Source organism: Labrys monachus, from assembly GCF_030814655.1.
GTDB classification, from domain to species: Bacteria; Pseudomonadota; Alphaproteobacteria; order Rhizobiales; family Labraceae; genus Labrys; species Labrys monacha.
In genome coordinates this window covers 3889543-3946240 of record NZ_JAUSVK010000001.1, presented here as the reverse complement: position 1 = coordinate 3946240, position 56698 = coordinate 3889543, and the positions used below count along the sequence as shown (strand labels likewise).

General features: G+C 65.2%; 54 protein-coding genes (2 of these 54 running past the window's edge). 31 read left to right on the top strand and 23 right to left on the bottom strand.

The features are described from left to right. The 6 genes from J3R73_RS17975 to J3R73_RS17950 all read left to right on the top strand — a co-directional run. Positions 1-565 carry the 3' portion of a biotin--[acetyl-CoA-carboxylase] ligase gene (locus tag J3R73_RS17975; RefSeq protein ID WP_307429733.1) on the top strand. 206 nt of this gene lie to the left of the window's left edge, so only the last 565 of its 771 coding nucleotides appear in the window; its start codon lies beyond the left edge, outside the window; the stop codon is at positions 563-565. A 126-nt stretch (positions 566-691) separates the two neighbouring features. Continuing rightward, entirely contained in the window at positions 692-2362 is a 1671-nt protein-coding gene (locus J3R73_RS17970) for a ribonuclease J (protein ID WP_307429730.1), read from the top strand. Between the two features lie 149 nt (positions 2363-2511). Further along, positions 2512-4353, top strand: a complete 1842-nt coding sequence (gene ilvD, locus J3R73_RS17965) for a dihydroxy-acid dehydratase (protein WP_307429728.1) — start codon at positions 2512-2514, stop codon at positions 4351-4353. A gap of 662 nt (positions 4354-5015) precedes the next feature. Then, positions 5016-5960: an ABC transporter substrate-binding protein gene (locus J3R73_RS17960; RefSeq protein WP_370879950.1), complete on the top strand. Its 945-nt coding sequence runs from the start codon at positions 5016-5018 to the stop codon at positions 5958-5960. A 158-nt stretch (positions 5961-6118) separates the two neighbouring features. Continuing rightward, the gene (locus tag J3R73_RS17955; protein ID WP_307429721.1) at positions 6119-6895 is read left to right on the top strand and encodes an ABC transporter permease; all 777 of its coding nucleotides are present in this window, start codon (positions 6119-6121) and stop codon (positions 6893-6895) included. Further along, positions 6892-7677, top strand: coding sequence for an ABC transporter ATP-binding protein (locus tag J3R73_RS17950; protein WP_307429717.1), 786 nt, complete (start codon positions 6892-6894; stop codon positions 7675-7677). Before J3R73_RS17955 ends, J3R73_RS17950 begins: the two co-directional genes overlap by 4 nt. Positions 7678-7756: 79 nt before the next feature. Here the strand turns inward: J3R73_RS17950 and J3R73_RS17945 are convergent, their stop codons facing one another. From J3R73_RS17945 to J3R73_RS17925, 5 genes are all read right to left on the bottom strand, one after another. Then, a complete protein-coding gene (locus J3R73_RS17945) occupies positions 7757-8149 on the bottom strand; it encodes a RidA family protein (RefSeq protein ID WP_307429714.1) in 393 nt (130 codons plus the stop codon). Positions 8150-8359: 210 nt separating this feature from the next. Then, positions 8360-9124 (bottom strand): amino acid ABC transporter ATP-binding protein, encoded by a 765-nt coding sequence (locus tag J3R73_RS17940; RefSeq protein WP_307429712.1) that lies wholly within the window; start codon positions 9122-9124, stop codon positions 8360-8362. 10 nt (positions 9125-9134) lie between these two features. Further along, positions 9135-9788, bottom strand: coding sequence for an amino acid ABC transporter permease (locus J3R73_RS17935; protein ID WP_307429709.1), 654 nt, complete (start codon positions 9786-9788; stop codon positions 9135-9137). Positions 9789-9803: 15 nt separating this feature from the next. Beyond that, a complete protein-coding gene (locus J3R73_RS17930; RefSeq protein ID WP_307429706.1) occupies positions 9804-10463 on the bottom strand; it encodes an amino acid ABC transporter permease in 660 nt (219 codons plus the stop codon). Positions 10464-10540: 77 nt separating this feature from the next. Continuing rightward, on the bottom strand, positions 10541-11383 hold the full coding sequence (locus J3R73_RS17925) for a transporter substrate-binding protein (protein WP_307429703.1): 843 nt from the start codon (positions 11381-11383) through the stop codon (positions 10541-10543). Positions 11384-11628: 245 nt separating this feature from the next. Between J3R73_RS17925 and J3R73_RS17920 the strand changes: the two genes are divergently transcribed. Continuing rightward, positions 11629-12411 (top strand): IclR family transcriptional regulator, encoded by a 783-nt coding sequence (locus J3R73_RS17920; protein ID WP_307429701.1) that lies wholly within the window; start codon positions 11629-11631, stop codon positions 12409-12411. Positions 12412-12450: 39 nt separating this feature from the next. On the opposite strand, the gene J3R73_RS17915 is transcribed toward J3R73_RS17920, so the two are convergent. Then, entirely contained in the window at positions 12451-13110 is a 660-nt protein-coding gene (locus J3R73_RS17915; RefSeq protein WP_307429698.1) for an alpha/beta hydrolase, read from the bottom strand. A 247-nt stretch (positions 13111-13357) separates the two neighbouring features. Between J3R73_RS17915 and J3R73_RS17910 the strand changes: the two genes are divergently transcribed. The 10 genes from J3R73_RS17910 (at position 13358) to J3R73_RS17865 (ending at position 21727) form a co-directional block, all read left to right on the top strand. Continuing rightward, positions 13358-14536: a cysteine desulfurase family protein gene (locus J3R73_RS17910; RefSeq protein ID WP_307429695.1), complete on the top strand. Its 1179-nt coding sequence runs from the start codon at positions 13358-13360 to the stop codon at positions 14534-14536. A 53-nt stretch (positions 14537-14589) separates the two neighbouring features. Further along, positions 14590-16062 carry a Fe-S cluster assembly protein SufB gene (gene sufB, locus J3R73_RS17905; RefSeq protein ID WP_307429692.1) on the top strand — a complete coding sequence of 491 codons (1473 nt, stop codon included), beginning with the start codon at positions 14590-14592 and terminating at the stop codon, positions 16060-16062. Between the two features lie 56 nt (positions 16063-16118). Continuing rightward, a complete protein-coding gene (sufC, locus tag J3R73_RS17900; RefSeq protein WP_307429689.1) occupies positions 16119-16865 on the top strand; it encodes a Fe-S cluster assembly ATPase SufC in 747 nt (248 codons plus the stop codon). Between the two features lie 2 nt (positions 16866-16867). Then, on the top strand, positions 16868-18190 hold the full coding sequence (sufD, locus tag J3R73_RS17895; protein WP_307437456.1) for a Fe-S cluster assembly protein SufD: 1323 nt from the start codon (positions 16868-16870) through the stop codon (positions 18188-18190). A gap of 124 nt (positions 18191-18314) precedes the next feature. Next, entirely contained in the window at positions 18315-19538 is a 1224-nt protein-coding gene (locus tag J3R73_RS17890; RefSeq protein WP_370880098.1) for a cysteine desulfurase, read from the top strand. An 11-nt stretch (positions 19539-19549) separates the two neighbouring features. Continuing rightward, on the top strand, positions 19550-19933 hold the full coding sequence (locus tag J3R73_RS17885; RefSeq protein WP_307429683.1) for an SUF system Fe-S cluster assembly protein: 384 nt from the start codon (positions 19550-19552) through the stop codon (positions 19931-19933). Between the two features lie 121 nt (positions 19934-20054). Beyond that, entirely contained in the window at positions 20055-20432 is a 378-nt protein-coding gene (locus J3R73_RS17880) for a HesB/IscA family protein (RefSeq protein WP_307437454.1), read from the top strand. Between the two features lie 28 nt (positions 20433-20460). Continuing rightward, the gene (locus tag J3R73_RS17875) at positions 20461-20823 is read left to right on the top strand and encodes a TfoX/Sxy family protein (protein ID WP_307429680.1); all 363 of its coding nucleotides are present in this window, start codon (positions 20461-20463) and stop codon (positions 20821-20823) included. Between the two features lie 12 nt (positions 20824-20835). Beyond that, positions 20836-21120 (top strand): DUF1467 family protein, encoded by a 285-nt coding sequence (locus tag J3R73_RS17870; RefSeq protein WP_307429677.1) that lies wholly within the window; start codon positions 20836-20838, stop codon positions 21118-21120. A gap of 82 nt (positions 21121-21202) precedes the next feature. Further along, the gene (locus J3R73_RS17865) at positions 21203-21727 is read left to right on the top strand and encodes a DsbA family protein (protein WP_307429674.1); all 525 of its coding nucleotides are present in this window, start codon (positions 21203-21205) and stop codon (positions 21725-21727) included. Between the two features lie 116 nt (positions 21728-21843). Here the strand turns inward: J3R73_RS17865 and J3R73_RS17860 are convergent, their stop codons facing one another. Next, on the bottom strand, positions 21844-22071 hold the full coding sequence (locus tag J3R73_RS17860) for a DUF2842 domain-containing protein (RefSeq protein WP_307429671.1): 228 nt from the start codon (positions 22069-22071) through the stop codon (positions 21844-21846). 129 nt (positions 22072-22200) lie between these two features. Between J3R73_RS17860 and J3R73_RS17855 the strand changes: the two genes are divergently transcribed. Further along, complete coding sequence (locus J3R73_RS17855) at positions 22201-23301, top strand: COX15/CtaA family protein (RefSeq protein ID WP_307429668.1); 1101 nt, start codon at positions 22201-22203, stop codon at positions 23299-23301. Here J3R73_RS17855 and J3R73_RS17850 read toward each other — a convergent pair whose 3' ends face one another. The 5 genes from J3R73_RS17850 to J3R73_RS17830 all read right to left on the bottom strand — a co-directional run bounded on the left by J3R73_RS17850 (position 23302) and on the right by J3R73_RS17830 (position 29757). Further along, complete coding sequence (locus tag J3R73_RS17850) at positions 23302-24588, bottom strand: O-acetylhomoserine aminocarboxypropyltransferase (RefSeq protein ID WP_307429666.1); 1287 nt, start codon at positions 24586-24588, stop codon at positions 23302-23304. A gap of 92 nt (positions 24589-24680) precedes the next feature. Further along, entirely contained in the window at positions 24681-25202 is a 522-nt protein-coding gene (locus tag J3R73_RS17845) for a CoA-binding protein (RefSeq protein ID WP_307429662.1), read from the bottom strand. 88 nt (positions 25203-25290) lie between these two features. Further along, positions 25291-25878, bottom strand: coding sequence for a hypothetical protein (locus J3R73_RS17840; protein ID WP_307429659.1), 588 nt, complete (start codon positions 25876-25878; stop codon positions 25291-25293). 7 nt (positions 25879-25885) lie between these two features. Further along, positions 25886-26665, bottom strand: a complete 780-nt coding sequence (locus J3R73_RS17835; RefSeq protein WP_307429656.1) for an NAD kinase — start codon at positions 26663-26665, stop codon at positions 25886-25888. A 248-nt stretch (positions 26666-26913) separates the two neighbouring features. Beyond that, positions 26914-29757 (bottom strand): Rne/Rng family ribonuclease, encoded by a 2844-nt coding sequence (locus J3R73_RS17830; RefSeq protein ID WP_307429653.1) that lies wholly within the window; start codon positions 29755-29757, stop codon positions 26914-26916. 745 nt (positions 29758-30502) lie between these two features. Here J3R73_RS17830 and J3R73_RS17825 point away from each other — a divergent pair. The 4 genes from J3R73_RS17825 (at position 30503) to J3R73_RS17810 (ending at position 36649) form a co-directional block, all read left to right on the top strand. After that, a complete protein-coding gene (locus J3R73_RS17825; protein WP_307429650.1) occupies positions 30503-31819 on the top strand; it encodes an N-acetylmuramoyl-L-alanine amidase in 1317 nt (438 codons plus the stop codon). Between the two features lie 179 nt (positions 31820-31998). After that, positions 31999-34467 carry a penicillin-binding protein 1A gene (locus J3R73_RS17820; RefSeq protein WP_307429647.1) on the top strand — a complete coding sequence of 823 codons (2469 nt, stop codon included), beginning with the start codon at positions 31999-32001 and terminating at the stop codon, positions 34465-34467. 154 nt (positions 34468-34621) lie between these two features. Continuing rightward, positions 34622-35753 (top strand): peptide chain release factor 2 gene (gene prfB, locus J3R73_RS17815; protein ID WP_307429644.1). Its coding sequence is split into 2 segments (ribosomal slippage): positions 34622-34690 and positions 34692-35753, totalling 1131 coding nucleotides; the frame shifts between segments, so codons are not numbered across the junction. A 110-nt stretch (positions 35754-35863) separates the two neighbouring features. Further along, a complete protein-coding gene (locus J3R73_RS17810) occupies positions 35864-36649 on the top strand; it encodes an inositol monophosphatase family protein (protein ID WP_307429640.1) in 786 nt (261 codons plus the stop codon). Positions 36650-36787: 138 nt separating this feature from the next. On the opposite strand, the gene J3R73_RS17805 is transcribed toward J3R73_RS17810, so the two are convergent. Next, the gene (locus tag J3R73_RS17805; protein WP_370879948.1) at positions 36788-38617 is read right to left on the bottom strand and encodes a PHA/PHB synthase family protein; all 1830 of its coding nucleotides are present in this window, start codon (positions 38615-38617) and stop codon (positions 36788-36790) included. Positions 38618-38816: 199 nt separating this feature from the next. Between J3R73_RS17805 and J3R73_RS17800 the strand changes: the two genes are divergently transcribed. The 6 genes from J3R73_RS17800 (at position 38817) to J3R73_RS17775 (ending at position 47009) form a co-directional block, all read left to right on the top strand. After that, positions 38817-39164 carry a hypothetical protein gene (locus tag J3R73_RS17800; protein ID WP_307429637.1) on the top strand — a complete coding sequence of 116 codons (348 nt, stop codon included), beginning with the start codon at positions 38817-38819 and terminating at the stop codon, positions 39162-39164. Between the two features lie 101 nt (positions 39165-39265). Continuing rightward, a complete protein-coding gene (locus tag J3R73_RS17795; RefSeq protein ID WP_307429635.1) occupies positions 39266-40483 on the top strand; it encodes an LL-diaminopimelate aminotransferase in 1218 nt (405 codons plus the stop codon). Between the two features lie 146 nt (positions 40484-40629). After that, entirely contained in the window at positions 40630-42126 is a 1497-nt protein-coding gene (gene guaB / locus J3R73_RS17790; RefSeq protein WP_307429632.1) for an IMP dehydrogenase, read from the top strand. Positions 42127-42212: 86 nt separating this feature from the next. Further along, positions 42213-43502, top strand: a complete 1290-nt coding sequence (locus J3R73_RS17785) for an RsmB/NOP family class I SAM-dependent RNA methyltransferase (RefSeq protein ID WP_307429629.1) — start codon at positions 42213-42215, stop codon at positions 43500-43502. 381 nt (positions 43503-43883) lie between these two features. Further along, a complete protein-coding gene (guaA, locus tag J3R73_RS17780; protein WP_307429626.1) occupies positions 43884-45434 on the top strand; it encodes a glutamine-hydrolyzing GMP synthase in 1551 nt (516 codons plus the stop codon). 318 nt (positions 45435-45752) lie between these two features. After that, complete coding sequence (locus J3R73_RS17775) at positions 45753-47009, top strand: tyrosine-type recombinase/integrase (RefSeq protein ID WP_307429623.1); 1257 nt, start codon at positions 45753-45755, stop codon at positions 47007-47009. Here the strand turns inward: J3R73_RS17775 and J3R73_RS17770 are convergent. Then, the gene (locus J3R73_RS17770; RefSeq protein WP_307429620.1) at positions 46999-47268 is read right to left on the bottom strand and encodes a helix-turn-helix transcriptional regulator; all 270 of its coding nucleotides are present in this window, start codon (positions 47266-47268) and stop codon (positions 46999-47001) included. The genes J3R73_RS17775 and J3R73_RS17770 overlap by 11 nt on opposite strands. Before the next feature lie 362 nt (positions 47269-47630). Beyond that, complete coding sequence (locus J3R73_RS17765; RefSeq protein WP_307429617.1) at positions 47631-48074, bottom strand: MarR family winged helix-turn-helix transcriptional regulator; 444 nt, start codon at positions 48072-48074, stop codon at positions 47631-47633. An 80-nt stretch (positions 48075-48154) separates the two neighbouring features. Between J3R73_RS17765 and J3R73_RS17760 the strand changes: the two genes are divergently transcribed. After that, positions 48155-48451: a DUF3861 domain-containing protein gene (locus J3R73_RS17760; RefSeq protein ID WP_307429614.1), complete on the top strand. Its 297-nt coding sequence runs from the start codon at positions 48155-48157 to the stop codon at positions 48449-48451. A 90-nt stretch (positions 48452-48541) separates the two neighbouring features. On the opposite strand, the gene J3R73_RS17755 is transcribed toward J3R73_RS17760, so the two are convergent. Beyond that, positions 48542-49441: an AraC family transcriptional regulator gene (locus J3R73_RS17755; protein ID WP_307429612.1), complete on the bottom strand. Its 900-nt coding sequence runs from the start codon at positions 49439-49441 to the stop codon at positions 48542-48544. Between the two features lie 159 nt (positions 49442-49600). Between J3R73_RS17755 and J3R73_RS17750 the strand changes: the two genes are divergently transcribed. Then, a complete protein-coding gene (locus tag J3R73_RS17750) occupies positions 49601-50566 on the top strand; it encodes an SDR family NAD(P)-dependent oxidoreductase (RefSeq protein ID WP_307429609.1) in 966 nt (321 codons plus the stop codon). 173 nt (positions 50567-50739) lie between these two features. After that, positions 50740-51675 (top strand): LysR family transcriptional regulator, encoded by a 936-nt coding sequence (locus tag J3R73_RS17745; RefSeq protein ID WP_307429606.1) that lies wholly within the window; start codon positions 50740-50742, stop codon positions 51673-51675. 37 nt (positions 51676-51712) lie between these two features. On the opposite strand, the gene J3R73_RS17740 is transcribed toward J3R73_RS17745, so the two are convergent. The 7 genes in view from J3R73_RS17740 to trbJ are tightly spaced (at most 10 nt apart) and all read right to left on the bottom strand, a layout consistent with a single transcriptional unit that may run on beyond the window. Further along, positions 51713-51940: a DUF2274 domain-containing protein gene (locus J3R73_RS17740; RefSeq protein ID WP_307429603.1), complete on the bottom strand. Its 228-nt coding sequence runs from the start codon at positions 51938-51940 to the stop codon at positions 51713-51715. A gap of 1 nt (position 51941) precedes the next feature. After that, a complete protein-coding gene (locus J3R73_RS17735) occupies positions 51942-53162 on the bottom strand; it encodes a TraB/TrbI/VirB10 family type IV secretion system protein (RefSeq protein ID WP_307429599.1) in 1221 nt (406 codons plus the stop codon). Then, positions 53159-54208, bottom strand: coding sequence for a P-type conjugative transfer protein TrbG (gene trbG, locus J3R73_RS17730; protein WP_370879947.1), 1050 nt, complete (start codon positions 54206-54208; stop codon positions 53159-53161). The genes J3R73_RS17735 and trbG overlap by 4 nt, the downstream gene beginning before the upstream one ends. Beyond that, complete coding sequence (gene trbF / locus J3R73_RS17725) at positions 54205-54888, bottom strand: conjugal transfer protein TrbF (protein WP_307429596.1); 684 nt, start codon at positions 54886-54888, stop codon at positions 54205-54207. The genes trbG and trbF overlap by 4 nt, the downstream gene beginning before the upstream one ends. After that, on the bottom strand, positions 54888-56243 hold the full coding sequence (gene trbL, locus J3R73_RS17720) for a P-type conjugative transfer protein TrbL (protein WP_307429592.1): 1356 nt from the start codon (positions 56241-56243) through the stop codon (positions 54888-54890). The genes trbF and trbL overlap by 1 nt, the downstream gene beginning before the upstream one ends. Positions 56244-56247: 4 nt before the next feature. Beyond that, entirely contained in the window at positions 56248-56637 is a 390-nt protein-coding gene (gene trbK-alt / locus J3R73_RS17715) for a putative entry exclusion protein TrbK-alt (RefSeq protein ID WP_307429589.1), read from the bottom strand. A 10-nt stretch (positions 56638-56647) separates the two neighbouring features. Further along, positions 56648-56698: the 3' portion of a P-type conjugative transfer protein TrbJ gene (trbJ, locus tag J3R73_RS17710; RefSeq protein WP_307429586.1), read on the bottom strand. Its footprint extends 726 nt past the window's final position; 51 of the gene's 777 nt are visible here — the last part of the coding sequence; the start codon falls outside the window, past its right edge; its stop codon occupies positions 56648-56650.

Sequence of the window (56698 nt, the reverse complement as noted above, 5' to 3'; positions counted from 1 at the left end):
GGCCTCTCCCCAGCGGGCGGCGGATCTGTGTTTCGTCGCCGCGCTCGCCGTAAGCGATGCGATCTATGCGACCGCTCCCCGTGCTGCGACCGGCCTTGCCCTCAAATGGCCGAACGACGTGCTCGTCAACGGGGCGAAGGCGGCGGGCATCCTGATCGAGGGCGCGCATGACGGCGGGCGATTCTCCGCGGTCATCGGGTGCGGCGTCAATATCGCCAGCCATCCGGAAGGCACGCCATATCCGGTGACCCATCTCGCTGGCAGCGATGCTGCCGTCGACGTGGTATCCTATTTCGCAGCGCTGTCGGATGCCTTCGCGCGGCGCCTGGCGGCCTGGGACCGGGGCGAGGGCTTCGCGACGATCCGCCGGGACTGGCTGGGCCGTGCGGCGGGCCTCGGACGGCGCATCGTCGTCAGGCTGCCCTCCGGCGATCTCGATGGGGTGTTCGAGGCGCTCGACGACGAGGGGGCCCTGGTCCTGCGGGACGACGCCGGCCGGCGCCGGCCGGTGGCCGCCGGCGAGGTGTTTTTTCCCGGTTTCGTGCCGAGTGGACCCGAATGGTGACGGGAACCAGGTGCATTCTCATGAAGTATTGCCGGTTGGCGTGAGAAATCACGACCGGACAACGCATTCCCTGCAATGATTGCAGCAATGACTGAACGGCGCGTACGCGCCCGATAGGAGCCTCATATGGCACGCGACAACGCCGATCTCGTCTTTTGCGCCCTGGGGGGCATAGGTGAGATCGGCATGAACATGGCGCTCTACGGTTATGGGCCGGCCGCCAAGCGGCAATGGCTGATGGTCGATTGCGGCGTCAGCTTCGCCGGGGAGGACCTGCCGGGCATCGATCTGGTGATGCCCGATACGCGCTTCATCGAATCGCAGCGCCGCAATCTCCTCGGCATCGTGATCACCCATGCCCACGAGGATCATTTCGGGGCGCTCATCCATCTGTGGCCGCGCCTGCAGGTGCCGGTCTATGCCACCCGCTTCACGGCGGCGCTGCTCGAGGCCAAGCGCCTGCACGAGCCGGATGCGCCGAAGATCGATCTGCGGATCATCCCCTCCGGCGCCCGCTTCACGCTCGGCGCCTTCGACATCGAGTTGATCGACGTCGCCCATTCGATTCCCGAATCGAATGCCCTGGCCCTGCGGACGCCGGCCGGAACCATCGTGCACACCGGCGACTGGAAGATCGACGAGACGCCGGTCATTCCGCCGGTGACCAATCGCGAACGGCTGACGGCGATCGGCGACGAGGGCGTGCTCGCGCTGGTCTGCGATTCCACCAATGCCATCCGCGAGGGCCGCTCGCCGTCGGAACGCGACGTCGCCAAGAGCCTGGCGGAGATCATCGCCGCCAAGAAGGGCAGGGTGGCGATCACCACCTTCGCCTCCAATGTCAGCCGCATCCGTTCGATCGCGGAAGCCGCCATGGAGAATGACCGCAGCGTCATCGTCGTCGGCCGGGCCATGGAGCGCGTATGCCAGGTCGCGCGCGAATGCGGCCTTCTCGACGGCATTCCCGACTTCCTCAGCCCGGAGAATTACGGTTTCCTGCCGCGTGAAAAGGTGGTGGCGGTGCTGACGGGCAGCCAGGGCGAGCCGCGGGCGGCCCTGTCCCGCATCGCGCGGGGCGAACACCCCGAGGTGACGCTGGCCAAGGGCGATACCGTGATCTTCTCCTCCCGCACCATTCCGGGCAATGAGAAGGCCGTCGGCGGCATCATCAACGGCCTCGTCAGGCAGGGTGCGGACATCGTCACCGACCGCAACCAGCTCGTGCATGTCTCCGGCCATCCGCGCCGCGGAGAACTCACCGACATGTATGCATGGGTGCGGCCGAAGATCGCCATTCCCGTCCATGGCGAGGCCTGGCACCTGTCGGAGCATGCGGCGCTCGCCCGTTCGCTCGGTGTCCCCGAGGTGGTAGCGGCCGGCGACGGCGAGATCATCTCGCTGAAGGCGGGAGACGCCAAGGTCGTTGACGAGGCGCCGACCGGGCGGCTGCTCATCGACGGCGACATCCTCATCAATGCGGCGGACGAGACGGTGCCGCAGCGGCGCCGCCTTTCCTGGTCGGGCTCGGTGTCGATCGCCCTGGCCCTGTCGGAGAAGGGCGAGATCGTGAGCGAGCCCGACGTCAAGTTTGCGGGGTTGCCGATGCGTACGGCCGACGGCCGCAGCATGGACGACGTCATCGCCGATGCGGCCCTCCTCGTCCTGGAGAGCCTCAACAAGACCAAGCGCCGCGATCCCGACGCCGTCGAGGTCGCGGTCGAGCGGGCGGTGCGTTCGGCCGTGAATGCGGTCTGGGGCAAGAAGCCGGTATGCCACGTCATCGTGCTGGTGGTCTGACGGCGCCGAGCATGCCCCCCTGACCCGTGCGCAATAGGGCTTTCCCGGGACATCTGATGCTGGGCATCTGATACTTGCCATCCCGTCCCGGGGGGCCCATATACGGTGGCTTGCATCCATCGATTTCGATCAAAGATCAGAGAAAGCCCATGCCTGCCTATCGTTCCCGCACGACCACCCATGGCCGCAACATGGCCGGTGCCCGCGGTCTCTGGCGCGCGACCGGAATGAAGGACGGGGATTTCGGCAAGCCGATTATCGCGGTGGTAAACTCCTTCACGCAGTTCGTGCCGGGCCACGTGCATCTGAAGGATCTCGGCCAGCTCGTCGCCCGCGAGATCGAGGCGGCCGGCGGCGTCGCCAAGGAGTTCAACACCATCGCCGTCGATGACGGCATCGCCATGGGCCATGACGGCATGCTCTACAGCCTGCCGTCGCGCGAGCTCATCGCCGATTCCGTCGAATATATGGTGAACGCCCATTGCGCCGACGCCATGGTGTGCATCTCCAACTGCGACAAGATCACGCCCGGCATGCTGATGGCATCGCTCCGCCTCAACATCCCCACGGTGTTCGTCTCGGGCGGCCCGATGGAGGCCGGCAAGGTCATCCTCGCCGGCAAGGAGAAGGCGCTGGATCTCGTCGACGCCATGGTTGCGGCTGCGGACGACCGGGTGTCGGATGCCGACGTCAAGGCCATCGAGCGCTCCGCCTGCCCGACCTGCGGCTCCTGCTCCGGCATGTTCACCGCCAATTCGATGAATTGCCTGACCGAGGCCCTCGGCCTGTCGCTGCCGGGCAATGGTTCGACGCTCGCCACCCATGCGGACCGCAAGCGCCTCTTCGTCGAAGCGGGGCACCTCATCGTCGATATCGCCCGCCGCTATTACGAGCAGGAGGACGAGAGCGTGCTGCCGCGCAATGTCGCCAGCTTCGGCGCGTTCGAGAACGCGATGACGCTCGATATCGCCATGGGCGGCTCGACCAATACCGTGCTGCACATCCTGGCGGCCGCGCATGAGGGCGGCATTCCCTTCACCATGGACGACATCGACCGGCTTTCCCGCCGCGTTCCGGTGCTCTGCAAGGTCGCGCCCGCCGTCGCGAACGTGCATATGGAAGACGTGCACCGGGCCGGCGGCATCATGGCCATCCTGGGCGAGCTCGACCGTGCCGGGTTGATCAACCGCGACCTGCCGACGGTGCATGCCAAATCGCTTGCCGATGCGCTCGACCGCTGGGATATCAGCCGCACCAAGAGCGAGTCCGTCCGCAATTTCTACATGGCCGCCCCCGGCGGGGTGCCGACGCAGGTGGCGTTCAGCCAGGATCGCCGCTGGGACGATGTCGACCTCGACCGCGAGGCCGGTGTCATCCGCGACGCCGAGCACGCCTATTCGAAGGATGGCGGCCTCGCGGTCCTCACCGGCAATCTGGCGCTGGACGGCTGCATCGTGAAGACCGCGGGCGTCGACGAATCGATCCTCAAATTCGCCGGTCCGGCCATCGTCTTCGAAAGCCAGGACTCGGCGGTCGACGGCATCCTCAACGGCAAGGTCAAGGCTGGAGACGTCGTCGTCATCCGCTATGAGGGGCCGCGGGGCGGGCCGGGCATGCAGGAAATGCTGTATCCGACCAGCTATCTGAAGTCGAAGGGCCTCGGCAAGGTCTGTGCCCTCGTCACGGACGGGCGCTTCTCGGGCGGCTCGTCCGGGCTTTCCATCGGCCATGTCTCGCCGGAAGCGGCGGAAGGCGGCGCCATCGGACTGGTGCGGACCGGCGACCGGATCGAGATCGACATCCCCAACCGCACGATCTCGCTGGCCGTGCCCGCTGAGGAACTCGCCGCCCGCCGCGCCGCCGCCGACGAGGCGGGCTGGAAGCCGGCCGCACCGCGCAAGCGCAAGGTCACGACCGCATTGCGCGCCTATGCGGCAATGGCGACGAGCGCCGCCCGCGGTGCCGTCCGCCAGGTGCCCGACTACGACTGAGGCGAGGCGACTTCCCGGCCCTGCGGCCGGGAATATTCCCCGATGCTCGGGACCAACGCGTTCCTGGAGGGTCGATCACCGGTCGACCCCCTTCGCTCCCGCATCCTCGGCGTTTGCTGGAAGCGATCGCCCAGCCTCGGGCGCCTTTCGCCCTGCCTTTGGCGAATGACAGGCGATTTGGACGAAAACATCCTCAGCGACGCTGATCCGTGTGCGTCCGGCGATGCAGGTTCACACGAAATATCGCCGAGCCGACGCCGCGCATCACACGCAGGATGGTCCCGTCTCACACGCTTTGTGGAAACCGGTCCGCCCTCGGCCGTGACATCCGGCGGCGACCACGTTCGGCCTCGTGATGCAAGCGCGGCTGCACCCGGCGTCCTGCCTCGCGCGGATGTGCCCCGCCTGAAATGTCCGCCGGTTCGTTTTTTCGTGTGAGGATGCGGCGTTCGGGGGTAGCACCGTGGCGGTTGGTTGCGCGATAAAGGCGCAACCCCGGCTGATGGCAAGCCTTTGACAGCGCTTTCGAATCCATGCGAGAACGAGGAGCCCGCACATCGAAGGCGGGAGCGTGTCTCACACGCTTGATCCCACCCGTTTCCAGATTTCGTGAAGCCCTGGCGACGCTTTGGCGCCGGCTCCATCCAATGAGGAGAATTCCCGTGAAGAAGACATTGTTCGGCGCGGCCCTGGCGCTGTCCCTCGGCTTCGCCGTCCCGGCCATGGCGGCGACATCCGTTGCGATCGGCATCAGCGGCTGGACGGGTTTCGCACCGCTGACCCTGGCCAAGGTGGCGGGAATCTTCGAGAAGCACGGCCTCGACGTGACCCTGAAGAAGGTTCCGCAGGCGACGAGGCCCCTGGCGATCGCCAGCGGCGACCTCCAATGCGCCGCCACCACCGTCGAGACCTGGCTCGTCTGGAATGCCAACGGCGTCGCCGCCAAGCAGATCTTCCAGCTCGACAAATCCTACGGCGCCGACGGCATCGTTGCACGCGCCGACATCAAGACCGTCACCGACCTCAAGGGCAAGCGTGTCGCCGCGTCGGCGCCGGGAACCTCGCCCTTCTTCATGCTCGCCTGGGTCCTCGCCAAGAGCGGGCTTACCACCAAGGACGTCACGGTCGTCAATCTGGAGCCGGATGCCGCTGCGCAGGCCTTCCTCGCCGGGCAGAACGATGCCGCCGTCAGCTATGAGCCCTATCTGTCCGCGGTGCGCGACAAGCCCGACCAGGGTCATATCCTGGCGACGACGCTCGACTATCCGATGGTGCTCGACACCGTCGGCTGCACGCCGGCCTTCCTCGATGCCCATCCGGATGCCGCCAAGGCCCTGGCCGACAGCTATTTCGAGGCGCTGGACATGATCAAGGCCAGCCCCGACAAGGCGAACGCGCTGATGGGCGCCGACGTCAAGCAGTCGGCTGCGGAATTCGCCGATTCCGCCAAATATCTGCTCTGGGCCGACAAGGACGACAACAAGAAGTTCTTCAACGACGAATTCCAGAGCTTCTCCAAGACGGCCGGCGATCTTCTGCTGCAGATGGGCCTGATCAAGTCGGCGCCCGACGTCTCCACCCTCGCCGACACGCGTTTCGTGAACTGAGCGTTTCGGAGACGGCGGCGCCCGCCAGGATCGCGCCGCCGTCCTCGCCCCCGCATGTCCGGGGCCGATCGACTTCGAGCCAACATGTTGTTTTGACGCATTTCTATCGAAAGGCCCATCGGCTCTCCGGGAAATGCCCTGCTACCGACAGGACTTCGATGCCGCGACCGCTCGAACCCGTAAGTCCGGCGCTGCGCGTGGCGCTCGGCGTCTCCTTCTTCGTCCTCTTCATCGCGGGGTGGGCGTGGCTCACCTTCGGAGGGCATGTCGCGCGCATCTTCCTGGCCGACCCGCTGAGCATGCTTCGGGATGGCTGGCGCCTGATCGTCGAGGACAATTTCCTCGTCGACATCCTCATCACCATCTGGCGCGTGGCCGGCGGTTTCGCGCTGGCTGCCGTCGTCGCCGTGCCGGTCGGCATCATGATGGGGGCGTGGAAGCCCGTGGAGGCCTTCCTCGAGCCGTTCATCTCCTTCGCGCGCTATCTGCCGGCATCCGCCTTCATTCCTTTGCTGATCCTGTGGGCGGGTACGGAAGAACTGGAGAAACTGCTCGTCATCTTCCTGGGGTCCGTGTTCCAGATCGTGCTCATGGTGGCGGTTTCCGTCGGCAATACGCGGCGGGATCTGGTGGAGGCCGCCTACACGCTGGGATCGAGCAGCGGCGGCATCGTGCGGCGCGTCATCATTCCCGCCAACGCGCCGGACATCGCCGAGATCCTGCGCCTCGTTCTCGGCTGGGCCTGGACCTATGTCATCGTGGCGGAACTGATCGGCGCCTCCTCCGGCATCGGCTACATGATCATCAACAGCCAGTCCCGGCTCGCCACCGGCCAGATCATCTTCGGCATCATCATCATCGGCCTCATCGGCATGGTTTCCGATTTCCTGTTCAAGATGTTGAACCGCCGTCTCTTCGCCTGGAGGCTCGCATGAGCATGGTCCGCATCGACGGGGTCTCGCGCAGCTTTCCGGCACAGCGGGGCGGGGGGGCGGTCAAGGCGCTGGAGCCGATCGACCTCTCCGTCGCCCGCAACGATTTCATCACCATTCTCGGGCCGTCCGGCTGCGGCAAGTCGACCCTGCTGCGCATCGTCGCCGGCCTCGACCGGCCGACGATCGGCACCGTCGCCATCAATGGGCGGGGGGTGACTGGCCCGGGCCGCGACAGGGGCATGGTGTTCCAGTCCTACACGCTGTTTCCCTGGCTCACGGTCGCCGAGAATGTCGGCTTCGGCCTGCGCGAGAGCGGCGTGCCGGCGGCGGACCGCCGGGCCACGGTGGCGGTCTGGCTCGACAGGGTCGGGCTGCGCAGCTTCGCCGACCATTATCCCAAGCAGCTTTCCGGCGGCATGCAGCAGCGCACGGCCATCGCGCGGGCGCTGGCCAACAACCCGGACATGCTGCTCCTCGACGAGCCGTTCGGAGCCCTCGACAACCAGACGCGCAGCCTGATGCAGGAATTGCTGCTCGGCATCTGGGAGCGCGAGCGCAAGACGATCCTGTTCGTCACGCACGACATCGAGGAGGCGATCTTCCTCGGCTCGCGCGTGGTGGTGATGTCGGCGCGGCCCGGGCGGATCAAGGCGATCGTGCCGGTCGACCTGCCGCATCCGCGCCATTACACGCTCAAGACGAGCCCGGAATTTTCCGAGCTGAAGCGACGCCTGACGGAAGAGATCCGCGTCGAGGCGGTGCTCGCCGCCAACGAGCACTGAACCGGCAGCGCGGACATTCGCTCGTGGGGGCGCCGTGGGGGCAGGAAGGGGCGGACAGGATGTCCGCACTCCCGGGTGATCAGCCCTTGGCGGGCGCGTAGGCGATCGCCTCGATCTCCACCTTGCAATCGACCATCATGTCGGCGCGAACGCAGGAGCGGGCCGGCAGGGCTTCGCCGAAATACTCGGCATAGACGCGGTTGAAGCTCCAGAAATCGCGGGTATCGGCCAGCCAGGCGGTGACCTTGACGACATGCGACAGGTCCAGCCCTGCGACGGCCAGCGCCGCCTTCACATTCTCGATGGTGACCGTCGTCTGCTCGACGATGCCGCCGGAAACGATCTCGCCATCCGGCCCCATCGCGACCTGGCCGGATATGAAGACGAAATCGCCGGCGCGCACGGCCTTGACGAAGGGCAGGCTCTTGCCGCCGGCGCCGCTTCCCGCGGACCCAAACCGTTCGATTGTCATGATGATTCTCTGTCCTTGTTGCCGGTGGATCCTGAACGAATGCTCGGATCCGAGTTGAAACGGGAGTGCGGACATCCTGTCCAGGCCGCTCAATCAAGAATAGCGCGATCCCCTTCTCGTGAACGGGAGACGCAAGCTTATGCCCTTATGGCGCCGCCGATGTCCGTGTCTCGAAGTGTCGCGCCTGCAGGAAAGGTTCGGGATCCGCATCTAACCACGCGCATTGCCGAGGAATTCGGTGAGCCGCGCGCTCTTGGGGCTGCCGAAGATCTCGGCCGGCGTGCCCTGTTCGGCGATGCGTCCCTTCTCCATGAAGACGATGCGGTGGGAGACGTCGCGGGCAAACCGCATTTCATGCGTGACGAGAAGCAGGGTCGCTCCTTCGCTCGCCAGGCTTTTCACCGTCGCCAGCACCTCCTGCACCAGCTCCGGGTCGAGGGCCGAGGTGATCTCGTCGAGCAGGACCAGCTTCGGGTTCATCGCGAGGGCGCGAGCGATGGCGACGCGCTGCTGCTGGCCGCCGGACAGCTGGCTCGGGTGATTGTCCATGCGCTCGCCGAGGCCGACACGGCGCAGCCAGCTCTCGGCGATCGAGCGCGCCTCGTCCTTCGGAAGACGCTTCACCTTGCGCAGGCCCAGCATGACGTTGCCGATGGCGCTGAGATGCGGAAAGAGGTTGAAGCTCTGGAACACCATGCCGGTCATCGAACGCTGGCGGGAAAGCTCACGGTCGCCGAGGCGGTGGCGCCTGCCGCCGGAGACGCGATAGCCGATGGACTCGCCGTCCAGCAGCACCTCGCCGTCTTCGAACTCCTCCATCAGGTTCACGCAACGCAGCAGCGTGGTCTTGCCGGAACCGCTCGATCCGATGATCGAGACGACTTCCTTTTCCTGCACGTCGAGATCCACGCCCTTGAGCACCTCGGTCTTGCCGAAATGCTTATGAAGCGCCCGGATCTGCAGAAGCGGTGGCATGGTCGTCTCCTTAGCGAAACGCGACGCGGCGCTCGATCGCCTTGCCGAGGCGCTCGATGCCGAAATTCAGGACGAAATAGACGGCACCCGCAAAAAGATAGAACTGCATCGACATGAAGTTGCGGCTGATCACCTCCTGCGTCTTGAGCAGCAGTTCGCCGACGCCGATCACCGAAAGCAGCGTGGAGGCTTTGACCAGTTCGACGCCGGTATTGATCCATGTCGGCAGGATGGAGCGCATCGCCTGCGGCAGCAGTACATAGGCGAGGGTCTGCGGGAAGGTGAGGCCGATGGAGCGGGCGCCTTCGGTCTGTCCGCGCGGAATGGATTGCAGCGCCCCGCGCAGGATCTCGGCGACATGGGCACCGCAGAACAGCGTCAGGGCGATGATGCCGGCGAAGAAGGTACCGAGCTTCAGCCCGATGACGGCCGGCATGTAGAAGGTCGTCAGGATCAGCACCAGCACCGGCGTTCCCCGCAGGATGTCGATATAGATGCGGCAGATCCACCGCACCGCCAGCGGCCCATAGACGATGAGCAGGCCGACAACGGTGCCGAGCAGCGTACCGAGGACGATCGAGGCGACCGAACTGCCGATCGTCTGCATGAGCCCGCTGAGGAGCGGGTAGCGGGCGATCCACACTTCATTGAGGAAGGACGACATGGGGGCCACCGCTGGTCAGAATTTCGGGAAACGCCGCTCGAGGCCGCGTAGCGCGGCCGCCATCAGCAGGCAGGTGGCGATGTAGAGCGCGCTCGCCACCGTCCAGGTCTCGACGATGCGGAAGCTCTCGATGTTGATCTTGCGCGCCTGGTAGGTCAGCTCAGGAATGGCGATGGTCGCCGCGATCGAGGTGTCCTTGAACAGGGAGATGAAGGTGCTGCCGAGCGCCGGCAGGGCGTTGCGCAGCATGATCGGGGTGACGACGTAGAGGCTGGTCTGCAGCCGCGTCAGCCCGATGGCGCGGGCTGCTTCCACGACACCCTTCGGCACCGAGATCAAGCCGGCGCGGAATACCTCGCTGAGGTAGGCGCCGGAATAGACGGTGAGGGCGGTGATGAAGCTCGCGGACTGGTTCAGCTTGAGGCCGGCATCCGGCAGTGCGAAGAAGATCATGAGGACGATGATATAGATCGGCTCATTGCGGATGATCGTCACATAGACCGAGACCAGGCTTCGCACGGTTCGCGACGAGCTCACGCTGGCAAAACCGCACACCAGGCCGATGATCGAGCCGAGGGAAACGGAGGCCAGCGCCAGTAGCAGCCCGAGTCCCAGCCCCCCCAGCAATTTGTCGAAATTGGCCCAGACGGTCGCAAAATTCAGCGTGTAGCCCACTCGATCCTCCAGCCCGCCGGGCCGTCACCGGTCTTCGTCGGAACGGCAGGCGATGTCCCGCCTGCCGCTCATGCGTGTCAGCGCATTTCGGCCGGGAAGCCGGGCTTCGGCTCCGGCGGCGTCTCGCCGAACCAGGTCTCGAAGGATTTCTTGTAATCGGCGAAGTCGACACCGGTCATCGCTTCGCGGAGGGCCGTGTTGACGAAGTTGAGCCAGTCCTGGTCACCCTGCTTGACGGCACAGGAATAGGTCTGCGGGTTCCAGCCATAGCCGGCGTCGACATACCTGTCGGGGTTCTTCTTCATGAACCAGCGCAGGGACGACATGTCCGTCGCTGCAGCCGCCGCGCGGCCGGAGTTGAGGGCCTGATACATCAGGTCGACGCTGTCATACTGGTCGACCTTCGCCTGCGGCAAGGCCTGATGCACCATGTCCTCGGCATAGACGTTCTGCAGCACCGAGACGGTGACGTCGGCGCCGGCGGCCTTGAGGGCGGCGTAGTCGGCATATTTGCCGTTCTTGGTCATCAGGAGGCCGACGCCTTCCCGATAATAGGGCACGGTGAAGGCGACCTGTTGGGCGCGGGGTGCCGTGACGGTCATCGCCTGGCAGGTGATGTCGACCTGTCCGGTGGTGATGTTCGGGATGCGCGCATCCGACGACTGGGTCACGAACTCGACCTTGGTCGGATCGTTGAACAGGCCCTTGGCGATGATGCGGCCGATATCGATGTCGAAGCCGGCGAGTTCGCCCTTGTCGTCCTGGAAATGCCAGGGCGGGTTGGTGCTGCCCGTGCCGACGATCAGCTTGCCGCGAGCCAGGACTTCCTGGAGCTTGCCGTCCGCCTGGGCGCCGCCGATGGTGGCTATGGAAAGCGCGATCGCCCCCAGCCCGGCGACAAGGACCTTGGCCAATTTCATCGTTTAATTCCCTCTGTTGTCATCCCGGCTTATGGTGTCTCTTATTTGAGACACTAGTCTTCTCCCGAAGACAGGGGCGACGCTATACGGCCTGCCAAATTTGTGTCAAGAGGGGCGGAGGGAACGTGGTCGATCGCCGCTGTCCCGAAGCGCGGTGCAGGGGCGGCCTCCAATTCGCGCGATGAGACGGACTGCGACAGGCCCTTGGAATGCGACAGGCCCTTGGCGAATATGGATTGCGGACGATGAATGAGCGGGTGGACCAATCGGCGCTGATGCCGCAGCCGACCGAGCGTCAGCGCGGCATCGACCGCGTCATCGATGTGCTCGATGCGCTGCTGCGCCTGCGCGCGCCGACGAAGGTGGGCGACCTCGCCCGGCGGATCGGGGCGCCGCGCTCGACGCTCTATGCCCTCGTCAACAGGCTGGTCGAAGCGGAAATCCTCGAACCGGTCGGCGAGGATGGCTATATCTATTTCGGCAAGGCGCTGCATCTCTATGGGCGGGCCTATGCCGAGGCCAACCCCCTCCACCGGCGCTGCCGGGCCATGCTCGACAAGCTCGCGCAGGAGACCAGCGCCACCGCGCAGCTCTGCGCGCTCCGCGGCCACAAATATGTCGTGGTGGATTCCTGCGACGGCTCCGGGCTGTTCCGCATCACCACGGATATCGGCGTGGAGGTGCCTCTGCCCTGGACGGCGTCGGGCCGGCTGCTGCTGGATCACATGAGCGCCGACGAGGTCAGGGCTTTCGTGCCGCCCGAAGACTACACCTTGCCGGACGGCCGCATCCTCGACGTCGACGAATTCGTGGCCGCCGTCGCCCTGGCACGGCAGCAAGGGCGCTGCATCACCACCAGCCTGTCGGACCGCTTCACCTCGTGCCTGGCGGCCCCCATCCGCGACCGGCGCGGCGTCGCGGTCGCCACGCTCTGCCTCGTCATTCCCGCCGATTCCGCCGAGACCCGCAAGCAGGAACTGCTCGACCGCATCGCCGAAGCGGCGCTGGAATTGTCGGACCGGGTATGACGACGTCAGGGCCGATCCTCGGATCGGCCCTTTGCGAGCTTACACGGCTTCGAGGCCGGCGAGGCCGAGGCGCTTGTCGAGATAGGACGAGCAGGAGGCGATCAACTCGTCCGTCTTGTTGTCGAAGAAGTGATTGGCGCCGGAGATCACCGACTGCTCGATGACGATGCCCTTCTGCGTCTTCAGCTTCGACACCAGCGTCTCGACATCCTTCAGCGGCGCCACGCGGTCCGCATCGCCATGCACGATCAGGCCGGAGGACGGGCAGGGCGCGAGGAAGGAGAAGTCGAAGCGGTTGGCGGGCGGTGCCACCGAAATGAAGCCCTCGATTTCCGGACGGCGCATCAGAAGCTGCATGCCGATCCAGGCGCCGAAGGAAACGCCCGCGATCCAGCAGGATTTGGCTTCCGGCGTGACGGCCTGCACCCAGTCCAGCGCCGAGGCGGCATCGGACAATTCGCCGGCGCCGTGGTCGAACGAGCCCTGGCTGCGGCCGACGCCGCGGAAATTGAAGCGCAACGCCGAGAATCCGCGCTGGACGAAAGCGTAGAAGAGATCGTAAACGATCTTGTTGTTCATCGTTCCGCCGAACTGCGGATGCGGATGCAGGACGATGGCGATCGGCGCTCCGCGCTGCTTGGACGGCTGGAAGCGGCCTTCGATGCGGCCTGCGGGACCGGTGAACGTGACCTCGGGCATAAATGGATTGCCTTTTTGTAAGCTTTGAACCCGTGCGGCGGCTCCGAAACTGGCCTTGACGACCGGGATCGGACGGAGTAACTTCTTTAGAATTATTCTAAAGAGTTCATCTCTGCAGCGATGCGTTTCGGTTCCTGCGCCGTCAAGACGCAATGCACCCAGCCCGCGTTCGGGTTGCGCTTCTTAACATGAAGAGTAGGGCGCTTTGCAAGCTTTTCCGCATCGACGAGAACGACGGATTTGACGTTTGGCCACGGCACGCACCTATCTCGATCACAACGCAACGACGCCGATGCGGTCCGAAGCCCGTGCGGCGATGCTGACGGCGCTCGAGCGGTGCGGCGCGCCGTCCTCCATACATGGGGACGGGCGCGCCATGCGCAAGCTGGTCGAAACGGCACGCCATGACGTCGCCGCGCTCGTCGGCGCGCCGGCCCGCAACGTCGTGTTCTGTTCGTCGGCGACCGAAGCCAACAATCTCGCGCTTTGCCTCGACTGGCAGCGCGGGCGGGCCGCTCCCCTGGGACGCGCCGCCGTCTCGGCCGTCGAACATGCGAGCGTGCTGAGCGGCGGCCGCATCCCCGCCGATCGCCTCGCTCTGCTTCCCGTCGATGCCCGCGGCATGGTCGACCTCGCCGGCGCTTCCGCCTTGCTGGAGCGCTGGCGGGCCGAAGGAATTGCCGGACTGGTTTCGGTGATGCTCGCGAACAACGAGACGGGCGTCCTGCAGCCGGTGGCCGCGCTCGCCGAGCGGGTGCACGCGGCCGGCGGGATCCTGCATTGCGATGCCGCCCAGGCCGCCGGAAAAATTCCCCTTGATATCAGGGATCTCGGGGTGGATCTTATCACGATTTCGAGCCACAAGCTCGGCGGCCCCCTTGGTGCGGGCGCGCTCGTGATGGCGAGCGAGGCGCTGCATCTGCCGAACCCGCTGCTGCGCGGCGGCGGCCAGGAGCGGGGATGGCGGGCAGGGACGGAGAATGTCCCCGCCATCGCCGGCTTCGGCGCGGCCGCGGCTGCCGCGGCGCGCGATCTCACCGCCGATGCCGAGCGCTGCCGTGCCTTGCTGGCGGTGCTGGAAGAGGGGGTGCGTGCGATTGCGCCGGAGGCCGTCATCTTCGGCGAGGGCGCGCCGCGCCTGCCCAACACGCTATGCTTCGCCGAACCCGGCATCGCCGCCGAGACGGCGCTGATCGCGCTCGACCTCGAAGGCATTTCCGTGTCCTCGGGCTCGGCCTGCTCGTCCGGCAAGGTCAAGGTCAGCCATGTGCTGACGGCGATGGGTGTGCCGCCGGACCTTGCCGCCTGTGCCCTCCGCGTCTCTCTGGGGCGGGAAACATTGGCAGAAGAGGTCGAGTTTTTCGTCGCGGTCTGGACAAGGCTGCGCAAGAGCTTACATGACAGGAAACAGCATCGGGCCGCTTAATCGCCTGAAGGAAATGTAAAATTTGCCGTCGCGAGACGGCACAGGAGATTTAAATGCCTGCAGTCCAGGAAACCGTCGCCCAAGTCCGCGCGATCGATGTCGACCAATACAAATACGGCTTCGCGACCGACGTCGAGATGGAACTGGCCCCCAAGGGCCTTTCCGAGGACATTGTGCGCTATATCTCGGACAAGAAGGGCGAGCCGGCCTGGATGACGGAGTGGCGTCTGGACGCCTACAGGCGCTGGAAGACCATGCAGGAGCCGACCTGGGCCCGCGTCGAATATCCGTCGATCGACTATCAGGATCTCTATTATTACGCCGCGCCGAAGAAGAACGGCGCGCCGAAGTCGCTCGACGAGATCGACCCCGAGATCCTCAAGACCTATGAGAAGCTCGGTATCCCCCTGCGCGAAGTCGAGATGATCGAAGGCGTGGTGCCGGCCAATCGCATCGCGGTCGACGCGGTCTTCGATTCCGTCTCGGTGGTGACGACCTTCAAGGAGGAATTGAGGAAGGCGGGCGTGATCTTCTGCTCGATTTCGGAAGCTCTGCGTGAGCATCCCGAACTCGTGCGCAAATATCTCGGCACGGTGGTGCCGGTGACCGACAATTTCTTCGCCACGCTGAATGCCGCGGTGTTCTCCGACGGCTCCTTCGTCTATGTGCCGCCGGGCGTGCGCTGCCCGATGGAGCTGTCGACCTATTTCCGCATCAATGAGGAGAAGACCGGCCAGTTCGAGCGTACGCTGATCATCGCGGACAAGGGCGCCTATGTGTCCTATCTCGAAGGCTGCACGGCGCCGCGCCGTGACGAGAACCAGCTTCACGCCGCCGTGGTCGAGCTGATCGCCCTCGATGACGCCGAGATCAAATATTCCACCGTGCAGAACTGGTATCCGGGCAATTCCGAGGGCAAGGGTGGCATCTACAACTTCGTCACCAAGCGGGGCGATTGCCGCGGGGCGCGCTCGAAGATCTCCTGGACCCAGGTCGAGACCGGATCGGCCATCACCTGGAAATATCCCTCTTGCATCCTTAGGGGCGAGGGATCCCAGGGCGAGTTCTATTCGATCGCCGTCTCGAACGGGCGCCAGCAGGTCGATTCCGGCACCAAGATGATCCATCTCGGCAAGAACACCAAGAGCCGGATCATCTCCAAGGGCATTTCGGCCGGCCGTTCGAACAACACCTATCGCGGCCTCGTCTCCGCCCATCGCAAGGCTTCCGGCGCGCGCAATTTCACCAATTGCGATTCGCTGCTGATCGGCGAGCACTGCGGCGCGCATACCGTGCCCTATATCGAATCCAAGAATGCCAGCGCGGTGTTCGAACACGAGGCGACCACCTCGAAGATCTCCGACGACCAGCTCTTCTATTGCCTCCAGCGCGGCCTCTCGGCCGAGGAGGCGACGGCGCTGATCGTCAACGGCTTCGTCAAGGAAGTGCTGCAGCATCTGCCGATGGAGTTCGCGGTCGAGGCGCAGAAACTCATCTCGATCAGCCTCGAAGGCAGCGTCGGCTGATCCGACGGCCTTGTTCAGCGCCGTCGCGGCGAACCATTTTGGGAAAACCAGGAACTATGCTCGAAATCAAGAACCTCAGCGCCGAAATCGACGGCAAGCAGATCCTCGACGGCCTCACCCTCTCGGTGGCAGACGGTGAGGTCGCCGCCATCATGGGGCCGAACGGGTCGGGCAAGTCGACGCTGTCCTACATCCTCGCCGGCAAGAGCGACTACACCGTCACCGGCGGTGAGATCCTGCTCGACGGAGAGAGCCTTCTCGACGTGCCGGTCGAGGAGCGCGCCGCCCGCGGCGTCTTCCTCGCCTTCCAATATCCGCTGGAGATTCCGGGCGTCGCCACCATGACCTTCCTGAAGGCAGCCCTGAACGCCCAGCGCAAGGCGCGCGGCGAAGCGGAACTGACGACGCCGGAGTTCATCAAGCGCGTGAACGGCGCTGCCGATGCGCTTAAGATCCCACGAGAAATGCTGCGCCGCGCCTTTAATGTCGGCTTCTCGGGCGGCGAGAAGAAGCGCATGGAAATCCTGCAGATGGCCTTGCTGCAGCCGAGCCTGGCCGTGCTCGACGAGACCGATTCCGGCCTCGACATCGATGCGTTGAAGATCGTCGCCGACGGCGTCAACGGACTGCGTTCGCCCAAGCGCTCCTTCATCGTCATCACCCATTACCAGCGCCTGCTCGACCATATCGTGCCCGACAGCGTGCACGTCCTGTCCAAGGGGCGCATCGTCAAGTCCGGCGGCAAGGAACTGGCGCTCGAGCTGGAAGCCAACGGCTATCGCGACTACCAGGAAGCGGCGTGACCATGGCCAATGTCATCCCCGTGAAGACGCCGGCCGAAACGGCGCTCGGCGAGGCCTTCGGCAGGCTGCGTGAGACGCTTCCGGGCGGCGGCGGCGTCCTGAGCCTGCGCGACGGCGCCATCGCGAAGTTCCGCGAGAAGGGCCTGCCGCACCGCCGGGTCGAGGAATGGAAATATACCGACCTGCGTAACCTCATGCGCGAGGCCAACCCGGTCGCCACCGGTTGCGAGGGAGCGCCGGCCGAACCGGGCAAGGCGGAAGCCTTCCTGGCCGGCATCGAGCATATCCGCCTGGTCGTGCTGGACGGCGCGTTTTCCCCAGGCCTGTCGACCGTCTCGGCCCTCCCGCCGGGCCTGCACGTCACCTCGCTCGCCGACGCCCTTGCGCGGGGCGACGAGGCGCTGATCCGGGCCTTGGGCGCGGGTTCGCCCGACAATGCGGTGCTCGACCTCAACACCGCCTTCATGAGCGACGGCGTGGTCGTCACCGTGGACGCCGGTGTCCGCATCGACGTTCCCGTGGCGATCGAGACCCGGCACAGCGCCCCGACGGCGCAGGCGACCTTCACGCGCTCGCTGGTCGCGCTCGGCGCAGGCGCCGGCTTGACGCTGATCGACAGTTATGAAGGTCCGGATGGCGTCGCCCACCAGACCAATGCGGCGCTGGCGATCGAAATTGGTGACGGCGCGCGGCTCCATCGGGTGAGCATTCAGTGCCAAGCCCTTGAGGCGCAGCAGATTTCTTCTCTCTTCGTGACCCTCGGCAAGGGCGCTTCGCTGCAGAGCTTCGCGCTTGAGGCGGGGGCGGCGCTCGCGCGCAACCAGCTCTTCGTCACCTATGCCGGCGACAACGCCAAGGCGATGATCGCGGGGGCCGCCCTGCTTGCCGGCACGCGCCATGCCGACACTACATTGGTCGTCGATCACGCGGCGCTCGGCGGCGAAAGCCGCGAATTGTTCAAGGCGGTGATCGACGGCGAGGCCCGTTCTGTGTTCCAGGGCAAGATCGTCGTGCGGCCGGGGGCGCAGAAGACCGATGGCCGGATGATGAGCCAGTCCCTCCTCCTGTCGGAAGGGGCGGAGGCAGATGCCAAGCCGGAACTGGAGATCTTCGCCGACGACGTGCAATGCGCCCATGGTGCAACCTGCGGCGCGCTCGACGAGGACCTGCTGTTCTACTGCAAGGCGCGCGGCATTCCCCAGGCCGCCGCGGAAGCCATCCTGGTCCAGGCCTTCGTAGGCGAAGCCGTCGAGACGGTGGAGAACGAGGCGCTGCGCGAGCGTCTGCTGACGGTCACCGAAGCGTGGCTGGCGAAGCGGGTGTAGCGCGTGGCGGGGCGCCCGCGCACCTTGGATTCGGCATTTCATGTATCTTTTGAAGATGCGTCGGTAACTATTTGATTTATGGCAATTCGGGAAGGAATAGATCGTGGACAAGCCTGTTGCCGCCATGCCCTACGACGTCGCCAGGGTCCGCGCCGATTTTCCCGCTCTGGCCCTGCAGATCTATGGCAAGCCGCTCGTCTATCTCGACAACGGGGCGTCCGCACAAAAGCCGCAGGCCGTGCTCGACCGCATGATGCACGCCTATACGCATGAATATGCCAATGTTCATCGCGGCCTGCACTATCTCGCCAATGCGGCGACCGAGGCCTATGAGGCGGGCCGCGAGAGCGTGCGCCGGTTTCTCAATGCGCCGTCGACCGAGCAGATCGTCTTTTCGCGCTCGGCGACGGAGTCGCTCAATCTCGTCGCCGCCTCGATGGGGCGCCTCCTGGAGATCGGCGAGGGCGACGAGATCGTGCTGTCGATCATGGAGCATCATTCCAACGTGGTGCCCTGGCATTTCCATCGCGAGCGGGCCGGCGCGGTGCTGAAATGGGCGCCGGTGCGCGAAGACGGCTCCTTCGACCTCGAAGTCTTCGAAAGGCTGCTCACGCCGCGCACCAAGATCGTGGCGATCACCCATATGTCGAATGTGCTGGGCACGGTGACGCCGCTCAAGGATATCGTGGCGATGGCCCATGCCCGCGGCATCCCGGTGCTCGCCGACGGCAGCCAGGGCGCGGTGCATCTCGACGTCGATGTGCAGGACCTCGATGTCGATTTCTATGCCTTCACCGGCCACAAGGTCTACGGGCCGACCGGCATCGGCGTGCTCTACGGCAAGAAGGAATGGCTCGAGCGGATGCCGCCTTTCAATGGCGGCGGCGAGATGATCGGCGAAGTCACCGAGGACAACGTCACCTATGCGGCTCCCCCGCATCGCTTCGAGGCGGGGACGCCGCCCATCGTCCAGGCCATCGGCCTCGGCGCGGCGCTGGACTACATGATGGCGCTCGGACGCGAGAATATCCGTGCACATGAGGAGAAGCTGCTGCATTATGCCCGTGAGCGGCTGTCGAAGCTCAATTCGGTCCGGATCTTCGGCGAGGCGCCGGGCAAGGGCGGCATCGTATCGTTCGAACTGAAGAACGCCCATGCGCATGACGTCGCCACGGTGCTCGACCGCCACGGTGTGGCGGTGCGGGCGGGAACGCATTGCGCCCAGCCGCTTTTGGCGCGATATGGCGTGACATCGACATGCCGTGCTTCCTTCGGGCTCTACAATACGCTCGAGGAGGTCGACATGCTCGTCGAGGCGCTGAACAAGGCGCAGACCTTTTTTGCATGACGGAGGCATTCATGGCCGACGCAGATCTGGCCGAGACCAGGCCCAATGAACCCGCCGTGGCCGGTGCGACCGCACTGCCGCCCGAGGAGATAGACCGGCTGACCGATGGCATCGTCGCGGCGCTGAAGACGGTCTACGATCCCGAAATTCCCGCCGACATCTATGAACTCGGCCTGATCTACCGCGTCGAGATCGCGGATGACCGCAAGGTGTCCATCGACATGACGCTGACGGCGCCGGGCTGCCCCGTCGCCGGGGAGATGCCCGGCTGGGTCGAAAACGCGGTCCTGAGCGTTCCCGGCGTGTCGGACGTGCAGGTCACCATGGTCTTCGATCCGCCGTGGGACCAGTCGCGCATGTCGGACGAGGCGCGCGTGGCGCTCGACATGTGGTGAGGGCCGAGGGGCTCGCATTCTCCAGGCCCTCGCATTGTCCTGGAATCGAGCCTATATTGGGGTCGTATCGTCCGAGGGCCGGGCCTTGAACCCGGCGCTGTTGGAGTGGCAAGTGAGCAAGATTCGTCCCAAGTTCAAAGTCGTGTCGCTGACGGATGCGGCGGCCGAGAAGATCAAGTCCATCATGGCGGGCGCCGACAGGCCCTTCGAAGGGGTGCGGGTCGGCGTGAAGAACGGCGGTTGTGCCGGCATGTCCTACACGATGGAATATGCCGAGGCGGTCCATCCTCTCGACGAGATCGTCGAGGACAAGGGCGTGAAGGTCCTGATCGACCCCAAGGCCGTGCTTTTCCTGCTCGGCACCGAGATGGACTACAAGACCGACAAGCTGTCGGCGCAATTCGTGTTCAACAATCCGAACCAGACATCCGCCTGCGGCTGCGGGGAATCGGTCGCCATCACGCCGGCTTCCGACGCGGCGTTGGAAGCGACGCCCTGAGGTCCGCCGATCGAGGTCTTTGCCGACGATGGATCCGGATCATCTGCGTGATCTCTTCGCCGGCCTGCCGCAATTGAGCATCAGGCGCTTGTTCGGCGGCGTCGGGCTCTATTCGGAGGGACGGGTGTTCGCGCTCGGCGCCTTCGAGCAGATCTGGATCAAGGCGGATGCGCAGACCATCCCGCTGTTCCAGCAGGCTGGTTCCGCTCCGTTCACCTATCAGGGCAGGACACGAACGGTGACCCTTCCCTATTGGAGCTTGCCGGACGAAGCGCTCGACGATCCCGAACAGGCGTTGAAATGGGCGAGGCTCGGGCTGGCCGCATCGCGGCGGGCATTCGAGGCAGGGCCTCGGCAACGTCGTGCCAGGGCCTTGCGGTCAACTTCTTGAGAAACGGACGCCATGTCGCCCCTGCTTTCGGTCGCCCTCTTCTTCGTCATCTGGTGGATGACGCTGTTCGCCATCCTGCCGCTCGGCGTCAAGAGCCAGTTCGAGGCCGGCGAGGTCGTGCCCGGCAGCGAAGGGGCGGCTCCGCAGCGGCCGATGCTGCTGCGCAAGGCGGCCCTGACGACCCTTGTCGCTGCCATTCTCTTTGCCTGTGTCTATGTGGTAGTGTCGCACCACCTCTTCTACCAGACGCTGTTCGATTTCGGTCCCGCCTCCGTCGAGGTCGGGCGAGGGGGCTGATCGGCGCCTCGTCCGGCGACGGCGCCGCCACGAACCCTCGCTTTCCGGCGCCAGCCTATCCCACGTGATCTGGAGGTCGAGCGTGAGCACCCTTTCCCAGCCGGTCGGTCCGCGCGATCACGCCCAGGGCCCCGCAGATGCGGCGGTCACGCTCGTCGAATATGGCGATTTCGAATGTCCCTATTGCGGGGAGACGGTGGGCGTCATCGACGCCGTGCGCGACCTCATGGGCGATCGGCTGCGCTATGTGTTCCGGCATTTTCCCGTGACGCGCCTGCATCCCCATGCCCATCGCGCCGCCGAGTTCTCCGAAGCCGCCGATGACATCGGCCGGTTCTGGCCGATGCATCGCATCCTCTACGACAATCAGGAGAGGCTCGACGACCGTTCGCTGCGTGCCTATGGCCGCAGGCTCGGCTTGAGCGAAGCGGCGATGGCGGATGCCTTCAACGACCGCTTCGCCGATCGTATCGAGGCGGATTTCCGCAGCGGCATCGACAGCGGCGTCAACGCCACGCCGACCTTGTTCGTCAACGGGCAGCGCTATGACGGCCGGCGCGACGTCAGGGGGCTGCACGCGGCGTTGCTGGCGGCGGCAGGCCTCTGACCCTTCCCGGGAGCGCGGACATCCTGTCCGCCCTTACACATTGCCGGCCGAGAATCGCGGGTCCGCGAGGCCGGTCCCGCACCTGCCGCCCGGTCGGACCCGGCGAGCCGCAGATGTCACCGCCGGTCGGCGGGCGCCTTGCGGGCCGGCTTTTCCATCCATTTGATGATGAGCATCGCCGGAAGCACCCAGGCCAGGCCGAGGGCCGCATAGAGGACCGGCTGGATCCAGACGGGGGTGTCGTTGACGCGGCCTTCCGCGAGGGCCATCGCCACGAGCGCGTAGACGACCACGAGGACCAGCATCATGACCGACCCGACCAGCTTGCGCAGAGGAGGGCGCATATCGTTCTCCTGCACCAGGGCACTGCGACGCGAGTGCACGTTGCCCGTGGTTGACGTGTTGTATATCTGTTCCCGCTTCTAGAGCATAATCGGGCCGGTGCGAAGAGGCCGGCAGGAAAGGCACAGGGCGTGACGGCAATCGCGAGCGGATCGGTGGCGGCAGCGCCGGGCAACCAGGATCATTACGGCGTCATCCGCGCCTGGCTGATCGTCGTCGCGCTGATGATCGTCGCGATGGTCGTCGTCGGCGGCGCCACCCGCCTCACCAATTCCGGCCTGTCCATCGTCGAGTGGAAGCCGGTCACCGGCGTCGTTCCGCCCCTGACCGACACGCAATGGGACGCGGCGTTCGCCCAATACAGGACCATTCCGCAATATACCCAGCTCAACCTCGGCATGTCGCTCGACGACTTCAAGTTCATCTATTGGTGGGAGTGGAGCCATCGCCTTCTCGGGCGGCTGATCGGCTTCGTCTTCTTCGTGCCGCTGATGGTGTTCTGGGTCCGCGGCTGGCTGACGAGGGCGCTGGCATGGCGGCTCGTCGGCCTGCTCGTGCTCGGCGGCAGCCAGGGCCTGCTCGGCTGGTGGATGGTCGCCTCGGGCCTCGAAAACCGCACCGAGGTCTCGCAATACCGTCTCGCGATGCATATGACGCTGGCCTGCATCATCTTCACCGCCACGGTCTGGGTCGCCGCTTCGCTGACGCGCAGGGCCGATGGCGACACGCTGCCGCGCCTCGCGAAGGCCATCGCGGCCCTTCTCGTTCCTCTGGTTCTCGTCCAGATCTTCATGGGCGGCCTGGTGGCGGGCCTCAGGGCGGGCCTCTCCTACAATACGTGGCCGCTGATGGACGGGCATTTCCTGCCGTCGACGGGCAATCTCTACATCATGGCTCCCGCCTGGGCGAACCATTTCGAGAATGCGCTCACCGTGCAGTTCCAGCATCGCATGGTGGCCTATCTCATCGTGCTGCTGGCTCTCTTCCAGGCTTTCCTGGCGATCCGGCACGGCAGTGGCGCGGCGCGCGACCGCGCCGTGCTGATCGGGCTCGTCGCCCTCGGCCAGGCGGCCATCGGCATCATGACCCTGCTTCTCGTGGTGCCGCTGTGGTCGGCCATCCTGCACCAGCTGGGCGGCGTCGTGCTGCTTGCCGCCGTCACTGTCCACGCGCAGCGCCTCACCACCACGGCAACCGCGCTCCCGGCGGGAGCGCGGCCGGCCGCCGTCTGATCAGTCGGCCGAAAGGGCCTGGTCGAGATCGGCGATGATGTCCTTGACGTCCTCGATGCCGACCGACAGGCGCACCACGTCCGGCCCGGCGCCCGCCGTGACCTTCTGCTCGTCCGACAATTGCCGGTGCGTGGTCGAGGCGGGATGGATGATCAGCGAGCGCGTATCGCCGACATTGGCGAGATGCGAGAACAGCTTGACGTTCGAGACGACCCTGACGCCCGCTTCGTGCCCGCCCTTCAGGCCGAAGGTGAACACCGCCCCGGCGCCCTTCGGGCAGTATTTGCGCGCCAGCGCATTGTAGCGGTCGGAATCGAGACCGGGATAGGATACCCAGGCCACCTGCTCGTGATCGGCCAGGAATTTCGCGACGGCAAGAGCGTTGTCCGAATGCCTCTGCATGCGAAGCGGCAGCGTCTCGATGCCCGTGAGGATCATGAAGGCGTTGAAGGGCGAAAGGGCCGGGCCGAGGTCGCGCAGGCCGAGCACCCTCAATGCGATGGCGAAGGCGAAATTGCCGAAGGTCTCGCCGATGACGATGCCGCCATATTCGGGGCGCGGCGCCGACAGGAAGGGATAGCGGCCGGAGGCGAGCCAGTCGAACCTGCCGCCGTCGACGATGACGCCGCCGATGGAATTGCCGTGGCCGCCGAGGAACTTGGTCGCCGAATGGACGATGATGTCCGCACCGAATTCGAAGGGGCGGCACAGATAGGGCGAAGCCAGCGTGTTGTCGACGATGAGCGGGATGCCCGCCTTCCTGGCGACGGCGGCGATCGCCGCGATGTCGGTGACGATGCCGCCGGGATTGGCGATCGATTCGATGAAGATCGCCTTGGTCTTCGGCGTCACTGCCGCGGCGAAGCTGCCGGGATCGTTGGCGTCGGCCCAGCGCACGTTCCAGTCGAAGGAGCGGAAGGAGTGGTTGAACTGGTTGATCGAGCCGCCATAGAGCTTGTTCGACGCGATGAACTCGTCGCCCGGCTGCATAAGCGCATGCAGGACGAGGAACTGGGCGGCATGGCCGGACGCCACCGCGAGCGCGGCGGTGCCCCCTTCGAGGGCGGCGACGCGCTCCTCCAGTACCGCATTGGTGGGGTTGCCGATGCGCGAATAGATGTTGCCGAAGGCCTGCAGGCCGAAGAGCGACGCGGCGTGGTCGACGTCGTCGAAGACGAAGGACGTGGTCTGGTAGATCGGCGTCGCCCGCGCCCCGGTGGTCGGATCCGGTTGGGCACCGGCATGGACGGCGAGCGTTGCAAAGCCGGGCTGTTCATCAAGCGGCATGGTCTTTCCTCCTGCGGTCTTCGTGGTTCTTGTCGGGGCCTCTTTTCAGGGAGCGTCCCGGCCCTGTCAACGTGCGGTTGCGCAGGCCCGGCTCAGTCGCGCAGCCCCAGGCGCTGGAATCCGCGCGGATCGCGCGTCGCCCGCTTGGACGACAGGGCTCGCGAATTCACGCCGGCCCAGCCGATCTCGCCGGAAAGGCGGCCATATTCGATCTTGGGGCAGCGGTTCATCACCACCTTGATGCCGGCAGCCTCCGCCTTGGCCGCCGCCGCGTCGTTGCGCACCGTCAGCTGCATCCAGATGACCTTGGGCGGCACCGGGAGAGCCAGCGCCTCGTCGACCACGGCCGCTGCCGCCTCCGAGTTGCGGAAGATGTCGACCATGTCCACGGGGCCGGGAAGGTCGGCAAGGCTGGCATGGACGGGCAAATCGAGGATGGTCTTGCCGGCGAGCCCCGGATTGATGGGGAACATCTCATAGCCGCGCAGCTTGAGATATTTCAGCACGAAGAAGCTGGGCCTGACTTCGTTGGCCGAAGCGCCGACCATGGCGATGCTGTGCGTCGAGCGTAGGATGTCGGCGATGTAGCTGTCGGGATAGGCATCGTGGTTCATGCGAACTCCATGGCGCGCCGGCTCTTCCTGCTGGAAAGCACCGGGACAGAGAAAAGACGGTCCCTTCGAAGCGGTTCCGAGGCCCGGGTCAGTTCGCGTCGGCGATCGGCTTGAGCCTGTCGAGATAGGGCTTGACGATGTCTGCATTGCCGGGCAGGGGCGTCAAGGCCTGCAGCGAGGCATATTGGTCGTCGATCTGCTGCAGGGCTTCCTTCTTCTTGTCCGGCGTCAGGCTGGCATCCGCCTCGACGTCGGCCTTGGCCTTCGCCTTTTCGGCATCGAGATCGGCCGGGGATTTCTCGGGTGCAGCGTGCGCGTCGTCATCCGCGCCGTCGGGAATATCAGCCTGGTAGGCGAGCATGACGGAATCGGTGACGACTTCCAACTCGTCGAAATCCTTGTAGCCATATTTGCTCAGCAGCGCGTCGATGCGCGCCTTGGCCTCGGCAATATCGCTGTAGGCGGGCAGGGACGCGACCGGATCGTCGCCCGGCGTGTCCGAACGGTCGCCATATTGCTTCGTCAGATCGCCCGCGAGGGCGGCAAGCTCCGCATGGGCCGTGATGAAGTTCTCGATCATCGGAGCCGTGAGCTTGACCTGGTCTTCATCCGCCGCCAACGCCACGGCAGGAGCGGCGAGAAAGGCAACCAGGCACAGGCATCGGAGGAGGCGCATCGGCTTTCTACCAGTCGAATTGTTCGCGGAGGATCCGCTCGTCGAGCGAATGCCCGGGATCGTGGAGCATGACGAGGTCCTGCGACAAATCCATGGCGATCTCGACATGGCGCACGTCCTTGACCTCGTTGTTGTCGGCGACGGCATTGACCGGGCGCTTGGCCGGCTCGAGCACCTCGATCGCGACATGGGCCTTCTGCGGCAGGATCGCGCCGCGCCACCGCCGCGGCCGGAACGCCGAGATCGGCGTCATCGCGAGGAGCGGCGCATCCAGCGGCAGGATGGGGCCGTTGGCAGAAAGGTTGTAGGCCGTGGAGCCGGCCGGCGTGGCGACGATGACGCCGTCGCAGATCAGCGTCTCGATGCGGACATGGTGATCGATGGAGATGCGCAGCTTGGCCGCCTGGAAGTTGGCGCGCAGCAGCGACACTTCGTTGATCGCGTAGGAGCGCGAGCGGTTGCCCTGGATGTCCTCGGCTTCCATCGACAGGGGATGTACGACGCTGCGCCGCGCCTTGGAAAGGCGATCGAGAAGATCGTCCTCGTGGAATTCGTTCATGAGGAAGCCGACGGAGCCCCGATTCATGCCGTAGATCGGGATCTTGCGCCCCAGCAGCTTGTGCAGGGTCTGCAGCATCAGCCCGTCGCCGCCGAGGGCGACGATGATGTCGGCTTCCGCGAGCGGCACGTTTCCGTAGCGCTCAGCCAGGGATTTCATGGCTTTCCTGGCGGCCGGCGTGGTGCTGGAGACGAAGGCGATGTTCTTGTAGACGGGCTTGCTGGACACGGGAAATCAGACGCATTCACGGTGAAAACGGGCCGCAGCCGCATCACCTTCCGGCGAAATCACCGCTGAGCATGCGGGACACTATAGCGAAAGCCCCCGCGGCGCCATCGGCTCCGGCACAAAAGCCGAAGGCTGCGGCCCGAAGGCCGGCCGGCCCGGGCATCTCGCCATTTGATGCAATCGGCCCGCGCATGAGGACGCATCGAAACCCCTTCCGGCGGCGCCGGAAGGGGAATGTCGTCAGTTCGTTACTTCTTCGACCACCAGCCCGCCCTCTTCGGCTTGGCCGGATCGATGGCGTCGACATAGACATAGGCGTCCGGGTTGGACACCAGGACTTCGCGGATCGCCGGCGCTGGCGGGGCGGGTTCCGGCTCCGTGGACAGTGCCTCGTCTGCCGCGGGCTGAGCCTCGGCGGCCGGGGGCTCCACCGCCTCGGCCGAAGCGGTGGGTTCCTGAGCCGCAGCGGGAGGAGCGGCTTCCTCGGCCGGACCGGCGGCGGGCTCCGGTCCCTGCTCGGCAAAGGGCTGTTCCGCTTCAGCCGGGGCGGATACGGCTTCCGCCGGCGCCTGCGTCACGGCTTCCGGAGCCGGCGCTGCTTCGGTCGTGATCGGCACCTGCTTGCGGCCGCGTCGCCGCGCCTTGGGAGCGGGTGCGGCTTCCGGTGCCGGCTCTGCGGGGATTTCAGCGGCCGGGGCCGCCTCGGCTGCCTCGACGGCTGCTGCTGCTGCCGGGGCCGCTTCGTCCTCACCGGCGGCGCGGCGTCCGCCCCTGCGTCCACGGCGGCGCCGCTTGGTGTCGTCGGCCTCGGCCGCGCTCACCTCCTCGGCATTCGCCGGAGCAGCCTCGGCCGCCGGCGTGATCTCGCCGGCTTCGGGGGCACCCGGCACCTCGACCTCGACGCTGTCGGCCGGGGTGACGTCACCGCCTTCATCCGCGTCGTCGCCGCTCTCCTCCGCGGAGGCCTGGCTCTCGGTATCCGGGCCGTTGGCGTGACCACGCCGACGCCGACGCCGACGGCGACGCTTGCGTCCGCCATCTGCGCCCTCGGCCTCGCCTTCCTGCGGACGCGCTGCACGGGGGGAAGCCTGCGTCTCCGCCTCTTCCTCGTCCGCGGCGACGTCCACCTCTTCCTCGACTTCCGCCACTTCTTCGACCGGCGGGAAGGAATCGACCTGCACGGTCGTCGAAACGACGCGCGGTTCCTGCGGGGTCGCGAGCTCGCCACGTTCGATCAGGTAGTTCTGGCTGCCGACGATGCTCTCGTCGGCGCTGACGATGATGGCAACGCCGAAGCGTGCCTCCAGGGCATAGAGATGGCCGCGCTTGTGGTTGAGGACGTAGAGAGCCGTGGCCGTGCGCGTGCGCAGGACCAGATTATGCGTCGCGCTCTTGAGCAACTGGTCTTCCAGCGCGCGCAGGATGTGCAGGGCGACGGAGGTGACCGACCGCACATGGCCGCTGCCGCCGCAATGCGGGCAGACCTCGGTGGAGGATTCCAGCACGCCGGTGCGGATGCGCTGGCGCGACATTTCCATCAGGCCGAAATGCGAGATGCGGCCGACCTGGATGCGCGCGCGGTCGTTCTTGAGGCAATCCTTGAGCTTGCGCTCCACCGAACGGTTGTTGCGGCTCTCATCCATGTCGATGAAGTCGATCACGATGAGGCCGGCGAGGTCGCGCAGGCGAAGCTGCCGCGAGATTTCCTCGGCTGCTTCCATATTGGTCTTGAGCGCGGTGTCCTCGATGTTGTGCTCGCGCGTGGCCCGGCCGGAGTTCACGTCGATCGACACCAGCGCTTCGGTCTGGTTGATGACGATGTAGCCGCCCGATTTCAGGCTGACGGAGGGCGAGAACATGGCGTCGAGCTGCGCTTCGACGCCGAAGCGTTGGAAGAGCGGTGCCGCCTCGCGATAGGCCTGGACGTTCTTGGCATGGCTCGGCATGAGCATGCGCATGAAGTCCTTGGCTTCGCGATAGCCGTCGTCGCCGGCGACGATGACCTCGTCGATGTCCTTGTTGTAGAGATCGCGGATCGAGCGCTTGATCAGCGATCCTTCCTCGTAGACCAGGGTGGGCGCCGCCGATTTCAGCGTCAGGTCGCGCACGTTCTCCCACAGCCGCAGCAGATATTCGAAGTCGCGCTTGATCTCGACCTTGGTGCGCGAGGCACCGGCGGTGCGCAGGATGACGCCCATGCCGTCCGGCACGTCCAGCTCTCCGGCGACGGCCTTCAGGCGCTTGCGGTCGATGGCATTGGTGATCTTGCGGCTGATGCCGCCGCCGCGCGCCGTGTTGGGCATCAGGACGGAATAGCGTCCGGCGAGAGAAAGATAGGTGGTGAGCGCCGCCCCCTTGTTGCCGCGCTCCTCCTTGACCACCTGCACCAGGAGGACCTGGCGCCGCTTGATCACTTCCTGGATCTTGTACTGCTTGCGCGAGCGCACGACACGCTCGGGAATGTCATCCGCTGCATCGCCGCCGCCGAGCGCCTCGATATGCTCCTCGTCGCTGCCCGAGCCCACCTCGACGATGGCGCCTCCCGAGGACTCCTCCTCGCCGCCTTCGGAGCTGCTTCCCCGCCGCTCGGGAGCGGCATCCTCGCTCTCGCGCGCGCCGTCGGCGCGGAAGGTCTCGTCGGTGCTCCCGCCGTCATTCTCGTCGCCTTCCGCAGCGGATGAGCGCGTATGCGATTCGGCCTCCGCGGCTTCGCTGCGGTTCTGCCCGCGATTGCGGCCGCGGCGGCGATCCCGATTGCGGCGTCCCTCGCCGCCGTTCTCGTCCTCCTCGTCCTCGTCGCGGTGCGAGCGCTGTTCCTCGGCGAGCAGCGCGAGGCGGTCGGCGACCGGAATTTGGTAGTAGTCCGGATGGATCTCCGAAAAGGCGAGGAAGCCATGGCGATTGCCGCCATATTCCACGAAGGCGGCCTGCAGGGAGGGCTCGACCCTGGTCACCTTGGCGAGATAGATGTTCCCGCGCAATTGCTTGCGGTTGGCAGCCTCGAAATCAAATTCCTCGACACGATTTCCACGCACGACCACGACCCGGGTCTCTTCCGGGTGGGCGGCGTCTATCAGCATTTTGTTGGCCATTATGGTCTCTCTGAAAAGCGCGGGCACGCGATCGCAAATGGCTGCCGGCACGGGGGGCCGGCGCGTCCATGCCGCGGAGGCGGGCGCTTGTTCCGTTGGCGGGGAGGGGGCTCGATGAGAAGCGGCTGGCTTGTTTCGGAAGCGGAAGCGAAAGGGTTCGCGCCATCCCTGCGGGGATTGCTCGTTGCTTGGCGTCACGACGTCCGGGGGATGCTTGTTCCTGCATCGCTCCATCACCGGGTTCAGGTCACGAGGGGGTCTCGCAACGGTGCTCTCGGTCGACGACACAGGACGGAATATCCAATCGGCGCTCGCGCCGATCCGGATCGCTCGATCCGCGTGCCACGCTGATCCTCCGTTTCCTCTAAGGTAACATCAGCCGCCGCATCGATGTTTCGGCTTGGTCGTCACCGCAGACGAACGTCACGCCCCGATGAGGCGTGCACGGTCTGCAGGGACCATTCTGATGCTCGAATTCGGCATGGTCGGAGAACCATTCGAGAGCGAAATTGTTTTATCGATTCCTTGTTTGGTTTGGCAAGGATTTCTATTGGCTGTTGCAATAAAGGCACTAATTCCCGCCCTGTCGCGCGCGCCCGAGGGGGTTTTACGGCTGCTCCCCTTGTTTTGCCGCCGCCGCCCGGGTTAACTGCCCGGCAACATGCTCAGGGCTATGCTTCCCGCTGCCCACAACGTGGAGAATGCGGCGAGAATGAAGCCGGGTGCAGCAATCGCGATCGGGTTATTGGCCGCAGGCCTGTACGGCGCGGTCGCCCATGCCGCGGATGCCCGGCGGCCCGGCCTGCAAACGACCGCGGCCCTGCCTGCACAGAGCGTGCCCGTCATGCCGGCGCCGGCTCCGCCGCCCGCCACCGGTCCGCAGGCGCCGGCGGCGGGGGCCCAGGCCGCCTTCACGGCGACGGACGCGCGTCTCGTCGGCGACGAGAAGCGGACGCGTCTCATCGTCGATCTCACCGGCCCGACCGCCGATCTCAACTTCCACGCCTTCGTCCTCGCGGACCCCTATCGCGTCGTCGTCGATCTCCCGGAAATCGCGTTCGACATCCCTCAGGATGCCGGCAAGCATGCGCGCGGGCTCGTCAGCGCCTATCGGTTCGGGCTGATCGCCGTCGCCCGTTCCCGCATCGTGCTGGACGCCAACGCGCCCGTCTCGGTGGACAAGTCCTTTCTGCTCGACGCCGCCGACGGGCAGCCGGCCCGGCTGGTCATCGATCTCGTGAAGACCGACCGCGCCACCTTCATGCACACCGTGGCGACGCAGCAGGGCTCCGAAGTCACGCCGAATGCCGGTTCGCCGTCGCCGCCGACGAACCTGCTGCCCGAGAGCCAGCCCGGCCTCCCCGTCGTGGTGGTCGACCCCGGGCATGGCGGCATCGACGCCGGCGCGACCTCGCGCGACGGCGCGCAGGAGAAGAACATCGTCCTCGCCTTTGCCAAGATCCTGGCGAGAAAGATCAACGATACCGGCCGGTACCGCGCCGTGCTGACGCGGGACGACGACACCTTCATCACCTTGATGGGCCGCATCCAGTTCGCCCGCGCCAACAAGGCCTCGCTCTTCATCTCGGTCCATGCCGACACGCTTCACGATCCCTTCGGCGTGAGGGGAGCGACCATCTACACCCTGTCCGACAAGGCTTCGGATACCGAATCGGCCCGTTATGCCGAGAAGGAGAACAAGGCCGACGCGATCGCCGGCGTGGATCTGGCATCCGAACCGGGCGACGTCGCCGACATCCTGATTGATCTCACCCGCCGCGAGACCAAATCCTTCTCCAACCGTTTCGCCAATGTGCTGATCGACGAATTCCGCTCTGCCGCCACGCTCAACAAGAATCCGCACCGGTCGGCCGGATTCCTCGTTCTCACCGCCCCCGACATTCCCTCGGTGCTGCTGGAGCTCGGCTATCTCTCGAGCCGGGACGACGTGAAGCTGCTGACGTCGGACGGATGGCGCGACCATGCGGCTGACGCGGTGCTGACCGCCGTCGACGCCTTCTTCGCCGAACGCAGGCGCGGCACGACGCAGGCGCTGCCCTGACGGCGGACACGAGTCGCAGTTTTTCCACAAACCCGGCGCAAAAGCGTTACCGAAGTCCTGCCAAGCTTGGGTTCCATCGCTCCGGCGTGGTAAAGAGCGCCGCAGGTGCGCTGGCGGCGGTTCCCCATGACCGAGGGTATCGCCCGCACGCGCAAGAATAGGCCGATGAAAGCGTTGTGATGAGATTGCTGGCTCGATTTCTTGGATTTCTTTTCACAACGGCGTCGCTGACGTTCCTCGTCGGGGGAGGCGTGGCAGCTTATTACGTGCGCGCCAATACACTCGATCTGCCTGATTATACACAGTTGGAGAACTACGAGCCGCCGGTGATGACGCGCGTCCATGCCGGGGACGGAACGTTGCTTGCCGAATATGCGCGCCAGCGCCGCCTGTACCTGCCGATCGAAGTGGTGCCGCCCCTGCTGATTCACGCCTTCATCTCGGCCGAGGACAAGAATTTCTATTCGCATATCGGCATCGATCCGGAAGGCGTGATGCGCGCGATCTGGCTGAACATCCAGCATCACGGATCCGGCCGCCGGCCGCAGGGCGCTTCGACGATCACCCAGCAGGTGGCCAAGAACTTCTTCCTCGCGCCCGACCAGAGCATCGTGCGCAAGATCAAGGAAGCGATCCTGGCGCTACGCCTGGAGCAGACCTATTCGAAGGACAAGATCCTCGAGCTCTATCTGAACGAGATCTATCTCGGCATGAGCAATTACGGTGTGGCCGCCGCCGCGCTGAACTATTTCGGCAAGTCGGTCGACGAACTCACCGTCGCGCAGGCCGCCTACCTCGCGGCCCTGCCCAAGGGACCCAACAACTACAATCCGATCCGCCAGCACGATGCCGCCGTCACCCGCCGCAACTGGGTGATCGGCCAGATGGTCGAGAACGGCTATGTCAGCAAGGCCGACGGCGAAAAGGCGCAGGCCGAACCCCTCACCATCACGCCGCGCCAGGTGGATGCCTCGCAGAGCTACGCGGCGAGCTATTTCACCGAGGAGGTTCGCCGCGAGATCGCGGAGCGCTACGGCGAGGACAAGCTTTACGAGGGCGGTCTTTCCGTCCGCACCACGCTCGATCCGAAGCTGCAGCGCGAGGCGCGCAAGGCGATGATCGACGGGCTCGTCCACTTCGACGAGCGCGGCGGCTTCCGGGGGCCGATCCGGAACGTGCCGCCGGGGGACGACTGGGGCCAGGCCGTCGCCGGCGAGAAGCGGATGACCGACATCCAGCCCTGGCAGGTCGCCATCGTGCTGGAATCGGGCGACGCGACGGCGCGCATCGGCCTGCAGCCGCCGCTGGACAAGTTCGGCGCCCTTTCCGCCGACCGGCCGACGGGGGTCGTCGATCTCGACGGCGTCAAATGGGCCCGCTGGGCGACCGGGCCGCTCAGGGGCCGGGCCGTCACCCGTGTGAGCCAGGTGCTGAAGCCGGGTGACGTCGTCTATGTCGAGCCCAAGCCCGACGGGCGTTTTCGCCTGCGCCAGATCCCGGAGATTTCCGGCGCCATGGTGGTGGAGGATCCCTATACCGGTCGCGTGCTCGCCATGGTCGGAGGCTTCTCCTACGACCAGAGCGAGTTCAACCGGGCGACGCAGGCCATCCGCCAGCCCGGCTCCTCCTTCAAGCCGTTCATCTATGCCGCCGCTCTGGACAATGGCTATACGCCGGCCTCGGTGGTCATGGATGCGCCGATCGAGGTGGACCAGGGCAACGGCCAGGGCGCGTGGCGCCCCGAGAATTATGGCGGCCGCTTCTACGGCCCGCAGACGCTGCGCTTCGGACTCGAATATTCGCGCAACGTCATGACCGTGCGGCTGGCGCAGGACATGGGCATGCCGCTGATCGCCGAATATGCGCGTCGCTTCGGCGTCTACGACGATCTGCCGCCCTATCTTTCGATGGCGCTCGGCGCCGGCGGCACCACGGTGCTGCGCATGGTGACGGGCTACGGCATGATCGCCAATGGCGGCCGCCTGTTGAAGCCGACCCTGATCGACCGCATCCAGGATCGCTGGGGCCGCACCATCTACAAGCATGACGAGCGGGTCTGCCAGGGCTGCAACGCGGATTCCTGGCATGGCCAGGACGAGCCGAGGCTCATCGACAAGAGCGAGCAGGTGCTCGACCCGATGACCGCCTACCAGGTCACGTCCATGCTCGAAGGTGTCATCCAGCACGGCACCGCGACGGTGCTGAAGGCCCTCAACCGGCCGCTCGCCGGCAAGACCGGAACGACAAACGACGAGAAGGACGCCTGGTTCGTCGGCTATTCGCCCGATCTCGTCTGCGGTCTCTATGTCGGTTACGATACGCCGCGCCATATCGGCAACGGCATCACGGGCGGCAGCCTCGCGGGTCCGATCTTCGGCGAATTCATGCGCGACGCGCTGGCCGACAAGCCGCCGGTGCCCTTCCGCGTGCCGCCCGGCATCAAGCTGATCCGCATCGACCGCAAGAGCGGCATGCGGTCCGCCGGAAACGGCTCGAACTCCTTCCTCGAGGCGTTCAAGACGGGGACCGCGCCGCCCGACAGCTATTCGGTGATCGGCTCGGGTGGCGGCGGCGGGGACGGCAGGGCCATGGACGATGCGCCTCAGGCGGGCGGATCGGTGACCACGGGCACCGGCAGCCTCTACTGACCTTACCTTCCTGCCGGCCCCTCCCCACATGAAGGGCGTGGTCTGCCTCCGGGCAATGGCGACGTCGGGCCTTTTTTGAGGGCGGGCAGTTCACACGGCGCCGGTAAATGCTCTATGGTCCGCCCCCTTTCCGTCTTATCCGAGCGATTCAATCATGCGCGCTGAAATTCTGTCCCTCGCGGACGACATCAAGCAGTCTGCGGGACTGCTGAGGAGGCATCTTTGACTGGGATGCATCCTATGCCCGTCTGCAGGAACTCAACCATCTGACCGAACTTCCCGATTTCTGGAACGAGCCGGAACGTGCGCAGAAGCTGATGCGCGAGCGCACCGATCTCGACGACCGGCTGTCTTCGCTGGTGCGGATCGAGAAGGACCTGGCCGAAACGCTCGAACTCGCCGAACTCGGCGAGGCGGACGGGGATGAAGGCATCGTCGACGAGGCGCAGGCCGCCCTCGTCAAGCTGAAGGCCGAGGCCCAGGAACGCCAGGTCGAGGCTCTCTTCTCCGGCGAGGCGGACGGCAACGACACCTTCATCGAAATCAATTCGGGCGCCGGCGGCACGGAAAGCCAGGACTGGGCCAACATGCTCCTGCGCATGTATACGCGCTGGGCCGAGCGCCATCGCTACAAGGTCGACCTCATCGACTTCACCGACGGCGAGACCGCGGGGATCAAATCGGCGACGATCCAGATCAAGGGCGAAAAGGCCTATGGCTGGGCCAAGGTCGAATCGGGCGTGCACCGCCTGGTGCGGATCTCGCCCTTCGATTCGAATGCGCGCCGGCACACCTCCTTCGCCAGCGTGTGGGTCTATCCGGTGATCGACGACTCCATCAACATCGAGATCAACGAATCGGATTGCCGCATCGACACCTACCGGGCATCGGGCGCCGGCGGCCAGCATGTGAACCGGACCGATTCGGCGGTGCGCATCACCCATCTGCCCTCCGGCATCGTGGTGGCCTGCCAGCAGGACCGGTCGCAGCACAAGAACCGGGCCACGGCCTGGGCCATGTTGAAGGCGCGGCTCTACGAGGCGGAACTGAAGAAGCGCGAGGAGGCGGCGATGGCCACCCATGCCGGCAAGAGCGACATCGGCTGGGGCCATCAGATCCGTTCCTATGTCCTCCAGCCCTACCAGATGGTGAAGGACACGCGCACGGGCCTGACATCGGGCACGCCAGGCGACGTGCTGGACGGCGATCTCGACGACTTCATGAAGGCGGCGTTGGCGCAGCGCGTCTATGGCGGCGGCCCCGAGGCGGTGGACGACATCGACTGACCGCAGAGCGCCGGATCATGATCGTGTCACGACGCACGGTCATGGTCTTCGCCGCGCGGGCCTGCGCCGCGCGGCTGTATTGACCTCCCTCCGAAAGCCACGACATGCCGATGAGCACCGATCCGATCTATCAGCGCTATTCCCTCGCTCACGGTATCGTCAAGGAGGCGGGAGCGCTGGCCCTCGGCTATTTCAACCGCCTCGAAACGCTGACGGTGAAGAGCAAGGGCCTGCAGGATCTCGTCAGCGAGGCGGACCTGCAGACGGAACTCCTGATCAGCCGGCGTATCGCCGAATCCTATCCGGAGGATGCCTTTTTCGGCGAGGAGACGGGCGCCACCGGCCTCCAGGGCGCCCGCGGCGTCTGGGTCGTCGACCCGATCGACGGCACGCAACCCTTCCTGAGCGGCCAGTCCTGCTGGTGCGTCTCCATCGCCTTCCTCTTCGACGGCGAACTCCAGTTCGGCCTCGTCTACAGCCCGAAGGAAGACGAACTCTTCGTCGGCGGCCTGCAGGCGCCCGCGACGCTGAACGGCAGGATCATCCACCCGCAGGCGGGAGCGCGGCTCACCGACGGCGTGGTGAGCATCGGCTACAACAACCGCATCACCCCCGACGATCTCCTCGCCGTGATGGGCCGCCTCCTCCATGCCGGCGGCACCTATCAGCGCAACGGCTCGGGCGCGCTCTGCCTGTGCTATGTCGCCTGCGGCCGGCTGCTGGGCTATGTGGAATCCCATATCAATTCATGGGATTGCCTCGGCGCCATCGCCATCATTCGCGCGGCGGGCGGCCGGACCAACGACTTCCTGGCGAATGACGGGCTGACGGCTGGCAACCGCATCGCGGCGGCTGGCCCGAACGCCTATGAGGCCGTCGCCGCCCTGTTGGGGTAAGGCGTTTCGGGGGCCGCTGCTCGGGCCGTCCCGTTCGTTCCTTCCCTGCCGCAGGCCAGGCGCTTCAGGGGGCCGGGCGAGGCCTCCGCGTGACGTCCGGAGCCGCCAGGCGGCGCCGGATTCGCGCCGGCCTCCCGCCTACGACTTCACCTTGACATAGCTGCCCGGCGCATCGCCGAGGGGCTTGCGCCGCCCGCCCGGCCGACGCCTGGCGGCGGGGATCTCAGCCGGCGCCTGCGCCTTGAGCCAGGCGAACCAGTCGGGCCACCATGACCCGGGATGCTCCACGGCCACTTCCAGCCAGTCGGCATAGGTGCCGGCGGGAGGGCCGCCGAGCCAATACTGGTATTTGCCGCGGGCCGGCGGGTTGATGACGCCGGCGATGTGCCCCGATCCCGCCAGCACGTAGCGAACCGGGCCGGCGAAGGCGCCCGCCCCGGTGAAGACGGAGGTGGCCGGCGCGATATGGTCTTCCCGCGTGGCGAGGTTGTAGACGGGGATCGTCACCTTGCGCAGATCGAGCGTCGCGCCGCCGACCACCATCTCGCCCTTGCTCAGGCGATTTTCCAGGTAGCAGTTGCGCAGGTAGAAGGAATGGTTCTTCTCCGGCATCCGCGTGGAATCGGCGTTCCAGTAGAGCAGGTCGAACGGCGTCGGCTGCTTGCCCCGGACGTAATTGTTGACGAGGTAGGGCCAGATCAGTTCCTGGCTGCGCAGCATGTTGAAGGCCGCCGCCATCTTGGATCCCGCGAGATAGCCGTGCTCGGCCATCTTCCGTTCGATCGACTGGATCTGATCCTCGTCGGCGAACACCTTCAGATCGCCCGCCTGCTCGAAATCGACCTGCGTGGCGAAGAAGGTCGCCGACGAGATGCGCGTGTCGCCCTGGGCGGCCATCCAGGCGAGCGTGACGGCGAGCAGGGTGCCTCCGACGCAATAGCCGACGGCCGCGACGTCCTTCTCGCCCGTGATCTTGCCGATCTCGTCGAGGGCGGCGAGGGGACCTTCCTTCATATATTCGAAGAAGCCCTTATGGCGCTGCTTCTCGTCCGGATTGACCCAGGAGATCACGAACACCGTCAATCCCTGGTCGACGCACCATTTGATGAAGCTCTTCTCCGGCGTGAGGTCGAGGACGTAGAACTTGTTGATCCAGGGCGGGCAGATCAGGATCGGGCGCTTGAGCACGTTCTGCGTCGAGGGAGCATATTGCAGCAGTTCCATCGTGGCGTTGCGGAACACCACCTTGCCCGGCGTGGTCGCCAGGTTGACGCCGACGTCGAATGTCGAGGTGTCGGACTGGCGGATCTTCAGCTCGCCTTCGCCGGCATCGATATCCTCCTTCAGCATATGCAGCCCGCGCACGATGTTCTCGCCGTTCTCGGCCAGGGTGTCGCGGAGCAGCGAGGGGTTGGTCGCGATGAAATTGCTGGGCGAGAGGGCAGCCGAGATCTGGCGGACGTAGAAATCGGCCTTGTGGCGCAGATGCGGATCGAGGCCGTCCGCGTCGCGGACGAGCTTTTCCGCCCAGCGCGTGGTGATCAGATAGGCCTGCTTAAGAAGGTCGAAATACTGGTTCCGGCTCCATTCGGGATCCCTGAACCGGGCATCGCGCGGGTCGGGCTCGGCCGCCGGAGGCGTGTTCTCGCCGGCCATCCGCTGCAGCGATGAAGCCCACAGCGCCATGAAACCGGTGGCGAGGTTCGCCTGTGCCTCGACGGCCCGCTGGGAATCGGTGAGCCAGTATTCGGCGAGGCGTCCGAGCGTCGTCACCGCGTCGGAAACGCTGTCCGCCAGTTCGTTGCCGGCCCGGCCGTCCTCGCGGGGACGCAGATAGGCCGCCATCGCCTTGCCGCCTTCCTCGACGGCGCGGCCCATGTTTCGCGCCAGGGCCTCGACGTCGATCTGGCCGAACGGGGAGGCGGCGTCGGTGAACGGCTTTTCGCCGGATGTCTTGTCGTTCTTCATCGAGGCCTGTCGCCACCTGTGGTTCGAGCCGGAACGAGGTCATGGAGGGCGGTGGCACGGGCGTCCCGCCAAATTGTCGGACCGCCGCTCGCCAGGCAATTTTCCGTTCGGTGTGAACCATGCATTGAATTGCTCGGATTTTCCCTGTTCGCCTGATAGGGACAGCATATAGTCCGATCACGAAGAATGTGAGATAGCCATGCGGATCCTTTCCATCGTCGTCGCAGTCGTCGCCGGTTCAGGCCTTGCCGGTTGCGCGGCCACGTCCCGCGATACGGCCCACACTTTCGGGCTCACCTCCGGGCCTTTGCCCCAGCCCCAGCCCTTCATCGTCGACTCGCGCCCCGCCGGAAGCAAGGTCTATCCGATCGTCGGCACCACGCCGCCCGCCCGCAGCGACCGCGTTCTTTCCATGGAGCAGCGCAAGGCCCTGGAAAGCAGCCTTCTCGCCACGCCGGGACGGCAGGCAACGCCTGCCAAGCCGGCTGGCAAGAAGCATAAAAAGGCCCCCGCCGGGAAGCACAAGCCCGTACCGGCGGCAGATTGAATTCGGCTCAGGCCGGCAATTCTTTTGCCATGATCGGCTGAAATGCTCTAGAAGACGCTCCCGCTTCACCCCGCCCTGATCGCCGCGCGCGAAGGTTTGCCATGTCCGACTTCTATTCCACCCGCCGTCTGCCACCTTACGTGTTCGAGCAGGTCAACCGGGTCAAGGCGGCCGCGCGCGGGCAGGGAGCCGACATCATCGATCTCGGCATGGGCAATCCGGACCTGCCGACCCCGAAATTCATCACCGACAAGCTGATCGAGACGGCGCAGAAGCCGCGCACCAATCGCTATTCGGCCTCCAAGGGCATTCCCGGCCTGCGCCGCGCCCAGGCGAACTACTATGCCCGGCGCTTCGGCGTGAAGCTGGACCCGGAACGGCAGGTGGTGGCTACGCTCGGCTCGAAGGAAGGCTTCGCCAACATGGCGCAGGCGATCACCGCCCCGGGCGACGTCGTCCTGTGTCCGAATCCCTCCTATCCGATCCACGCCTTCGGCTTCCTGATGGCCGGCGGCGTCATCCGCTCGGTTCCGGCCGAGCCGAACGAGGATTTCTTCCGCCAGGCGGAACGGGCGGTCAAGCATTCGATCCCCAAGCCGATCGCCGTCATCGTCTCCTATCCGGCGAACCCGACCGCCTGCGTGGCGACGCTCGATTTCTACCAGGATCTCGTCGCCTTCGCCAAGGCGAACGACCTCTTCATCCTGTCGGATCTGGCCTATTCGGAGATCTATTTCGGCTCGGAGCCGACGCCGTCTGTGCTGCAGGTGCCCGGCGCCATGGCGGTGGCGGTGGAATTCACCACGCTGTCGAAGACCTTCTCGATGGCGGGCTGGCGCATGGGATTCGCCGTGGGCAACGAACGGCTCTGCGCAGCACTCGCCCGCGTGAAATCCTATCTAGACTATGGGGCGTTCACGCCGATCCAGGTTGCCGCCGCCGCGGCGCTGAACGGTCCGGAGGACTGCATCGTCGAGATGCGCGAGACCTACCGCAAGCGCCGCGATGCGCTGGTGGAGAGTTTCGGCCGGGCCGGCTGGGACGTGCCGACGCCGCCCGCCTCGATGTTCGCCTGGGCGCCGATTCCGCCGAAATTCCGCGATCTCGGCTCGGTCGAATTCGCCAAGCTCCTGATCGAAAAGGCCTCCGTCGCCGTGGCTCCGGGCATCGGCTTCGGCGAACATGGCGATGATTTCGTCCGCATCGCTTTCGTCGAGAACGAGCAGCGCATCCGCCAGGCGGCGCGCAACATCCGCAAATTCATGGATGGCGCCGACCAGACCCTGCACAATGTGCTGCCCCTGCAGAAAACTGCATAGCTGACCGGCCGTAAAAAGACGGGCTGGCGTCTTCCACTCGTCAAGCCCAGATGTTAAACGATCGCGCCAACCAAGTTCGCGCCGCTTCGGGTGCCGTGCATTCGAGGACGGGGCGGCATACGCTTTTCATACTTTGAGAGTTGGCAATGGCACGCATCGTTGATTCATCGCTTTTCCCTGAAGCGCTCACCTTTGACGACGTGCTGCTGATGCCGGGACATTCAGAGGTGATGCCGGCCCAGGCCGACATCAGCTCGCGCGTGACGCGGTCCATCACGGTCCAGCTGCCGCTGCTCGCCTCCGCCATGGATACGGTCACCGAGGCCAACATGGCGATCGCCATGGCGCAGGCCGGCGGCATCGGCGTCATCCATCGCAACCTCACGCCCGAGGAGCAGGCCGAGCAGGTGCGCCAGGTCAAGCGCTTCGAAAGCGGCATGGTGGTCAATCCCATCACCATCCCGCCGGAGGCCACGCTCGCAGACGCCCTCGGCCTGATGAAGCGGCACCGCATTTCGGGCATTCCGGTCGTCACCGGCGCTGCGCCGGGCCTGCCCGGCATCCTGGTCGGCATCCTCACCAACCGAGACGTGCGCTTCGCCGACAAGCCGGACCAGCCGGTGGCCGAGCTGATGACGAGGGAACGCCTCGTCACGGTGCGCACCGGCGTCGCCCAAGAGGAGGCCAAGCGTCTCCTGCATCAATACCGCATCGAGAAGCTGGTCGTCGTCGACGACGAATATCGCTGCGTCGGACTGATGACGGTCAAGGACATCGAGAAGGCGACGCTCTATCCGAACGCCTGCAAGGACGAGCAGGGGCGCCTGCGCGTGGCGGCCGCCTCGACGGTGGGCGACGGCGGCTTCGCCCGTTCGGAGATGCTCATCGATGCGGGCGTCGACATGATCGTGGTCGACACCGCCCATGGCCATTCGCAGAAGGTGCTCGAGGCGGTGTCGCGCATCAAGCGCGCCTCCAATGCGGTGCAGGTGGTCGCAGGCAATGTGGCGACCGGCGAGGGCGCCCGCGCGCTGATCGATGCCGGCGCCGATTCGATCAAGGTCGGCATCGGGCCGGGCTCGATCTGCACCACGCGCATCGTCGCGGGTGTCGGCGTGCCGCAATTGACCGCCATCATCGATGCCGCCAACGTGGCGCGCGCGCATGACGTGCCGGTCATCGCCGACGGCGGCATCAAGACCTCCGGCGACTTCGCCAAGGCGATCGCCGCCGGTGCCTCGGTGGCAATGGTCGGCTCGATGCTGGCCGGCACCGACGAGACGCCGGGCGAGACCTATCTCTACCAGGGCCGCTCCTACAAATCCTATCGCGGCATGGGCTCGATCGGTGCGATGTCGGCCGGGTCCGCCGATCGCTATTTCCAGGCCGACATCAAGGATTCGATGAAGCTGGTGCCCGAGGGCATCGAAGGCCAGGTCGCCTATAAGGGCCCGGTCTCGACCGTTCTGCATCAGCTCGCCGGGGGCCTTCGTGCCTCGATGGGCTATGTCGGCGCGGCGACGGTGGAGGAGTTCCAGGAGCGCGCGCGTTTCGTGCGGATCTCCTCCGCGGGCCTGCGCGAGAGCCATGTGCACGACGTCACCATCACGCGCGAAAGCCCCAATTATCCCGGCCGGACCTGAGGCCGGGAGCGCGTCACGCCCGCTTCTCTTCGATATACCTCGCCTCCACGATGCGGACAGGATGTCCGCGCTCTCGGGACCCCCGCTTGACCCCAGCCTCCCGCCTTTCCGCCGCCATCGAGATTCTGGCCGACATCGAAGCCCGCCGCAGGCCGGCGGCGGATGTCCTCAAGGACTGGGGGCTCTCGCACCGCTTCGCCGGCTCGGGCGACAGGGCGGCGCTGGCCGGCCTCGTCTATGACGCGCTGCGCCGGCGCGCCTCCGCGCGCTGGCTGCTGGGCGCCGATACGCCGCGCGCCACGCTGATCGGCATGCTGGTCCTCCAGCGCGGCGAGACGGCGCAGACCCTGGCCGGCCTGCTCTCGGGCGAGCGGTTCTCTCCCGAAGCGCTCAGCGCGGACGAGCAGGGCGCCCTCGCCAGCCGCAGGCTGGAGGATGCGCCTCCCGAAATCCAGGCCGACGTGCCGCATTGGCTCTGGCCCTCCTTCGAGGCGGCCTTCGGCGCCGACGCCGTGCAGGAAGGCAGGGCGCTCGCCGAACGAGCGCCCGTCGACCTGCGCGTCAACACGCTGAAGGCCACGCGCGAGAAACTGCTCGCCGAACTGGAGCCGCTCGGCGCCGTGCCGACGCTGCTGTCGCCGCTCGGCATCCGCGTGCCGCTCGGCCCGGAGGGGCGCAGCCCGTCGGTGCAGAGCGAGGAGACCTTCCGGAAGGGCTGGTTCGAGATCCAGGACGAGGGCTCGCAGCTCGCCGGCCTGATCGCTGCCGCCCGTCCCGGCGAGCAGGTGCTCGACCTGTGCGCCGGCGGCGGCGGCAAGACGCTCGAATTCGCCGCGGCGATGGACAATAAGGGCCAGATCTTCGCGACCGACAACGACAAGCGCCGCCTCGCCCCCATTCATGAACGGCTGGAGCGGGCCGGGGTGCGCAACGTTCAGGTCCGCACCCCGCGCGGCGCCCTGCCGATCGATGATCTCGCCGGCCGCATGGACATGGTGCTGGTGGACGCGCCCTGTTCCGGCTCAGGCACCTGGCGCCGCAACCCCGACGCGAAATGGCGCCTGCGTCCCTCGAGCCTTGCCGATCGCCAGAAGGACCAGGCGCAGGTCCTCAGGGCCGGCGCCCAGGCCGTGCGGCCCGGTGGCCGCCTCGTCTTCGTCACCTGTTCGGTCCTGCCCGACGAGAACGACGCCTCGGTCCGCACCTTCCTCGCCGACCACGATGATTTCACCGCCATGCCGCTCGGCGGCCTTGCGAAGAGTGCCGGCTTCTCCGGCTTCGGCCGGCTCGCCTCGGCCGGCGGTCTCGGCCTGCAGCTCTCGCCGCAACGCTCCGGCACCGACGGCTTCTTCGTCGCCGTCCTGCAAAGGCGCTGATCGTCCGGGGACCACGGGCGTCCCGCCCGCCTCTTGGAACCACCACGGCCACCCGCTGAAGCGAAGCGGCTCGGTCCGGCACCTCCGGGCGCAAGACGGACGGCGAGAGGCGGGCGAGACGCCCGCGCTCCCCAGGAAGGCGCCATTCCCCTGGGACCGTGGGCGTCCCGCCCGCCTCTTGGAACCACCACGCCACCCGCTGAAGCGACGCGGCTCGGTCCGGCACCTCCGGGCGCAAGTCAGACGGCGAGAGGCAGGCAAGCGCCCAGCCTGTGCACCAACGCACAACATACCGCGCCCGTCCGTTTTTTCCTTGCTGCCATGCAAGAATGGCGGTCTCGTTCGTTTGCATCTCCCGCCGCCGTCGATTACCTCGCTCGCATGAGCACCAACAGCATCCTGATCATCGATTTCGGTTCGCAAGTCACCCAGCTGATCGCGCGCCGCGTGCGCGAAGTCGGCGTCTACTGCGAGATCCATCCCTTCCAGTCGGCCGCCGCCGCGTTCGAGCGGATGAAGCCGAAGGGCGTGATCCTTTCCGGCGGTCCTGCCTCGGTGACCGAGCCCGGCAGCCCGCGGGCGCCCGAAGCGGTGTTCGAGGCCGGGGTTCCCATCCTCGCCATCTGCTACGGCCAGCAGACGCTCGCCACCCAGCTCGGCGGCACGGTCGAGGGAGGACATCCCGCCGAGTTCGGCCGCGCCGATGTCGAGATCAAGCAGGCGAGCCCCTTGTTCGAGGGCGTGTGGGAGGTCGGCGGGCGCTATCCCGTCTGGATGAGCCATGGCGACCGGGTGACGCGGCTGCCTCCCGGTTTCGAAGTGGTCGGCACCTCCGAGAACGCGCCTTTCGCCATTGCCGTCGACGAGACCAGGCATTTCTACACCACCATGTTCCATCCCGAAGTGGTGCACACGCCCGACGGGGGCAAGCTGCTGAAGAACTTCGTGCAGAAGATCGCCGGTGTCGAGCCGGACTGGACGATGGCGGGCTATCGTCGCGAGATGATCGGCAAGATCCGCGCCCAGGTCGGCTCGGGCAAGGTGATCTGCGGCCTTTCGGGCGGCGTTGATTCGGCTGTCGCGGCGGTGCTGATCCACGAGGCGATCGGCGAACAGCTCACCTGCGTTTTCGTCGACCACGGCCTGATGCGGGCCGGCGAGGCCGACGAGGTCGTCGGGCTCTTCCGCAACCACTACAATATTCCGCTGGTGCACGTCGATGCATCCGAGCTTTTCCTCGGCGAGCTCGCCGGGGTTTCCGATCCGGAGGCCAAGCGCAAGACCATCGGCCGCCTCTTCATCGACGTGTTCGAGGCCGAGGCGAAGAAGATCGGCGGCGCCCAGTTCCTCGCCCAGGGCACGCTCTACCCGGACGTGATCGAGAGCGTCTCCTTCTCCGGCGGCCCCTCCGTCACCATCAAGTCGCACCACAATGTCGGTGGGCTGCCCGCGCGCATGAACATGCAGCTCGTCGAGCCGCTGCGCGAATTGTTCAAGGACGAGGTGCGCGCTCTCGGCCGCGAGCTCGGCCTGCCCGAAGCCTTCGTCGGCCGCCACCCCTTCCCGGGGCCGGGCCTCGCCATCCGCATCCCCGGCGAGGTCACCCGCGACAAGCTCGACACGCTGCGCCAGGCCGACACCATCTATCTCGACGAGATCCGCAAGGCCGGCCTCTACGACAAGATCTGGCAGGCCTTCGCCGTGCTGCTCCCCGTCCGCACCGTCGGCGTCATGGGCGACGGCCGCACCTACGACGCCGTCTGCGCCCTGCGCGCCGTCACCTCCGTCGACGGCATGACGGCCGACTTCTTCCCCTTCGACATGAACTTCCTGGGGCGAGCGGCGACGCGCATCATCAACGAGGTGAAGGGGATCAACCGTGTGGTGTACGACGTGACGAGCAAGCCGCCGGGAACAATCGAGTGGGAATAATTTTTACCCCTCCGGCAGTATCCGTTTGTACGCCATAGTACTACCTAACTAGCTGAATAACAACAATAAATCTCGCATCGTCTATCACGATCTATCGAGGGGCAGCGTTCCGATTTGACGGTATAGAGGACGGTATGGGGGAGCTTGTTCGATCAGAGATTTCGCTATACCGTCACGGCTAAGAGAGCTGCCGACGGTATAGTTTTTGGCCGTAAATATTTGAAAAAACGAGGGAAATTCGCTTATAGCGCTCCCCGTTTTGGCCTGACGGTATAATTGGCGTCTCTCTGCTGTTTTTGGACAGATTTGGAGGCCCCCATGCTTACTGACACAGCGGTTAAGGCACTGAAGCCACAGAAGAAATTGTACAAGGTGAGTGATCGTGACGGTATGTACGTCGTGGTCCAGCCGTCAGGTGCGATCGTGTTCCGGTACGATTATCGACTCAACGGACGGCGCGAGACGCTGACGCTCGGTCGATACGGCCCCGACGGCCTCTCGCTTGCCAGGGCTCGCGAGAAGCTGATCGATGCGAAGCGGGCCATTTCAGAGGGACGGTCGCCTGCTCAAGAGAAGCAGCACGACAAGCGTCGACTGAAAGAGGCGAAGCGGTTCGGCGAGTTCGGCGAAAAGTGGTTCCAAGAGTCGCGTATGGCCGACAGCACGCGGGCTATGCGGCGTTCCATCTACGAGCGCGACATCTTGCCAACATTCCGAAACAGGCTCCTGTCGGAGATCGCGCCTGACGATCTCCGCATGATGTGCGGAAAAGTGAAGGATCGCGGTGCTCCAGCTACAGCCGTCCATGTGCGGGATATCGTGAAGCTGATCTTTGCGTTCGCGATCTTGCATGGCGAGAAGGTCGCCAACCCGGCGGATGAAGTTGGGCCCGCGTCTATCGCAACCTTCGTACCGAAGGATCGTTCGCTATCACCCGCGGAGATCCGCGTCATGCTCGGTCAGCTCGAGCATGTCCCGACCCTGCCGACTATACGGCTGGGAATGAAGCTCTTCCTTCTGACGATGGTCAGAAAAAGCGAGTTGCAGGACGCGACGTGGGATGAGGTCGATTTCGAGAACGCTGTCTGGTCGATCCCAAAAGAGCGAATGAAGCGGTCGAAGGCACACAACGTCTACCTGTCGGAGCAGGCGGTGGACATCTTTGTCGCGCTGAAAACTTGCGCGGGTAACTCGCGCTATGTCCTTCCTTCGCGATACGACGCTGACGCACCGATGTCGCGGGCGACATTCAATCGGATAACGACAGCGGTCGTCGTCAGAGCGAAAAAAGAGGGGCTGCCGCTCGAACCGTTCACTGTCCATGACCTACGACGCACAGGTTCTACCCTGCTGAACGAGCTGGGCTTCAATAGCGACTGGATCGAGAAGTGCTTGGCGCATGAGGACGGAAGGTCCTCGCGTGGCGTCTATAACAAGGCGGAGTACGAGCATCAACGCCGCCATATGATGCAGGAGTGGTCCAATATGTTGGACGCCTGGGTCTTGGGTCAGAAGTATCGTCCGACGCTGCTCCCGGCTACAATGGAATTGCTTGAGTTGGAGCCTAGTGTTTGACGGGCCGCGAACGGCGCAGCCTGACGTCAGGGCTTGGAGCACGTTTGATCGCATTTGCGCGAGAGGCATGACGCCGAGCATCAAGCCAGGCTTCCACCTCTGCCAAGTCCCAGACGACGCAGCGCGAGGTGAGATAGAAGCGCTGCGGGAATTCTCCCCGCTGCTCCATGTCGTAGATCGTGCTGTCGGCAAGCGGTACGATCTCTCGTAACTGCTGCCGGCGAATTGTTCTTCGGGCGACATGTGGGGCAGTGCTCATACCGTATCTCCACTTCTTTGCTCTTGTGGAGATAGAAGGCGATAGATCCTCCGCTTTGAAGCCCACGCGTGAACGTGTGCGGTAATATCGGGCTATGGCGTGTACATCGGACGGGTGGTCTCAACGGGCAAGTGTCGTCTAGGAGCGGCGGCCGACCCTTTGGCTATTGTTCGAAGCGGCGCCAACCATGGAATTTCAGCCCGGTGGAACCCGCGATTCACTTCAAAATCCGGTTCCGAAAGGAGTGTCGGTTCGATTCCGACCACCCGCACCATCTCCTTAAATGGCATGACACAACTTCGCGGCCCATCTGGCGACGAAGTCGGTTTGACGTTGATGTGGAGGGCATCCTCCCACGGCGATTAGCTTCGCTCCGGTCCGGCATCGACCGCGACCAGCCGCCGTTTCATCTTCGCTAGCGCTTGGATCATAACCCTCCGCTCTTCGGGCGTGAGATCCAGTGTCGTCTCGATGCCCAAGGCCGCACGGTCTCTCGAAATGAGTGCGCTGGCACGTTCTCCTTCAGCGGTGACGGTCAGGCTGTGCGATCGCCAATCGGATGCGTGCGCAGAGCGAGCGAGGAATCCTCGTGCCTTCAATTCCTTGATTGTCCGCGCCACCTGGGCCTTGTCGCGACCGGTCCGTGCCGCCAACTCCTGCTGCGAGCATCCCGGGCGTCGGCCGATGACAGCGAGCAGCCTTGCCTGAAACGGCGCGAGCTTTAACTCGCGAGGCGAATTGAGGTCGTTGAGCCGCAATTGAAAGCCGCTAGAAACCTCGGCGAGGAGATCGATTAGTTCGTCCATCGCAGCACTCTAACCCATCGGTTGACACTATCAATCCATCGGGTAAGTTGACAGCATCAACTGAGAGTCGATCGCATCCGATGCAACATACCTATCGCGTGACCGTTCAGAGCCTGAGTGCAGAGGATACCGTCAGCGAGGCAGGCCTGACCTTCGACGTGACAAACCACGACGAGATTCTTGGACTTGTGGATCGGGTCGCTGCTCGACAAGTCCTTCCGAAGGATGAGGTAGCGGAATTTACGATAGGCCTGAAGCTATTCAGTGAGGTGATGCTGCGACATCGCCGTGAGCCTCTGTTCGCGGAGTTCTTCCCGCATTTCGGCGCGTTCATGAAGCGGCTGAAGGGCGGCTCGGAGGGCGGTCCCCCGTCCTAATGACTTATGGCGTCACCGGCGCACCGTTTGGGCTGCAGCGTTCGCGGATTTGCTGGCCTATCGGCGCCGCTGCCGTCGTAGGAACGCGCATCAGATCATGATGTTCGAAATCTCGCCGATGTTTGCGCGCAACTGGGACGCATGTTGTTTGGGTGGTTGGCCGAACAGGCGGGAATATTCGCGGCTGAACTGCGACGCGCTTTCATAGCCCACCGCATAAGCCGCGTGGGCGGCGTCAGCATCGGTTGCGAGCAACCGGCGCGCGGCCTGGAGCCTGAGTGTCTTTTGGTACTGCAAAGGGCTGGTCGAAGTCGCTGCCCTGAAGTGACGATTAAAGGATGGGACGCTCATCCCCGCGATTTCGGCCAACTCCTTCATCGGTAAAGGCTGAGCAAAATGATGACGCATCCAATCGATGCTCCGCCGCACCTGCGCGAGCTTGCCCTCGTCGCGGGCGATTTGCCGAAGCAGGGGGCCGTGAGAGCTTTGCAAAAGGCGATAGACCAGTTCGCGCTCTCTGGGCGCGGCGAGAGCCGGGATGTCGTTCGGCATGTCGAGGAGTGCCAAATGGTGATCCCACGCCGCAAGCAATTCACGGGAGACCGTCGTGACATTATAGGCCGGGACCGTCTTGTTCGACGGAGCGGCAGGAAGGTCGCTCAGCACCGCGAGGCATAGAGCGGGGTCGATCGTCAGGCTGGTCGCAACATACGGCTTCCTACCCTCGGTCTCGAACACGATGCGCGTCGTCGGCAGCTCGATCAGCGAGGCGAAGCAACTGCCGGCGCTGTAGCGCAGCAGTTTGGTGCCGACGAGCATCTGCTTAGCGCCCTGCAACACGAGGCAAATTCCAGGACCGCACATTGTCGTCGCTGGAACGCTATGTTGCCGCAGAACACCAATGCCAAGCCGGGGGATCGCGGTCTCGCGGCGCATGGGGTCGGCGTGACGCAACACCCTGTCACGCATCTGATTGAGCATATCTTGCATGGCCCTACTTTGACCAATTCTCTGCCGAAGACAAGATCGGTGATCGAAATAGGCAAACAATCGATCGAATCCGGCGCTCGGGTTCTGCTCCACGCAATATATTAGGCAAATCGGCTGTGCGCCGATCGTGACCCCTATGGATCAATTGAGGATGAGAGAATGGCGGGAAGTTTTGATGCGAAATCGACTACGGACGAGGTTCTGGCTGGCATAAATCTTAACGGATCACGCGTTCTCGTGACGGGCGTTTCGTCGGGCGTCGGCGTTGAAACAGCGCGGGCGCTCGCCGCGCATGGAGCTCGCGTCGTGGGCGCTGCACGAGATATCGCAAAGGCCGAGAGCGCAACAGACAGTGTCCGCGCGGCAGCCGAAGTAGGCGGCGGCAGCCTGGAACTGATTGAGCTTGACCTCGCTTCGCTACAAAGCGTTAGGGCCTGTGCGGACACGCTGATGGCTGATGGTCGGACGTTCAGCGCGATCATCGCCAACGCCGGTGTCATGGCCACGCCGTTCGGCCGCACCAAGGATGGTTTCGAGACCCAATTCGGCACCAACCATCTCGGACACTTCCTGCTGGTCAACCGTATCGCTCCGCTGATCGCCGATAATGGCCGGCTGGTGAATCTGTCCTCGAACGGACATCGCGCTGCCGACGTCGATCTGGATGATCCCAACTTCGAACACACGGAATATGATCGATGGGTCGCTTACGGCCGATCGAAGACTGCCAACGCCTTGTTCGCTGTCGAATTCGACCGGCGGCATCGCGACCGTGGCGTGCGGGCCTGCGCCGTGATGCCCGGCGTCAGCCCCACCGGTCTGGCCCGGCATCTGTCGCAGGACGATCTGGCGGCGTTGGGGCAATCCATCGCAGCGGCTCGCGCCGGCGCGGGCTTGGCGCCCATGGAATATAAGACACTTCCTCAAATGGCGGCGACCTCGGTTTGGGCCGCTTTCGTTGCGGATGCCGACGAGGTCGGCGGCCGCTATTTGCAGGATTGCCAAGTTGCCCCCGTTGATGATGTTCCGGGCTTCCGCGACGGGGTGATGTCCTACGCGCTCGATCAAGAACGCGCCAAGCTGCTTTGGACAAAGAGTGAGGCGCTCGTTGGCGAGCGCTTTTAGCGTCGTCGCGTTAGGAATGTCGGGCCGCATCGAGCGATCGCCTGAGCGTCAATTTGCGAATGAACGAGCCTTGTTGGCCCTTGGGGGGCGGCCTGGCGTCGCCCACATCGACCAATGGAGCACTATCAATCGAGGAAATGGCCTCCGCGTCGCGTGCTCTTCACGCGAACCCAATGAGCGATCTCGCTTTGGACCTGCGGCACCTGAAATTCGCAGTATTGGTCGCCGAGCAAGGAAGTTTCCGCCGCGCGGCCTTCGTCTTGAATCTCTCGCAGTCGACCGTGAGCCGACGGGTTCAATTGCTGGAGAGAAGGCTAGGTATCCTGCTGTTTGAGCGCAGCCGGATTGGTGTGCGACCGACGGAGGTAGGCCAACGGTTCCTGCGTGAGGCGGCGATCGGCGCGAGTCAAATCCACGACGCGATCAATGGCATTGCGACCACACTGCGCGGCGAAGCCGGCCAGATCCGCATCGGGATAGCGGCCTCGCTGGCGCATGGTTCGCTCGCGGCCTTGCTTGACGCATTCACTGAGCACTATCCAAACATCGCCCTCAAGCTTCACGAATCCACTTCACAAGCCAATGCCGCGAAGGTGCAGGATGGCCACCTCGACGCGGCTTTCATTCTGGGCGAGCCAAGGTTCCTCGCGTGCGAAAGAAAGCACCTCTGGAATGAGGCAATCTATTTGTGCGTTCCGGCTGATCACCGGTTCTCGCGCAACACGGAAATCAGTTGGGCGGACATCCGCGACGAGACCTTCCTCGTCAATGCAGAAGGCGCCGGACCCGATATTGAGGACTATCTGCTTCACAGAGTCATGCAATTTGGGTCTCGACCGAAAATCGTCGCCCAGCAGGTCGGTAGGGAGAACCTTCTGAACCTGGTGGCTCGCGGCTTAGGTATCACCTTGACCTGGAGTTCGACAGCCAGCGAAAAATATCCCGGCGTTGTCGTTGTCCCCATTGGGAGCAGCACAGATGTGGTGCGCTCCAGCGTTATATGGTTGGCAGCCAACCGAAATCCCGCCTTGCGGCGTCTGTTGGCCCTGGCGGAAAAGATTGCTGATACAAATCGCCTGGTCGGCGAAGTTCGAACACGCTCCGGCTAGGACGGAAGCTCTTCGATTTGGAGGTTCGTTATGCGGCTCATTTTTCCACGCCGATACGCCTGGCTTTGGCGAACCCACGATCGCTCGCAATGAACCGTTCGAGCATCGGCACGATCAACCTAACAGGATCTTGAATCGGCCCCCCATGCTCCTGGCTCAGGACTTCAGCGTATCGCGTGAGGTCCCGATGAAGGGTCGCAGGCAATTCAACAGATACTTTCACCGGCTTGTCGTCGGCGATCGCGCCGAGTTTTAGCTTCGTCATTTCAGCCTCCGTAAGGCTCAAGTACGAGGTCACGTGTCACGATGACGCGCACGGGAAAGCCCGGTCGGATCGTCAGGGTCGGGGCGATGTTAAGCTGACGGCGCACAATCTGCTGGCCGGCGTCGTTTATCGTGTCCTGCCCGCCGTTGCGGATCGCGCTGATCAGTCGATCGTCGTCGTTTGTGGCCAGCTCCGTGCCGACGCTGAGCAAGGTCGAGAGCCCTGCCGCCTTCGCAAGATCCCACCAGTGATAGTCGACGCCGTCCTGAAGGCCGGCGAATCCTTCGGCGTCTGCGCCTGGCTGACGCTCGAGAACGATCGAGCGACCATTCGGAAAGATCAGGCGGTTCCAGACGAGCAGCACTCGGCTCTGACCGAACTGCACGTTGTTGTCGTATTGACCGATGACGCGCGTGCCCTGGGGAACGAGAAGGATGCGGCCGGTCGGGCTGTCGTAGATGTTCTCGGTAACCTGCGCAGTGATCTGGCCCGGCAGATCGGACCTGATGCCGGTGATGAGCGCGGCCGATATAATCGCGCCGGCCTGGAGGATGTTCGGCGACGCCGGCGCGGCGACACGATCTGCCGCGACCGTGCGGCGATCCGGGGCTGCGTTGAGGAAGGCGTTCTGGCGGTCCTGCGCTGAGGGCGTCGCCGGCGGAGGCGCAAGGCCGAGGCTCGCCAAATCGGGCGCTGGTGGTGGTGCGGCGGCGGACGCCGCGACCGAGGCTCCAGCGCGCGTGTCGGTGCTCGAGAACAGCCGGCTGGTCCTAGCCGTCTCGATCTCCTGCAGTCTGCGCTGCTCTTCTGGACCGATGCCGGGATTGGGGGTGGCGATGCCAGGCGTTGGAACGGGCTGACCCCGCTCCTGTGCGCCGACGATCGGGCGGCCGAGATCGCCTGGCAGGGGCGGTCCAAGGCGAGGCACGCCGCTGTAGTCACGCGGCAAGCCGGCGAGCCCATCGGCGGTCGAGCGGTTGTCCGTCGAATAGAGTTCCTCGTTCGGGCGGCCGCCATCACGGGTCTGAAGCGCATAGATGAGGGCGCCGCCGAGCCCTACGCTGGCGACAAGGCCGATTCCCGCGAGGACCTTGCGCGAGAGCCGGGTGACACGGGGCGGCTCGGCGCGTAGTCGCATCGGCGCGGCGCTGACCGGCTCGCCGGTCAAGGGCTGTGTATCGTCGGGCGGCGTTTGCTCGTTCGGGGGCTCGTTCTCGCTCACGACGCCGGCCTCCCATCGGTGCGGGTAATGCGGACGCGTTTTTGTCGATCGCCGGAGCCGAACCGCAGTTCGGCCGCAGCGAAGAGCCGATCGACGATCATATAGTTGCCCCGCACCCGGTAGTTGACCAACTCTGAGGTCTTGCCCTCGGGTCCGACGACGAAGAGCGGCGGCATCTCTCCCTGGCCGATGCCGCGCGGGAATTCGATGAAGACCTGGCGGCCGTCGTCAAAGCCGCGCAGCGGTCGCCACGGCGCACGGTCACCGTCGATGGTGTAGCGGAAGTTGACGTTGGTGAGATCGACGCCGCTCGCCACCGGCTGGGAGGCCTGCGCGTCGGCATTCTGCCGGCGTAGCGCGATGAGCTGGTCCTGCGGGTACTGCCAGGAGACGGACGCCATATAGGTTCGCTCGGTCGAGCGCAGTTCCATGTGATAGGTGCGCAGGTTGGTGTTGATGACGAGGTTCGTCATCAGTTCGGCGCGCGTTGGTTTCACGAGGATATGGATTTGGCGGGTCGCGCCCGATCCGCTCTCGGTGTCGCCGATGATCCAGCGAACCGTGTCGCCCGCGGCGACCGGACCGGAGCCGACGAGCTGTTCACCGGGCTGCAACGCGATGTCGGTGATCTGGCCGACGGCGGTATAGACCTGATAGAGCGCGCCTTGCGTGAACGGATAGACCTGCATCGAGTTGATGAAGCCGTCGCGCACCGGCTGGATGCGCGCGGCGGCATTGGCCTGGTTCACCCTGGCCGTGGGATCGGCAGGCTCCGGCATGCGCCGGGAAGGCTCGACGCGTTGCAACTGACCAGGCAGCGGCAGCGGCCGGGGCAGCTCGACCACGGTGACGGGCGCTGGTGGATCGACGGTCTGCACGGCTGGCGCTGCGTTATCGTATGAGATTTCCGGCGGCGGATTGGTGGTGGCGCATCCGGCGAGCGCGGTCGTCGCTAGGAGCACGAACGGCAACACGCATCTGCGCGGAGCCGGAGATACCATGATGTGTGAAGCCGGGTTTCCGGCTTTACGGAAATACGGCTTCATTGCCCAAGCTCCCGTGACCAATTGATGGCGTTGACATAGATGCCGAGAGGGTTCGCCCTGAGCCGATCGGCGTTGCGCGGGATTTGCACCACGATCGTCAGGATCGCGGTCCAGCGGGTCGTCTCGGCGAGTTGGCCATTCTCGTAGCGGCGCTCGACCCAAGCGACGCGGAAGCTGTCGGGCGAAGCTCGGATGACGCTGGATACATCGACGGCGATCTGCTGGCGGCCGACCTTGGCGAACGGGTCGTTCGCTCGGGCATAGTCATTGAGCGCCATGGCGCCGCGATCGGTCGTGAAGTCGTAGGCGCGCAGCCAGTTCTGGCGCACGATGATCGCGTCTGACGGGATCGAGCGGACCTGCTCGATGAAGCGCGCCAGGTGGAAGGCGATCTGGGGATCGGTTGGCCGATAGTCGGCGACGGCCGGCGCTACAGCCTGCGCCTGGCCGAGCCGGTCGACCTGCACCACCCATGGAACGATCGTCCCCCGCGCCGACTGTACGACGAGCGCGGTGGCGAAGCCGGCCGACAGGATCAGCGAACCGAACGCCATCGTTCGCCAGTTCTTGGCCTGCACGCGCGAGGCGCCAATGCGCTCATCCCAGACCTGGGCGGCGCGCTGATAGGGTGTCTCCGGCTCGGGCGTCTTGCCGTAATGGGTGGAGGGTCGTTTGAACATCAGCGATCGCCTTCAGAAAGATTGACAGAAGACCCGCTGCCATGGGCGTCGCCGGAGCGGACGGCATGGGCCGTGGCCTGGACGGCATGGGTCATGTGCTGGGACCGGCGCATCCGCTGCGCCCAGGCCGGCGGACCACCAGCGTTGGTGGAAGCGGCGCCGTCACCGGCGGAGTCACCGCCAATCGAGCCCATGGTAGAAGTGCCCCCCGTCGCCTCGAACGCGGCCTTGCCGCCAGCGTTGAAGCTGGAGCGCATGCTTTCGGCGGCACGCGAAGCGGCGCGGCGCAGGGGCGAGACGGCGGCGCTGCCACCGGCACGGGCGACTCCGCCAAGCCCGGAAGCGACCCCGGCCGCCCCGGACTGGCCGGCTGCGCCAAGGCTGTAGGCGGTAGACGCGCCGCCGGCGATCGCAGCCCCGCCGCGAGCAGCCGCGGCGGCACCACCAGCGAGCGCAGCCCCACCAGATGCGGCGGCGCCGACGGCGCCAGCGCCGAGCGCGACCATGCCACCCGCGGCGAGGCCGGTGCCGACTGCGGCCCCGGCGCTGAGCTGGGGACCGCCGGAGACGAGGCCACTGGCGATGCCGGGACCGAAGATGCCGAGGCCGAGCAACGACAGCGCCGCGAGGACGATCGCCATCGCCTCGTCGATCGTCGGGTTCTGGCCGCCAAATCCCGATGTGAATTCGGAGAAGAGCGTCGAGCCGATGCCGATGATGACGGCCAGCACCAACACTTTGATGCCGGAGGAGATGACGTTGCCGAGCACGCGTTCGGCCATGAAGGCCGATTTGCCGAACAGGCCGAACGGGATCAGCACGAAGCCGGCGAGCGTCGTCAGCTTGAACTCGATGAGCGTGACGAAGAGCTGGATCGCGAGGATGAAGAAGGCGAGCAGCACCAGCGCCCAGGCCAGGAACATGCAGGCGATCTGGATGAAGTTCTCGAAGAACGACCAGTAGCCCATCAGGCTTGAGATCGAGTCGAGCAGCGGTCGACCGGCGTCGAGACCTGTCTGTGCGACCTTGCCGGGGCGCAACAGATCGGCAGTCGTAAAGCTCGTCCCGCTTGCCTTGAGACCAAGGCCGGCGAAACTTTCGAAGATGATCCGGGCGAGATTGTTCCAGTTGCCGATGATGTAGGCGAAGACGCCGACGAACAGCGTCTTCTTCACCAGGCGGGCCATGATGTCGTCGTCGGCACCCCAGCTCCAGAAGAGTGCTGCCAGCGTCACGTCGATGACGATCAGGGTGGTGGCGATGAAGGCGACTTCACCGCTGAGCAACCCGAATCCGCTGTCGATGTAGCGGGTGAAGACTTCGAGGAAGTGGTCAATGACGCCGGTGCCGCCCATGATGTTACCTCGCCTCGCCGAGCTGAGGCGGCGCGATCGGTGCGGCGGGTTCCAAGGCCGGCTGATCGGTGCGATCCGATTGGGGAGCGGCGTTGTCTCGCGGCGCTGGCGGCAAGTTCGGCAGTCGCTCGGCAGGTCGCGCGCCGGGGGCGAGGAAGCGGTTGCGGTTCTCCGCCCAGGCCCGCAGGCACGCCGGATCGCGAGGCCCTGCTTCGCCCAACGCCTGACAGCGGATCAGCTCGTCGCGCAGCGGATCGGCCTGGGTCGCCGTTGCGCGGCCGGACGGCCAAGCGTCTGGAGCCTCTTCTTTCCGGCTCATCTCGATCGCGGTCGCGGTGATCGCGACCGCGACGAAGACGACGGCGCCAAGCCGTGCGAGCGTCTTGCCGTCCATGACCGCGTCCTCAGTTGCCGTTCGGGAACATGCGGGCGTTGCCCGGCTGGTAGCCGCTGCC

What these genes read in the sequence shown, in the direction of transcription:
- J3R73_RS17740 (WP_307429603.1), bottom strand. Translation starts at nt 51,940, where the DNA reads ATGACGAAGCTAAAACTCGGCGCGATCGCCGACGACAAGCCGGTGAAA.
- J3R73_RS17755 (WP_307429612.1), bottom strand. Translation starts at nt 49,441, where the DNA reads ATGCAAGATATGCTCAATCAGATGCGTGACAGGGTGTTGCGTCACGCC.
- J3R73_RS17875 (WP_307429680.1), top strand. Translation starts at nt 20,461, where the DNA reads ATGGATCCGGATCATCTGCGTGATCTCTTCGCCGGCCTGCCGCAATTG.
- J3R73_RS17860 (WP_307429671.1), bottom strand. Translation starts at nt 22,071, where the DNA reads ATGCGCCCTCCTCTGCGCAAGCTGGTCGGGTCGGTCATGATGCTGGTC.
- J3R73_RS17830 (WP_307429653.1), bottom strand. Translation starts at nt 29,757, where the DNA reads ATGGCCAACAAAATGCTGATAGACGCCGCCCACCCGGAAGAGACCCGG.
- J3R73_RS17870 (WP_307429677.1), top strand. Translation starts at nt 20,836, where the DNA reads ATGTCGCCCCTGCTTTCGGTCGCCCTCTTCTTCGTCATCTGGTGGATG.
- trbK-alt (WP_307429589.1), bottom strand. Translation starts at nt 56,637, where the DNA reads ATGGACGGCAAGACGCTCGCACGGCTTGGCGCCGTCGTCTTCGTCGCG.
- sufD (WP_307437456.1), top strand. Translation starts at nt 16,868, where the DNA reads ATGGCCAATGTCATCCCCGTGAAGACGCCGGCCGAAACGGCGCTCGGC.
- trbL (WP_307429592.1), bottom strand. Translation starts at nt 56,243, where the DNA reads ATGGGCGGCACCGGCGTCATTGACCACTTCCTCGAAGTCTTCACCCGC.
- J3R73_RS17890 (WP_370880098.1), top strand. Translation starts at nt 18,315, where the DNA reads ATGCCCTACGACGTCGCCAGGGTCCGCGCCGATTTTCCCGCTCTGGCC.
- trbF (WP_307429596.1), bottom strand. Translation starts at nt 54,888, where the DNA reads ATGTTCAAACGACCCTCCACCCATTACGGCAAGACGCCCGAGCCGGAG.
- J3R73_RS17935 (WP_307429709.1), bottom strand. Translation starts at nt 9,788, where the DNA reads ATGTCGTCCTTCCTCAATGAAGTGTGGATCGCCCGCTACCCGCTCCTC.
- J3R73_RS17940 (WP_307429712.1), bottom strand. Translation starts at nt 9,124, where the DNA reads ATGCCACCGCTTCTGCAGATCCGGGCGCTTCATAAGCATTTCGGCAAG.
- J3R73_RS17810 (WP_307429640.1), top strand. Translation starts at nt 35,864, where the DNA reads ATGAGCACCGATCCGATCTATCAGCGCTATTCCCTCGCTCACGGTATC.
- guaA (WP_307429626.1), top strand. Translation starts at nt 43,884, where the DNA reads ATGAGCACCAACAGCATCCTGATCATCGATTTCGGTTCGCAAGTCACC.
- J3R73_RS17750 (WP_307429609.1), top strand. Translation starts at nt 49,601, where the DNA reads ATGGCGGGAAGTTTTGATGCGAAATCGACTACGGACGAGGTTCTGGCT.
- J3R73_RS17760 (WP_307429614.1), top strand. Translation starts at nt 48,155, where the DNA reads ATGCAACATACCTATCGCGTGACCGTTCAGAGCCTGAGTGCAGAGGAT.
- trbG (WP_370879947.1), bottom strand. Translation starts at nt 54,208, where the DNA reads ATGAAGCCGTATTTCCGTAAAGCCGGAAACCCGGCTTCACACATCATG.
- J3R73_RS17850 (WP_307429666.1), bottom strand. Translation starts at nt 24,588, where the DNA reads ATGCCGCTTGATGAACAGCCCGGCTTTGCAACGCTCGCCGTCCATGCC.
- J3R73_RS17955 (WP_307429721.1), top strand. Translation starts at nt 6,119, where the DNA reads ATGCCGCGACCGCTCGAACCCGTAAGTCCGGCGCTGCGCGTGGCGCTC.
- J3R73_RS17840 (WP_307429659.1), bottom strand. Translation starts at nt 25,878, where the DNA reads ATGCGCCTCCTCCGATGCCTGTGCCTGGTTGCCTTTCTCGCCGCTCCT.
- J3R73_RS17885 (WP_307429683.1), top strand. Translation starts at nt 19,550, where the DNA reads ATGGCCGACGCAGATCTGGCCGAGACCAGGCCCAATGAACCCGCCGTG.
- J3R73_RS17950 (WP_307429717.1), top strand. Translation starts at nt 6,892, where the DNA reads ATGAGCATGGTCCGCATCGACGGGGTCTCGCGCAGCTTTCCGGCACAG.
- guaB (WP_307429632.1), top strand. Translation starts at nt 40,630, where the DNA reads ATGGCACGCATCGTTGATTCATCGCTTTTCCCTGAAGCGCTCACCTTT.
- J3R73_RS17945 (WP_307429714.1), bottom strand. Translation starts at nt 8,149, where the DNA reads ATGACAATCGAACGGTTTGGGTCCGCGGGAAGCGGCGCCGGCGGCAAG.
- J3R73_RS17970 (WP_307429730.1), top strand. Translation starts at nt 692, where the DNA reads ATGGCACGCGACAACGCCGATCTCGTCTTTTGCGCCCTGGGGGGCATA.
- J3R73_RS17845 (WP_307429662.1), bottom strand. Translation starts at nt 25,202, where the DNA reads ATGAACCACGATGCCTATCCCGACAGCTACATCGCCGACATCCTACGC.
- J3R73_RS17745 (WP_307429606.1), top strand. Translation starts at nt 50,740, where the DNA reads ATGAGCGATCTCGCTTTGGACCTGCGGCACCTGAAATTCGCAGTATTG.
- J3R73_RS17820 (WP_307429647.1), top strand. Translation starts at nt 31,999, where the DNA reads ATGAGATTGCTGGCTCGATTTCTTGGATTTCTTTTCACAACGGCGTCG.
- J3R73_RS17915 (WP_307429698.1), bottom strand. Translation starts at nt 13,110, where the DNA reads ATGCCCGAGGTCACGTTCACCGGTCCCGCAGGCCGCATCGAAGGCCGC.
- J3R73_RS17775 (WP_307429623.1), top strand. Translation starts at nt 45,753, where the DNA reads ATGCTTACTGACACAGCGGTTAAGGCACTGAAGCCACAGAAGAAATTG.
- sufB (WP_307429692.1), top strand. Translation starts at nt 14,590, where the DNA reads ATGCCTGCAGTCCAGGAAACCGTCGCCCAAGTCCGCGCGATCGATGTC.
- J3R73_RS17795 (WP_307429635.1), top strand. Translation starts at nt 39,266, where the DNA reads ATGTCCGACTTCTATTCCACCCGCCGTCTGCCACCTTACGTGTTCGAG.
- J3R73_RS17800 (WP_307429637.1), top strand. Translation starts at nt 38,817, where the DNA reads ATGCGGATCCTTTCCATCGTCGTCGCAGTCGTCGCCGGTTCAGGCCTT.
- J3R73_RS17925 (WP_307429703.1), bottom strand. Translation starts at nt 11,383, where the DNA reads ATGAAATTGGCCAAGGTCCTTGTCGCCGGGCTGGGGGCGATCGCGCTT.
- J3R73_RS17765 (WP_307429617.1), bottom strand. Translation starts at nt 48,074, where the DNA reads ATGGACGAACTAATCGATCTCCTCGCCGAGGTTTCTAGCGGCTTTCAA.
- J3R73_RS17770 (WP_307429620.1), bottom strand. Translation starts at nt 47,268, where the DNA reads ATGAGCACTGCCCCACATGTCGCCCGAAGAACAATTCGCCGGCAGCAG.
- J3R73_RS17920 (WP_307429701.1), top strand. Translation starts at nt 11,629, where the DNA reads ATGAATGAGCGGGTGGACCAATCGGCGCTGATGCCGCAGCCGACCGAG.
- ilvD (WP_307429728.1), top strand. Translation starts at nt 2,512, where the DNA reads ATGCCTGCCTATCGTTCCCGCACGACCACCCATGGCCGCAACATGGCC.
- sufC (WP_307429689.1), top strand. Translation starts at nt 16,119, where the DNA reads ATGCTCGAAATCAAGAACCTCAGCGCCGAAATCGACGGCAAGCAGATC.
- J3R73_RS17805 (WP_370879948.1), bottom strand. Translation starts at nt 38,617, where the DNA reads ATGAAGAACGACAAGACATCCGGCGAAAAGCCGTTCACCGACGCCGCC.